Origin of the sequence: Burkholderia sp. RF4-BP95 (assembly GCF_001521985.1) — a bacterium.
GTDB classification, from domain to species: Bacteria; Pseudomonadota; Gammaproteobacteria; order Burkholderiales; family Burkholderiaceae; genus Burkholderia; species Burkholderia diffusa.
On record NZ_LOSX01000066.1, the window covers coordinates 169,951 to 225,458 of the forward strand.

The window sequence follows — 55,508 nt, forward strand, 5'->3', positions numbered from 1 at the left end:
CCAGTGCAGCGTCGCGAACGCCGCGAGCGGCACCATCTCGCCGCGCGCGTTGCGCACGCGCAGCTTCTTCACGTCGTCCGGATCGAGCCGGTGCAGCCCGTCGGCCTGCACGATCACGCGGCGCACCTGCGTGCCGTGCATGAAGTCGCCGATGTAGTCAGAGCCGAACATCACCGCGAGCGTCGTGTTGATCTCTTCCATCGACACGCCGAGCGCCGACGCCTTCGCGCGATCGATGTCGAGTTTGATCTGCGGCGCGTCCTGCGTGCCGGCGAACATCAGGTCGGCGAGCGCCGGATCCTTGCCGCCCGCCGCGAGCAGTTGCTCGCGCGCGGCACTGAACGTCGCGTAGTCGAGCCCGCTGCGATTCTGCAGCCGGAAGTCGAAGCCGCTCGTCGAACCGAGATCGGGCAGCGCCGGCGAGTTCATCGCGAACACCGTGGTGTTCGCCGCACCCGCGAAGCGCTCGTTGATGCGCGCGACGATCGCCTGCACGTGATCGCGCCCGGCCTTGCGTTCCTTCCAGTTCTTCAGCGTGACGAAGATCATCCCGCCGTTCGGCCCTTCGCCGTACAGGTTGAAGCCGCCGAGCGCGAACGTGTACGCGGCCGGCTCGTTGTGGCGAACATACGACTCGACCTCGCGCACGCTCTGCATGGTTTCCGCGAGCGGCGTGCCCTGCGGCCGGATCACCATCACCATGAAATTGCCCTGGTCCTCGTCGGGCAGGAACGCGGTCGGCAATTGCGTGAGCATCAGCGCGGCCGCCGCCGTCAGCGCGCCGTACACGACGAGCCAGCGCACCGGCTTCTTCAGCATCGTGCCGACGCGTGCCGCATAACGCTGCGTCGCACGTGCGACCAAGCGGTTGAACCAGCCGAAGAAGCCGCGCTTCTCGTGATGGTCGCCGGACACCGGCTTGAGCAGCGTCGCGCACAACGCGGGCGTCAGCGACAGCGCGAGAAACGCCGAGAAGCCGATCGATACTGCGAGCGCGAGCGCGAACTGCCGGTAGATGTTGCCCACCGCGCCGCCGAAGAACGCCATCGGCACGAACACCGACGTCAGCACGACCGTGATGCCGACGATCGCGCCGCTGATCTGCGTCATCGCCTTGACGGTCGCTTCGTATGGCCCGAGCCCCTCCTCGACCATCAGCCGCTCGACGTTCTCGACGACGACGATCGCATCGTCGACGAGAATGCCGATCGCGAGCACCATCCCGAACATCGTCAGCACGTTGATCGAGAAACCGGCCGCATACATCGCGCCGAACGTGCCCGCGAGCGCGACCGGCACGACGAGCGTCGGGATCAGCGTCGCGCGCAGGTTCTGCATGAACAGGAACATCACGAGGAACACCAGCACGCCGGCCTCGATCAGCGTCGTGACGACCTTGTTCATCGACACGCGCACGAACGACGACGTCTCGTACGGAATCTGGTATTTCACGCCCGGCGGGAAGTACGCGGACAGCGCGTCCATCGTCGCGCGCACGCGCTTCTCGGTGGCCACCGCGTTCGAGCCCGGCGCGAGCTTGATGCCCATCCCGGTCGCGACCTTGCCGTTCACGTACGACGGATAGTTGTAGTCGTTGCCGCCGAATTCGATGCGTGCGACGTCGCGCAGGTAGAGCGCGGCGCCGTCCGGCAGCGTGCGCAGCGCGATCGCGCCGAAGTCGGCCGGCGTCTTCAGCGGCGCGTCGGCGAACACCGTCGCGGCGATCGGCGCGCTGTTCGGCACCGCGCTGCGGCCGATGTCGCCGATCGTCACGCGCGCGTTGTGCGCGCGCACGGCCGACGAGATATCCGACGCGGTGAGGCCGTGCCCGGCCATCTTCACCGGGTCGGGCCAGATCCGCATCGCATATTCGGCGCCCCAGAACTGCACGCGGCCGACGCCGTCGACGCGTCGCAGCGCCTGCACGACGTTCGCCGACGCGTATTCGCCGAGCTGCACGTCGGTCATCCGGCCGTCGTCCGACGTCAGCGACACGACGAGCTGGATGTTGTCGGCGGCCTTCTCGACCTGGATGCCGTCGCGCCGCACGGGTTCGGGCAGCCGCGCCTCGACCGTCTTCAGCCGGTTCTGCACCTCGACGGCCGCGAGATCGGCGTTGACGCCCTGCTTGAACGTCAGGTACAGCGACGCCGCGCCGGCGCTGCTCGTCGCGGACGTATACAGCAGCCCCGGCGCACCGTTCATCTCGCGCTCGATCAGCGCGGTCACCGATTCCTCGACGACCTGCGCGGACGCCCCCGGGTACGTCGCATAAATGCTGACGACGGGTGGCGCGATGTCCGGATACTGCGCGACGGGCAGCGCGCGTATCGCGAACGCGCCGCCGAGCATGATGAAGAGTGCGATCACCCACGCGAAGACGGGGCGATCGATGAAGAAACGTGCCATGTTGGTCTCGGTGAACCGGTCAGGTTTGACGGGCGGCCGCCTGTGACGCGGCCTTCGTCGGCGTTGCCTGCTCGACGGGCTTGACGGCGGTATCGGGCGCGAACTGCGCGGCGTTGTCGACGATCACGCGCTCGCCGCCCGCGAGGCCGCGCGTGATGCGCCAATCGCGTCCGCTCATCCGGTCGGCGACGACCTCGACGTCCTGCACCTTGCCGTTCGCGCCGACCACGCGCACCGACGTGCGGTCGGCCGTGCGCAGCAGCGCATCGCGCGGCACGAGGATCGCGCGCTGATCGACGGCCGCGTCGAGCGCGATCCGCACGTACGCGCCCGGCAGCAGTTCGCGTTCGGGATTCGGGAACAGCGCGCGCATCGCGACGGTATCGGTGGTCGGGTCGACCGCGAGATCGCTGAACAGCAGCTTGCCCTTCAGCGGATACGCGGTGCCGTCGGCGCGCAGCAGCGTCACCGTGACGTCGTGCTGCGCGATGCCCGTCGCGCGCCCGCTCTTCACCGCGCGGCGCAACGCATCGACGTCGGCCGCCGGCTGCGAGAAATTCACGTAGATCGGATCGAGCTGCTCGACGGTCGTGAGCGGCGTTGCCTGGTCCTGGCCGACGAGCGCGCCTTCGGTGACGAGCGCGCGCCGCGCGCGGCCCGAAATCGGCGCGGTGACGGTCGCGTAGTCGAGTTGCAGTTGCGCGCGGGCGAGCTCGGCCTTCGCCGAAGCGACGCCGGCCTTCGCCTGCGCGTCGTCGGCAACGGCCTCCGTGTGATCGCGCTCGCTGACCGCGCGGTCGCGCACCAGGTCGTCGTAACGGCGACGCTTGTCGCTCGCCGCGAGCGCGGCGGCCTGCGCCTTCGCGAGCGCGCCCTGTGCGGCGTCGCGCGCGGCCTTCAGCGGCGCGGGGTCGATGCGGAACAGCACCGCGCCCTGCTTCACTTCCTGGCCTTCTTCGTAAGTCCGCGCGGTGACGATGCCCGCGACCCGCGCGCGCACCTCCGCTTGCCGATACGCGTCGAGCCGGCCGGGCAATTCGACGGTCATCGGCACGGCCGTCGGACGCACCGTGACGACCGTCGCGTGCTGAATGGCCTCCGGCGCCTTGTCCTGTTCGCCCTTTCCGCATCCGGTCACGAGCAGCATGGCCGCGAGCGCGAACGGCGCCAGCCGGAGGCGGCGCCCCAGGGAGCGTTTGTTATTCATGTATGACCTCAGATCGTTCGCCGCCGATACAATGCGGCGGCTCAGGGTGGCCGATTATAATCAGTCACGACTGATTAAATACAGGCGGTTGCAATCGGACCGCCCTACTGTCTCAATAAAACGACAGCGAACTGTAAGGAAATTCACGACATGGCCCGCAAGACCCGGGAAGAATCGCTCGCCATCAAGCACCGGATCCTCGACGCCGCCGAGCTCGTCCTGCTCGAAAAAGGCGTCGCGCAAACCGCGATGGCGGACCTCGCCGAGGCCGCCGGAATGTCGCGGGGCGCCGTGTACGGCCACTACCGCAACAAGATGGAAGTGTGTCTCGCGATGTGCGACCGCGCGTTCGCGCGCACGTCGGAAGGCTTCGACGCGGTCGACAACCTGCCCGCGTTCGCCACGCTGCGCCGCGCGGCATCGCACTATCTTCAGCAATGCGGCGAGCCGGGCGCGATGCAGCGCGTGCTCGTGATCCTCTATACGAAGTGCGAACAAAGCGAGGAGAACGGCGCGCTGCAGCGGCGCCGCATGCTGCTCGAGCTGCAGATGCTGCGCATCACCAAGGCGCTGCTGCGCCGCGCGATCGCGTCCGGCGAACTCGCCGCCGATCTCGACGTGCATCTGGCGGCCGTCTATCTCGTGTCGCTGCTCGAAGGCGTGTTCGCATCGATGATCTGGACCAACCGGTTGCGCGGCAATCTGTGGACCGACGCGGAAGCGATGCTCGATGCGGGCTTCGACGCCGTCCGGACATCTGCTGCGCTGCGCGTGCGCGCGCAAAAATTGCCAGCCGAACCCAAAGCCACGCAATAAATGCTGATTTAACCCGATTTACCGCAGTGCGAAACGAATGCGCTGACCCTCTTTAAAATTTTTAACGTTTCGCGGAACATCGGTAGACTGACGCTGTCATCTTTCTTTAGCGTCTTCGTGATAATCCGGGTGCGACCCGGAAAGTTCACGCCGCCGTTCGAAGCGGGCCTGCCCGCGAGTTGGGTCGAACGGAAACGACACAGGCCCCTGGCGGGGCCTGTTTTGTTGCACGCCCGTCGCCCGCCCCGTCGCCACCCGACGGATATGCCGCCGATGGCTCCCGCCCACACCTCTTTGAACCGCTTTCCTGGATGTGGACACCCTTGGTCAAGCCTGCCGCAACCCCTGATGCTTTCGCGCCCGGCCGCGCGCAGCGCCTCGTGCGCGCGCTCGTGCCGGCCGCCGTGCTCGGCGCCCTCGCCGCCTTCGGTCTCGCCGCCGCGCTGCCGGCCGTCTCGCAACTGCCGGGCGCCGTCGATTCGGGCACGGCCGCGCTGCCGCAGCGCGTGCTGTCCGACACGCCGTTTCCCACCGCTCAGCATTTCGTGACGAGCGAACTCGCGCGCACGATCGGCGAGCGCAACGAACTCGATGAACGCGGCGGCGAGCGCAGCCTGCAGCCGGGCCTGTTCGCGCCGCTCAGCGCGCACCGCAACGACATGCTCGGCTATACGAACCTGTTCCAGTTCGCGGCGCCCGAACAGCAACACGGGATGCGCGCGGGCGACATCGAACTCACGCTGTCCGATACGCTGAACCGTCTCGACGTGCCGCCCGAGGTGCGCATCCAGCTCGGCGATCTCGTGACCGGCAAGGTCGCGATGCGCGCCAGCGCCCAGCGCGGCGACTACTACCGCGTCGCGTACGACACCAACAACGGCACGCCGCACCTCACCGCGCTCGAACTGCGCGTCGCAGGCCGCACGTTCGGCGCGATCTGGTTCCGCGCGCCGGGCGCCGACCACGGCGCGTACTACACGCTCGACGGCGCACCGCTCGAAGCAGCCGCGTTCACGATGCCCGTCAAATGGACGCGCATCAGCTCGTTCTTCGGCGAACGCGTCCACCCGCTGTCGCAGGCGATGGCGTTCCATACCGGCGTCGACCTCGCCGCGCCGTCCGGCACGCCCGTCAATGCGGCGGCCGATGGCGTCGTGTCGTTCGTCGGCACCGATCCGGGCGGTTACGGCCACTACGTGATCGTCGATCATGCGGACGGTTATTCGACCTACTACGCGCATTTGTCCGCGTTCGCGCACGGGTTGAAGACCGGTGAAACCGTGAAGCAGGGCCAGCGCCTCGGCTCGGTCGGGATGACCGGCGCCGCCACCGGGCCGCACCTGCACTTCGAGGTGCGCGTCGCGAACGATCCGGTCGACCCGCTCGTCACGCTCGCGAGCGCGCAGACGGGGCTGTCCGACATGCAGCTCACCGCGTTCCGCCAGGAAGCGGCGCAATGGCGCTTCCGCCTCGCGTCGATCAGTACGACGCCGTTCGCATTCGCGCAGACCGACGGCCCGCTGTGGGGCGACTTCGCGACCGGTCCGTCGACGCTGCGCGCGGTCTTCGATACGCACTACAGCGCGTCCTGACGCAGGCGCACCGAAGCACCATCTCGCCCGTCGCCGTTCGAGCGGCGGCGACGCGGGCGGCCTTCACTGCGCCGGCTCCGTGCGCTCCGCCGCCCGCGCGAGGCGCTCCGCACGCGGACGACGCGACAGCAGCCAGCGCGCCGCGCCGTCGAGCGACGTGCACAACACGAGATAGATCGCCGCGACGAACAGGAAGATCGGCGCCGGATACACCATCAGCCGGTTGTTCACCTGCGTCGCGACGAACGACAATTCCGGCACGCCGACGATATACGCGAGCGACGTGTCCTTCACGAGCGCGACCCACTGGTTGACGAACGACGGCGTCATGATCCGGATCGCCTGCGGCAGCAGCACGTAGCGCACGGTCTGCCAGCGCGTGAGCCCGAGCGACAGCCCCGCCTGCCACTGCCCGTCGCCGGCCGCGACGATGCCCGCATGCACCGCATGCGCGAGATACGCACCGCCGATCAGCGCCAGCGCGCACACGACCGTCGCGAGCCCCGCCACGTCCATGTGCAGCAGCATCGGCATCAGGAAATACGTCCAGAAGATCAGCATCAGCACCGGAATCGCGCGGAAGAAGCCGATGAACGCGAGCAGCAGCACGCGCAGCGGGCCGCGCGCGAGCGCCATCGCGACGCCGAGCGCCACGCCCAGGATCGCCGACGCCATCGCCGACGCGATCGCGAGCACGAGCGACAGCGCGGCGCCGCCGAGCGGGCCGTCCGGGAACGCGCCGACGAGCAGGTACGGCAGGTTGTCGAGCAGCAGCGAGATGTCCATCGTCAGCGCCCCGCCCCGAGCCGGTCACGCCATTGCGTGGCCGCATAGGCGCCGGCTTCGATCGCGGCCACCGCGACGATGTACAGCACGGTCGCGACACCGAACGCAGCGAAGGTCCTGAACGTCTCCGTCTCGACCTGCCGCGACGCATACGACAGCTCGGCGACGCCGATCGCCATCGCGAGCGACGAGTTCTTCACGAGATTCATGTATTGGCCGAACAACGGCGGCAGCGCGATGCGCACGGCCTGCGGCAGCACCACGTAGCGCAGCGACTGCATCGGCGTGAGGCCGAGCGCCGCGGCCGCGTCATGCTGCGCGCGGCGCACGCCGCGCAGCCCGGCTTCGCATTCCTCGGCGACGAACGCGGCCGTGTACGCGCTCAACCCGAACCAGCCCGCGACGAACTCGAACGACGGCCACGCGAGCGTGAGCGGGCCCGCGCTGAGTTGATGGCGCGCGTTCAGCCACGCGACCCACGTATCGGGCAGCAACGACGCCACGCCGAAATACCAGAACAACAACTGCACGAGCAGCGGCGTGTTGCGGAACGCGACGACGTAACCGGCCGCGAGCGTGCGCGGCACCGTGCCGCGCGCATGCCGCATGACGGCGAGCAGCAGCCCGCCGATGGTCGCGGCGAGCGCCGACGCGGCCGCGAGGCCGAGCGTCAGCAGGAAGCCCTGCCAGAGCCAGGACAGATATTTGGGAGCCAACCCGAGCATGTCGTGGTGCGGGTGCGAAGCGCGCGATCGAAAAGAAACGGAAAGTGCCGCGATCCGTGCGCACCGGCGTGGCCGGCGGCGGAACGCGGCGCACCTGGCGTGCGACTCAGGTCTTGTCGCCGATGCGGAAGATGCGCGTGAGCGGCGTCTTCGTCGTCGGCCCGAACCACGCGTCGTAGATCTGCGTCGCGCGGCCGTTTGCCTCGAGGCCCTTCAGCGTGTCGTTGACGAAGCCGAGCAGGCGCGTCTCGCCCTTCGGCACACCGACGCCCATGTAGTCATTCGAGATCGTGAACGCCGGGATCTCGTAGTTCTGCTTGTCGGGCACGTTCGCGAGCAGGCCGATCAGTTTCGGCCCGTCCTGCGTGATCGCCTGCACGTTGCCGGCGCGCAGCGCGGCGAATGCGAACGGCGTGTCGTCGTATGCGACGATCGTCGCCTTCGGGAATTTCTCGCGCAGCGTGATTTCGTTCGTCGTGCCCTTGTCCGCGCCGACGCGCAGGCTGTTCAGCTGGTCGGCCGATTTCAGTACGCCCTTCTTCGCGAGAAACTGCTGGCCCGACGAGAAATACGGGATGCTGAAGTCGACCTGCTTCGCGCGTTCGTCGGTGATCGTGAAGTTCGCGAGCACCAGATCGACCTTGCCGGAAGTCAGGAACGGAATGCGGTTCGCGGGATTGGTCGGCTGCAACTGCAGCTTCACGCCGAGCTTGTCGGCCAGCGCCTTCGCATAGTCGACGTCGAGGCCGACGATGTGATTGCTCTTGCCGTCGACATAACCGAACGGCGGATTGCTGTCGAAGGTCGCGACGCGCAGCACGCCGGCCTTCCTGATGTCGTCGAGGCGGTCCGCGTGCGCGACCGTGCCGGCCGTGACGAGCGCGGCCCCGACGAGCCACGTAGCGAGAGTGTGGAGTTTCATGAGCACGACCTGATTTGATTTGTCATGAGGGCCGCCGCGGATCGCGCGACGGCCGGTTCGAGGAACATCGCGACGGAGTGTGTCGTCGCGAAGCCGCTAACGTATCAGCGCGTGCGGCAATTCCGAACCAACAATTGGTGCTTTGCTCTGCGGGTTTCGTGATGACGCTCGAGACTGCGTGCGCCATCGCGCGCTTCAAAAAAAGACGCCCGCTGCACGCAGCGGGCGCGAATCCCAGTCAAGGAGGTGTCACACGAACTACGGGTTCAGAATAAAGGCATCGCACGCGATGGACAACGAAGCGATTCCGATATCGATATCGCGCGTCCCGCGATGCGCTTGCGCGTGTCCATGCGAAGACGGCGCGCATAAAAAACGGCGCGCCGCCTGTGTGGCGGAGCGCCGTCCCGTTGCACGTTGCCGGTCGATGCGGACAGCCTCGCGAGGCTGCCCCGTCGATCACGGTTCGTGACGCAGATACCCTTCCTTGCTCGGATCGCGCATCCGCCACGACACGATCAGCGAGATCGCGCACAGCACCGTCACGTACCAGTAGAAGGTTTCCTCGCTGCCGATCGACTTGAACCACAGCGCGACGTACTCGGCCGAGCCGCCGAAGATCGCGTTCGCGACCGCATACGACAGGCCGACGCCCATCGCGCGCACTTCGGGCGGGAACATCTCGGCCTTGATGAGGCCGCTGATCGACGTGTAGAAGCTGACGATCGCGAGCGCGATCGTGATCAGCACGAACGCGGCCGTCGGGCTCGTCACGGTCTTCAGCGCGTGCATCAGCGGCACCGTGCCGATCACCGCGAACGCGCCGAACAGGATCATCGACGTGCGGCGGCCGATCTTGTCGGACAGCGCGCCGAACACCGGCTGGATCAGCATGTAGACGAGCAGCGCGACGGTCATCACGTTGCTGGCGGTCTTCGCATGCATGCCGGCCGTGTTCACCAGGTACTTCTGCATGTACGTGGTGAACGTGTAGAAGATGAGCGAGCCGCCGGCCGTGAAGCCGACCACCGTGAAGAACGCGCCCTTGTGCTGCCACACGCCGCGGATCGTGCCCGCATCCTTCTTGTCGCGCGATGCGCTCGTCGACGTCTCGTCGAGCGATTTGCGCAGGTACAGCGAGATCAGCGCGGCCGCCGCGCCGACCACGAACGGAATGCGCCAGCCCCATGCCTTCAGCTCGTCGCCCGACAGCGTCTGCTGCAGGATCACGAGCACGAGCAGCGCGCACAGCTGGCCGCCGATCAGCGTCACGTACTGGAACGACGCGAAGAAGCCGCGGCGGCCCTTCAGCGCCACCTCGCTCATGTAGGTCGCGCTCGTCCCGTATTCGCCGCCCACCGACAGGCCCTGGAACAGCCGCGCGACCAGCAGCAGCGCCGGTGCGAGCGCGCCGATCTGCGCATAGGTCGGCAGCACCGCGATCACGAGCGAGCCGCCGCACATCATCAGCACCGAGATCATCATCGCCGTGCGGCGGCCATGACGGTCGGCGATGCGGCCGAACAGCCAACCGCCGATCGGACGCATCAGGAAGCCGGCCGCGAACACGCCGGCCGTGTTCAGCAGCTGGGTCGTCGTGTTGCCGCTCGGGAAGAACGCCGGTGCGAAGTACAGCGCGCAGAACGAGTAGATGTAGAAGTCGAACCACTCGACGAGGTTGCCCGATGAGGCGCCGACGATGGCGAACACGCGCCGCCGGGTGTCATGCGCGGACAGCGCAGCTTGGTCGGTCTGGACGTCCATGGGTTGGTCTGTTCCTTTTAGTGCTTTCTGGGCGAGACGGCTGGGGCCGCCGCGTGCGGTCGCACGTGGCACCGGTTCCGGCGCACGGCGCTACGGGATTTTAGCGAAATGTAAAGTAACGGGCTTTCCGGGTTCGTCCGGATGTAGAAAAATTTTCTCCCGCCACCCGTTCGTCATATGAAAACGCCAGCCGCGAGGCTGGCGTCCGGTGCAAACTATTCCCGGTCCCGGTGCTCAGACACGCACCTCCGGCGGCACGTAGCGGCACTCGTAGCGCTTGCGCACGGTACCGGCCTCGTCGACGCTTTCCAGAAATACGTCGAACTGCCAGAGCCGCGCCATGTGCTTGAGCACTTCCTCGCTGTCGTTCGACAGATGGCGGTTGTCGGTCATGAAGTGGCGCAGCGTGAGGCTGCGGTCGCCGCGCGTGTTCACCGCCCATACCTGGATGTTCGGCTCGCGGTGATGGATGTCGTACTGACGCGACAGCGCCTGCCGCACGTACTGGTAGCCGGACTCGTCGTGGATCGCCGATACCTCGAGCGAATCGCGCATGTCGTCGTCGAGCACCGAGAACAGCCGCATTTCGCGGATCAGGTTCGGCGACAGGTACTGCGCGATGAAGCTCTCGTCCTTGAAATTGCGCATCGCGTAGTGCATCGCCGGCAGCCACGGCGTGCCCGCGATCTCCGGAAACCACTTGTAGTCCTCCTCCGTCGGCGCCTCGCAGATCCGCCGGATGTCGCTCATCATCGAGAAGCCGAGCGCATACGGGTTGATCCCGCTGTAGTACGGCTTCGTGACGGGCGGCTGATAGACCACGTTGCTGTGCGAATGCAGGAACTCCATCATGAAGCCGTCTTCCAGCTTGCCCTGGTTGTACAGCGTATTGAGCAGCGTGTAGTGCCAGAACGTCGCCCAGCCTTCGTTCATCACCTGCGTCTGCCGCTGCGGATAAAAGTACTGGCCGATCTTGCGCACGATGCGGATCACTTCGCGCTCCCACGGCTCGAGCAGCGGCGCGTTCTTCTCCGCGAAATACAGCAGGTTCTCCTGCGGCTCCGGCGGGTAGCGCTCCTCCTGCTCCTCCATCTGCTCGGGCTTCTTGCCCGGCAGCGTGCGCCACAGCTCGTTGACCTGCGACTGCAGATACGCCTCGCGCTCGCGCCGCAGCGCGGCCTCCTTCGACAGCGATGGCTTCTGCGGCCGCTTGTAGCGATCGACGCCGTAGTTCATCAGCGCATGGCACGAATCGAGCAGTTCCTCGACGCGATCGAGGCCGTAGCGCTCCTCGCATTCGGCGACGTAGTTCTTCGCGTACACGAGATAATCGATGATCGCGTGCGCGTCGGTCCACAGCCGGAACAGGTAGTTGCCCTTGAAGAACGAGTTGTGCCCGTACGCCGCGTGCGCGATGACGAGCGCCTGCATCGTCATCGTGTTCTCTTCCATCAGATACGCGATGCACGGATTCGAGTTGATGACGATCTCGTAGGCGAGCCCCATCTGGCCGCGACGATAACTTTTCTCGGTCGCGAGGAAGTGCTTGCCGAACGACCAGTGGCGATAGTTGACCGGCATCCCGACCGACGCGTACGCATCCATCATCTGCTCGGCGCTGATCAGTTCGAGCTGGATCGGGTAGATGTCGAGCTCGTACTGCTCGGCAACCTGAGAGATGTGCGTGTCGTATTCCTCGAGCAGTTCGAAGGTCCAGTCGGACGGGCACGGCAGCGGCTTGCGTTCGGCCACGTTCATACGCGCTTCCTTCTGCCCGGCAGCGGGCAAGTCGGCGGCCGGCGCCGCCGGCTCGGTCCGGCCGCTTTGCTGCGATGCGGCAGGGCCGGCCGTGTCGTCGCCGGAAGGGCGCGGCGCGTAGCCGCGCGACTCGTTGTGCAGATGGCGGGTCGTCATGACATTTCCACCTGCTTTTCGAACAATTCGCGAAACACCGGGTAAATGTCCGCAGCCGATTCGACTTTCTTCATCGCGAGATGCGGTTGCGACAACGCCAGCTGCGCGTACTCCAGCCACAGGTTCTGCTCTTCGGGCGCGACCTGGATATACGCGAAGTAACGCGTCTTGGTGAGGATATCCTCTTCCAGGATTTTGCGACACTTCGGCGAATCGTCTGTCCAGTTGTCGCCGTCGGACGCCTGCGCGCCGTAGATGTTCCATTCCGTCGGCGAGTAGCGCTCGTTCATCACCTTGCGCATCAGCTCGAGCGCGCTCGACACGACCGTGCCGCCGCTTTCGGTCGAATGAAAGAAGGTGTCCTCGTCGACTTCCTCGGCACGCGTGTGGTGACGGATGAACACGACCTCGATGCGCTCGTAGTTGCGCTTCAGGAACAGGTACAGGAGGATGAAGAAGCGCTTCGCGAGATCCTTGCGCTGCTCGTCCATCGAGCCCGACACGTCCATCAGGCAGAACATCACGGCCTGGCTCGACGGTTGCGGCTGCTTGACGCGGTTGATGTAGCGCAGGTCGAACGGATCGATGAACGGAATCCGCCAGATGCGCCCCTTCAGATGATGGATCTCGGCCTCGAGCGTCGCGATTTCCGCGCGGCGGTCTTCCGGGTCGATCTTCAGCGCCTCGAGCTGCGCCTCCAGCTCGCGCAACTCGTTGACGAGCGGCGAGCCGAGCGCGATGCGCCGGCCGAGCGCGCTGCGCAGCGAGCGCACGACGTCGATGTTGTTCGGCGTGCCTTCCGCCGACCAGCCCGCGCGCACGTTCTTCCAGCTCGGCACCGTCAGCAGGTGCGTCTTCACGAGGCGCGGCAGTTCGAGATCGTCGAAGAAATACTGCATGAATTCGTCGCGCGACAACTCGAACACGAAGTCGTCCTGCCCTTCGCCCTCGTTGCTCGCCTGACTGCCGCCGCCGCCCGAGCCGCCCTGCGGACGCGGAATCTTGTCGCCGCGCACGTAGTCTTCGTTGCCCGGGTGCACGTATTCGCGACGCCCGCCAGGCGCATGCCGGAAATTCGGCTCGGCGATGTCCTTGCGCGGAATCGTGATGCTTTGCGTGCTCTGGATATCCTTGATGCTACGGTCGCGCACCGCGTCGGACACGGCACGACGAATGTAGTTCTTGACGCGACGCAGAAAGCGTTCGCGGTTGGCGATGCTCTTGTTCTTGCCGGCCAGCCTGCGGTCGATGATTTGATGAAGCACTCCCGGTCTCCCGCTCGAAAGTCGATCTGCCGGGGCACTCGCCGCGCATGCCGTCTGCCGTCATGCGGGCGGCGCCTCTGAAGGTGCCCGTACGGACTCGCCGTACGGGCGCGGTACCGCGCGCGTCATGACGACTTGCGCACGCGCAGGTACCAGTCGCAAAGCAGCCTCACCTGCTTCGGCGTATAGCCCTTCGCGACCATCCGGTTCACAAAGTCCTCATGCTTGCGTTGCTCCTCCGCCGACCCCTTCGCGTTGAACGAAATGACCGGCAACAGTTCCTCGGTATTCGAGAACATCTTCTTCTCGATCACGACGCGCAACTTCTCGTAGCTCGTCCACACCGGGTTCTTCCCGGCGTTCGCCGCCCGCGCGCGCAACACGAAGTTCACGATCTCGTTGCGGTAATCCTTCGGATTGCTGATCCCGGCCGGCTTCTCGATCTTCTCCAGTTCCGCATTCAGCGCGGCGCGGTCGAAGCTCTCGCCCGTGTCGTGATCGCGGAATTCCTGATCCTGGATCCAGAAGTCCGCATACGTGACGTAGCGGTCGAAGATGTTCTGCCCGTACTCCGAATACGATTCGAGGTAAGCCGTCTGGATCTCCTTGCCGATGAAGTCCGCGTAGCGCGACGCGAGCACGTCCTTCACGAACGACAGGTATTTCTGCTCGGTCTCCGGCGGGAACTGCTCGCGTTCGATCTGCTGTTCGAGCACGTACATCAGGTGCACGGGGTTCGCCGCGACCTCGCTCGAATCGAAGTTGAACACGCGCGACAGGATCTTGAACGCGAAGCGTGTCGACACGCCCGTCATCCCTTCGTCCACGCCGGCGTAATCGCGATACTCCTGGTACGACTTCGCCTTCGGATCGGTGTCCTTCAGGTTTTCGCCGTCATACACCTGCATCTTCGAGAACAGGCTCGAATTCTCCGGCTCGTGCAGGCGCGACAGCACCGAGAACTGCGACATCATCTTCAGCGTGCCCGGCGCGCACACGGCTTCGGCCAGCGACGAATTGCGGATCAGCTTCTCGTAGATCTTCGTCTCTTCCGACACGCGCAGGCAGTACGGCACCTTCACGACGAAGATCCGGTCGAGCAGTGCCTCGTTGTTGCGGTTGTTGCGGAATGCCTTCCACTCCGACTCGTTCGAGTGCGCGAGGATCACGCCGTCGAACGGAATCGCGCCGAATCCTTCGGTGCCCTTGAAGTTGCCTTCCTGCGTGGCGGTCAGGAGCGGGTGCAGCACCTTGATCGGCGCCTTGAACATTTCGACGAATTCGAGCAGGCCCTGGTTCGCCAGGCACAGGCCACCCGAGTAGCTGTACGCATCGGCATCGTCCTGCGCGTACTGTTCGAGCTTGCGGATGTCGACCTTGCCGACGAGCGACGAGATGTCCTGGTTGTTTTCGTCGCCAGGCTCCGTCTTCGCGATACCGATCTGCCGAAGGATCGACGGAAAGCGGCGCACCACGCGGAACTGGCGGATGTCGCCGTTGTATTCGTGCAGGCGCTTGACGGCCCACGGACTCAGGATGCTCTTCAGGTAGCGGCGCGGAATGCCGTATTGCTCTTCGAGGATCGGGCCGTCCTCGTCGTAGTCGAACAGCCCGAGCGGCGATTCGTTGACGGGCGAACCCTTGAGCGCATAGAACGGCACGCGTTCCATCAGTTGCTTCAGGCGCTCGGCGATCGACGACTTGCCGCCGCCCACCGGCCCGAGCAGGTAGAGAATCTGCTTCTTTTCTTCGAGCCCTTGCGCAGCGTGGCGGAAGTACGCGACCACCTGCTCGATCACTTCCTCCATTCCGTAGAACTCACGGAACGCGGGATAGACCTTGATAACCTTGTTCGCGAAGATCCGCGACAGGCGCGGGTCGTTGCGGGTATCGACTTGTTCCGGTTCCCCGATTGCAGCCAGCATGCGTTCGCCGGCCGTGGCGTACGCTGACGGATCGTTCTTGCAGAGCGCGAGATACTCCTCCAGCGAGAACTCTTCCTCTCGCGTTTTTTCGAAGCGGTTCGCGAAGCTGCTGTAAATATCCATGCTACCTCCCTCGCCTGAGTCTGAAGACGTGCCTGCCTTCTATGACTGCGCAGAAGCAAGCGCGTTCGAATTCATCCTAAACCCTTTCTTATTTTTTTTCACGAACTCTTCGTATGAAGTTCGTCATTCTCGACAACACCGCTTGGACAACGCATTTCGACGCTTTACAATCGATCTCCCGAGCCGCAGAAACTGCATCCGACGCGTCTCGTCGAGCATCGGAACGTCTCGTGCGTTGGATGCCTCCGCCGCCGTCGCCGCACCCTTCACTCTCCCCTTCATCCCTAGACGTTCGAGCAGACGTTTTCGACGACACGCTGCGCGCACCGTTACAAATTTTTTTCGCATCGTCCGGAGATACCCGTAGCGCGGATGCGCACATGCAACGCGTGGCGACGCACGCACGTTCACGCGCGCTGTCACATTTCACCGGCCGCCGAAACGACGACGCCCGCATGTCGCGGGCGTCGTGTGCTGCCAAATGGGGATAGATGCGCAGTGCGCGCGACTCAGAACGTTTCCCAGTCGTCGGCGCCGGCAGACGCAGCCACCGGCGCGGGTGCAGCGGCCGCCGGCTTGCGCGCCGGCGCGGGGCGCTTCGGCGCAGCGTCACGATCGTTGCGCGCCGCGGCCGGTGCGGGCGGCGAAACAGGCACGACGGACGGCGCGACTGCCGGCGCGGCCACCGCGCGCGGCGCCTGACGCGCAACGGCGGCTGCCGGCTTCGCCGCATCGTCGTCGATCCGGAACACCGACGCCGTTTCGCGCAGGCGCGCGGCCTGCTCGTCGAGCGATTGCGCGGCGGCCGCCGCTTCCTCGACGAGCGCGGCGTTCTGCTGCGTGACCTCGTCCATCTGCGCGACCGCGCGCGCGACCTGGTCGATGCCGCCGCTCTGCTCCTCGGAGGCCGCCGCGATCTCGCCCATGATGTCCGTCACGCGCTGCACCGCGCTGATCACGTCGCTCATGGTGCGGCCGGCTTCGTCGACCAGCGTCGAGCCCGTCCGGATGCGCTCCACCGACGCGTCGATCAGCGCCTTGATCTCCTTGGCCGCACTCGACGAACGCTGCGCGAGGCTGCGCACCTCGCCCGCGACGACCGCGAAGCCGCGGCCTTCCTCGCCGGCGCGCGCGGCTTCGACCGCCGCGTTCAGCGCCAGGATGTTGGTCTGGAACGCGATTCCCTCGATGATCGCGATGATGTCCGCGATCTTCGCCGAGCTGTCGTTGATCTCGCCCATCGTGCCGACCACCTGGCCGACCACCGTATTCCCCTTGTTTGCAATCTCCGACGCGTTCGCGGCCAGCGAGCTTGCCTGCCGCGCATTGTCCGCGTTCTGCTTCACGGTGCCGGTCAGCTGCTCCATGCTCGACGCGGTTTCCTGCAGCGCGGACGCCTGTTCTTCCGTGCGCGACGACAGGTCGATGTTGCCGGCGGCGATCTGGCGCGCCGCGGTCGCGATCGACTCGCTGCCGCCGCGCACGGTGCGCACCGTGTCGACCAGCCCGCGCTGCATCTTCGCGAGACCCTCGAGGAGCTGGCCCATTTCGTCGCGCCGCTGCACCACGATCGAGCGGCGCAGGTCGCCCGCGGCGATCGCGTCGAAATGCGCGAGCGCGTCCGCGAGCGGACGGCCGATCGCACGGCTGAGCGTCAACCACGACAGCACCGCGGCAACCAGACCAGCCGCCAGCAGGACGATCGACACCACGCGCAGCGTATCGAACGTCGCTTCCGAATGATCGAAGCTCGTCTGCCCGGCGCTGAACTGGAAATTGCGCAGCGCCTCGCTCGCCACCGAGAGATCGTTGTAAAGCGTCTGGAGTTGCTTGGCGCCTTCGCCGATCCGGTCGTGGTCGCCCGTCGCGACAAGGCCGCCGAACGCGTCGCAACCGCGCTGTAGCGCCTGCCGCTTCGCGGCGACGTCCTGCGCGAGTCGATCCTCGTCCGCATCGCGCGGCAGCGCGAGGTATTTTTTCCACCACACATCGGACTGCGCGCGCATCGCGCGGCTACGCTCCACCGCCGCGGCCGATTCGGGCGTCCCGACCAGCAGCGCGGCGCGATCGAGCGCCAGGCGCTCGCGCGCCGCGTACATTTCGGCGACGGCCACGTCGACCGCGCTCGGCATCTGGTTCGTGAAAATCTCGCGCGTCGCGTCGTTCGAACGCGTCATCCCGTACACGCCCAGCACGCCGATCACCCCCAGCAGTATCGCGAGAAACGCCATCGTCAAACCGATGCGTGCACGTATCGTCAGGTTTCCGATCACCATCATTGTTCCTGTATTGCGTCGTCATGAACGGGCAAGGCCCATTTTTCGAAACAGCGTTTCGTCCTGATGTATTTACGACCGGATGTTGCGCAGCTTGATGGTATTCACGTCATTTTTTTCAGCAATTCATTAGTTCATTACAAATTTCTGAACAATGGGGTCGAAGCATCGCAAGCCCGCCTCGCGAAAGCGCGTGGCAGGCATCGCGATCGGGCAATGGGGGGAAAGACGGCAGGCGCCTGCTTCCGCACGCGCCTGCCGGGGTGCGCGATCCAGCCCTATTCGGCCAGTTCGGCGAGAGTGGGAATCGACGGCTGCGCGCCTGCGCGCGTGACCGACAGCGCCGCCGCACGTTGCGCGAAGCGGATGGCCGTGTCGATGGCCTCGCCCGCCGCGAGCCGCGCGGCGAAAGCGCCGATGAAGGTATCGCCGGCCGCGGTCGTGTCGACTGCCTTGACGACGGGCGCCGGATAATGGCGCGCCGCGCCGTCGGCCGTCAGCGCGAACACGCCGCGCGCGCCGAGCGTGATCAGCACGTTGCGCGCGCCGGCCGCGTGCAGCGCACGCGCCGCGGCTTCCGCCTCGGCCGGATTGCGCACCGGCAGTCCGGTCAGCGCGGCCGCCTCCACTTCGTTCGGGATCAGGTAATCGACCAGCGGCAACCAGCCGTCCGGCAGCGGCGCCACGGCCGGCGCCGGATTGAGCACGACGGTGCGGCCGAGCCGCCGCCCGGCCGACAGCGCCGCGAACACGGCGTCCGGCGGCGTCTCGAGCTGGCAGATCAGCACGTCGGTCGCCGCAAGCGCGGCCTCGTGCCGCGCCACCGTATCGGTCGTCACTTCGCCATTGCCGCCCGCGACGATCACGATCGCGTTCTGGCTCGCGTCGTCGACGACGATCAGCGCGACACCGGTCGACGCCGTCGCGCTCGTCGCGAGCCGCGAGCAGTCGATGCCTTCGGCCTCGAGGCCGGCCCGCAGCGCGGTACCGTGCGCATCCGCGCCGACGCAGCCGATCATCGCGACCTGCGCCCCGAGCCGCGCCGCCGCGACGGCCTGGTTGCCGCCCTTGCCGCCCGCGGCCTGCGCGTACGCATGACCGGCAAGCGTTTCGCCCGGCAGCGGCAGCCGCGGCGCCCGTACGACGAGATCCATGTTGAGGCTGCCGACCACCGTCACGCGGCCGGCGCCCGCCGCACGCGCCGTCATGGGCGACCGCCCGGCGCGGCCGGCTCGCGGTAAACCGCCGTCGATTCCCGCAGCACGAGGCGCGGCGACACGACGCGACGACGGCTCGGCGCGGCCGTCGAACCGCCGCCGATCCGCTCGATCAGCGTTTGCGCGGCCATTTCGCCGAGCGCGCGCACCGACTGGCCAACCGTCGACAGCGCCGGATACGTGTAGCGGGAGAATTCGATGTCGTCGAAGCCGATGATCGAGCAGTCGTCCGGCACGCGCATGCCGCGCTCGGCCGCCGCGCGCAGCGCGCCAACGCCCATCAGGTCGTTGCCCGCGAAAATCGCGCTGGGATGCACCGACTCGAACAGCCGGGATGCCGCGTGGTAACCGCCGAGGCACGAAAAATCGCTTTCCGCGATCGCGCCCGGCACGATGTCGATGCCGCGCTCGGCCATCGCACGGATGAAGCCGTGCACGCGCATGGCGCTGACGGCCGTGTCGGTCGGCCCGGTGATGCAGCCGATCTTCGCGTGCCCGAGTTCGAGCAGGTGACGCGTCGCCAGGTAGGCGCCGCGTTCGTGGTCGATCTGCACAAGGTCGGCCGCGAGCCCCTCGATGTTGCGGTCGACGACGACGAGCGGCGCATGCGCATCCGCAAGCGTCTGCGCGAGCACCGTGTCCTCGCCGGCCGACGCGACGATCAGCCCGTCGATGCGCTTTTCCTGCAGCACGCGCAGGTAGTTGCGCTGCTTCACGGGATCGTCGTCCGAGTTGCAGAAGAACACGCAATAACCGTTGGCCGCGCACTGGTCCTCGATGCCGCGCGCAAGCTCCGCGAAGTACGGATTCGTGCTGTTCGGCACGACGAGGCCGATGGTCGCCGTCGAGCGCGCCTTCAGCGAGCGCGCCACGGCCGATGGCACGTAATTCAGCTCGCGGATCGCGCCCTCGACCTTCGCACGCACATCCGCGGACACAGGCCGCGAATTGTTCACCACGTGCGAGACGGTCGTAAACGACACGCCCGCCATGGCTGCCACATCCTTGATCGTCGCCATTTCCCGTTTCTCTCTGGTCTGCTTTCCGTGTAGTAGTTCTACCGGGCGCGCGCGCGCCGGCTGCGATACGTGTCGAGCACGACCGCGACCACGATCACCGCCCCGGTGATGATCCGTTTGGTCGGCTCGTTCGCGCCGATCTGCGCCAGCCCCGCGGCCAGCACGGAGATGATCAACACGCCGAAGAACGTGCTGATCACCGAACCGCGCCCGCCCATCAGGCTCGTGCCGCCGATCACGACGGCTGCGATCACCTGCAGCTCGACGCCCGCGCCCGCGTTCGGATCGGCGGCCTCGAGCCGCGAGATCTGGAACAGCGACGCGAGCCCCGCGAGCGCGCCCATCAGTGCGAATACGACGATTTTATACGGACGCGGGTTAACCCCGGCAAGCCGTACCGCCTCTTCGTTCGTGCCGATCCCGACGAGATAGCGTCCGAATACGGTGCGCGTCAGGACGAACTGTGCCGCGATCATCACCGCGACCGCGATCAGGAACGCCGGCGAGATGCCGAGCGCGATCGGGTTCGACAGGAAATCGAACGCGTCGCCGATGTAGGCCGTGCGCGAATTCGTCAGCTGGTATGCGACGCCGCGCGCGGCCTCGAGCACGCCGAGCGACACGATGAACGACGGAATCCGCCAGCCGACCGTGATCGCGCCCGTCAGCGAGCCCGTCGCGGTCGCGACCGCGATCCCGATCAGCGCGGCCGGCAGCGGCCCCCACTGCCATTTCAGCGCGGCCACGCTGACCATCGACGCGGCCAGCGCGAGCACCGAGCCGACCGACAGGTCGATGCCGGCGATGATCAGCACGAAGGTCATCCCGACCGACATCACGACGAGATCGGGGATCTGGTTCGCGATCGTACTGAACGTATCGTAGGTCAGGAAATGCGAACTCAGCGCCGAAAACAGCGCGATCATCGCGGCGAGCGCGCCGGCGAGCCCGAGATAGTTCGATACGCCGAGCCGTGTGCCGGACAGCGTGCGCGCGCGGCGCCCCGTCACGGTCTGCTGCGCGCCTGCGTCGCTCGGGGATACGGGAGGCTGGGTCATTGCCGTTGTCCTGTGGTCGAAGTGCCGGAAGCCGCGCGCGGCGCGCCTTCCGCATCCGGATGCCGCACGCCGTCCGGCAGCGCTTCGCGGCCGAAGCCGGCGAACGCCGCGGCCAGCAGCGCATCCTGGGTCCAGTTGCCGCGTTCGAACACGGCGGTCATGCGGCCGGCCGACATCACGCCGATCCGGTCGCAAATCAGCATCAGCTCGCGCAGGTCGCTCGATACGACCACCAGCGCACGGCCCTCGCGGGCGAGCGCGCCCATCAGCGTGTAGATCTCGAACTTGGCGCCGACGTCGATCCCGCGGGTCGGTTCGTCGAACAGCAGCACGCCCATGTCGCGCGCGAGCCAGCGGCCGATCACGACCTTCTGCTGGTTGCCGCCCGACAGTTCGCCGACCGCCTGCGCGGCGCCGTGCGTGCGGATCCGCAACGCGTCGATCTGCCGCTCGGCGAGTGCCGTCTCGCGCGTCGTGTCGACGATGCCGCCGCGCGCGAGCCGGTCGAGCTGGCCGAGCGAGACGTTCGACGTGACCGACTGCGACAGCAGCAGCCCTTCGCCCTTGCGGTCCTCGGTGATCAGTGCGATGCCGTGCTTCACCGCGTCGACGGGCGAGCCGATGTGCGCCGGTTTCAGCGGATCGCCGACCGCGATCATCCCGGCGTCCGGCGTATCCGCGCCGTAAATCAGCCGCAGCAGCTCGGTGCGCCCCGCGCCGATCAGCCCGGAGATGCCGAAGATCTCGCCCGAGCGCACTTCGAGCGACACGTCCTGCACGGCCGTGCCGCGCGTCATGCCCGACACGACGAGTCGCGGCGCGCCGATATGGCGCGCGCCGAGATCGATGTGCTCGCCGAGCTCGCGACCGACCATCAGCGTGACGAGCCCGTCGGACGTCGTCGCGGCCATGTCGCCGACATGCACGAGCCGGCCGTCGCGCAGCACCGCGACGCGCTCGGCGACGCGCGCGAGCTCCTCGAGCCGGTGCGAGATGTAGACGATCGCCACGCCGCGCGCCTTCAGCCGGTCGATCTGCTCGAACAGCAGTTCGACCTCGCGCGCGGTCAGCATTGCGGTCGGCTCGTCGAGGATCAGCACGCGGCAGTCGCCGATCAGGTTGCGCGCGATCTCGACCATCTGCTGGTGGCCGATGCCGAGCGCGCCGACCGGCGTATCGGGGTCGACCGCGTCGAGCCCGACCTGCGCCATCGCGGCACGCGCGTCGTCGCGCAGCCGCGCGCGATCGATGATGCCGAAGCGTCGCGGCAGGCGGTTCAGAAACAGGTTTTCGGCGACCGTCAGCGTCGGCAGCAGGTTCAGCTCCTGCATCACCATGCGCACGCCGAGCGCCTCGGCCTGCGTGCGGCTCGCCGGCGCATACGCCTGGCCGCCGAGCTGCATCGTGCCGGTCGTCGGGTCGACGAGCCCGCCGATGATCTTCGACAGCGTGCTCTTTCCTGCGCCGTTCTCGCCTGTCAGCGCGAGCGCCTCACCCGGCGCGAGCGTCAGCGTGACGTCGGCGAGCACGGGTTCGGCGTAGGTCTTGCCCACGCCGGAGACGGACAGCACGGGAACGGCTGAACGGGAGGGTTGGAAGGTCGGTTCCATCGCGATCCTGGTTGCGGCCGCGCGCACGCGGCGCGCGGGTATGACGCTCACAAGTGCTTGCAGTGGCCGTGATCGCGCTCACTCCGGATAACGGCCGCCGGCCCGGATTCTTGAGCGCGGCGGCCGTGGCGGCGTGGCGTCACTTCGTCACGAGATCCACCGGCGTCTCGACCACGCCGGTCATGTCGGCCTGCTTGCGATGCTCGGCGATCGCCTTGAGCGCCGTGTCGATGCCGAACACGGCCTGCTTCGCCGCGTACTGGTCGGCGGTCGCGACCACGCGGCCGTCCTTCAGCATCGGCTTGATCGCGTTGATGTTGTCGTAGCCGACCACGAGCACCTTGCCCTGCTTGCCCGCCGCCCGCACGGCCGACACGGCGCCGATCGCCATGTTGTCGTTGCCGCACAGCAGCGCCCGCAGGTTCGGGTATTCGTTCAGCATCGCGGACGCGACCGCATTGCCCTTGTCGATCTCCCATTCGCCCGACTGCACCGACACGACCTTCATTCCGCCCGCCTTCATCGCATCCTGGAAGCCGGCCGTGCGCTGCTGCGCATTGGTCGTCGTCGACACGCCTTCGATGATGCCGACCTGATCGCCCGCCTTCAGCCGCTTCGCGAGGTAGTCGCCGATCTTGCGCGCACCCTTGCGGTTGTCGGGGCCGACGAACGGCACGTTCAGGTTCTTCGACTTCAGCACGTCGGGATCGAGCCGGTTGTCGATGTTCACGACGATGATGCCCGCGTCGACCGCCTTCTTCACGACCGGCACGAGCGCCTTCGAATCGGCGGGCGCGAGCACGATCGCATCGACCTTCGACACGATCATCTGCTCGACGATGCGGATCTGGTTCGCGGTGTCGGTCTCGTCCTTGATCCCGTTCGTGATCAGGTCGAACTGGCCGGCGTTGTGCTTCTGGTATTCCTTCGCGCCGTTTTCCATCGTCAGGAAGAACTCGTTGGCGAGCGACTTCATCACGAGCGCGACCTTCGGCTTGCCTGCCGATTGGGCATGGACGACCGGTGCGGCGGCGACCGCGACGGCGGCAAGCGCGGCGGTCAGGAAGCGACGGCGAAAGCGGACATTCATACACATCTCCTGGCGACTGGCCCAAAGGGCCGGACTGTTGTTTTAATGTGAGCAAACGTTTGCGCCACACTACCCGGGCATTGGCCATCGATGCTGCTTGTCGGTACCACGGAATGGAAGCGAGGCAGACGGCCGACTGCCTGGCGCGTGCTGTCGTCGACGCGCCACCGCCGGCGGGGACGCCGGCGGAGTGAAGGCTATGCTGTACCGTTTCGGGTCGACGCGCAACCCGTCTGATCAATATTTAAGGGTTTATTCGGAGCGCGCGGTTGCGCGCTCCGATTGCGGCGCGTTACCCGGGGTGCGGCGGCGCCGCTTCGTCGCGGTCGTCCGGCGGGCGCCTGCCTTGCCCCCGAAACATCATGTGCTCGATGATCAGGCCACTTCGCGCAGTTGCGAGGCGATTTCGGCTTCGTTCAGGTGCGGTGCGAACATCTCGATCAGCCGGTATGCATACGCGCGCAGGAACGCGCCCTTGCGCAACCCGACGCGCGTCGTGCTCGCCTCGAACAGGTGCTGCGTGTCGAGCGCGACGAGCCCGGTGTCGCGCTGCGGATCGAAGGCCATCGCCGCGACGACGCCGATCCCCATCCCGAGCTCGACGTAGGTCTTGATCACGTCCGCGTCGATCGCGGTCAGCACGACGTCGGGCACGGCGCCGGCCTGCGCGAATGCCTGGTCGATGTGCGAGCGGCCCGTGAAGTCCTGGTCGTACGTGATGATCGGGTACTCGGCGATTTCGTCGAGCGTCAGGTTCTCGCGGCCGACGAGCGGATGCCCCTTCGGCACGACGACCGTGTGGTGCCACGAATAGCACGGGAACGTGACGATGTCCGGATAGCGGTCGAGCGCCTCGGTCGAGATGCCGAGATCCGCTTCGCCGTTCAGGATCATCTGCGCGATCTGCTGCGGGCTGCCCTGTCGCAGCGCGAGATGCACCTTCGGGAACACGTCGGTGAACTGGCGGATCACCTTCGGCAGCGCGTAGCGCGCCTGCGTGTGCGTCGTCGCGACGACGAGGTGGCCGCTGTCCTGGTCCGCGAACTGGCGCGCGACCCGGCGCAGGTTTTCCGCGTCGAGCAGCATCCGCTCGATCAGCTGGTGCACGGCCTTGCCGGGCTCCGTGAGCCCCGTGAGCCGCTTGCCGCGCCGGATGAAGATGTCCACGCCCAGTTCATCCTCGAGATCCTTGATCTGCTTCGACACGCCCGACTGCGACGTGTACAGCACGTTCGCGACTTCCGTCAGGTTCATGTTCTGGCGCACGGCTTCGCGCACGAAACGCAATTGCTGAAAATTCATGGGTATGCCTCTTGGGCTGTCGTTGTTCGAATGTCGATCCGGAGCGGTATCCGCCCTCTTCTCTTTACCGGGCTCGGGCGTCAGTGTGCGGGAAATACGCGGACCGCGCGCGGCACGGCCGTCGCGCCGTCGCCGACCTGCAGCGCGAGCGCGCGCCACGCGTCGCGATCGAGTTCCGCTTCGAGTGCGCCGCCCGTGCGGGCCTCGAGCTCGACACGCACCGAGCCGCCGAGCGGGATCACGCGGCGCACGTCGACCGCGATGCCGTCGCGATGGCCGTCGCCGGCCGGCCACAGCTGCAGGTCGTGCGGTCGCACGTACGCGTTCGCGGGGCCCGCGAAATCGGCGTCGACCGCGATCGGCGCAGCCGCCCCCTCGGCGACGAAGCCGCGCCCGGCGACCGTGCCGGGCAGCCGGTTCGCTGCGCCGAGAAACTCGTAGACGAACGCGCTTTGCGGATGATCGTAGACGTCCTGCGGGCTGCCGACCTGCTCCACGTGGCCGCGGTTCAGCACGACGATCCGGTCGGCCACTTCCAGCGCCTCTTCCTGGTCGTGCGTGACGAAGATCGTCGAGATGTGCAGGTCGTCGTGCAGGCGCCGCAACCAGCCGCGCAGTTCCTTGCGCACCTTCGCGTCGAGCGCGCCGAACGGCTCGTCGAGCAGCAGCACCTTCGGCTCGACCGCGAGCGCGCGGGCCAGCGCGATCCGCTGGCGCTGGCCGCCCGACAGCTCGGACGGGTAGCGCTGCGCGAGCCAGTCGAGCTGCACGAGCTTCAGCAGCTCGTGCACCTTCTCGCGGATCACGGCTTCGGACGGCCGTTCGCGGCGCGGCTTCACGCGCAGCCCGAACGCGACGTTCTCGAACACGGTCATGTGGCGGAACAGCGCGTAATGCTGGAACACGAAGCCGACCTGGCGATCGCGCGCGCCGACCGACGCGACGTCGAGCCCCTGCAGCACGACCTGGCCGGCGTCCGCGTGCTCGAGGCCCGCGATCACGCGCAGCAGCGTGGTCTTGCCGCAGCCCGACGGCCCGAGCAGCGCGACGAGCTCGCCCGGCGGAAAGTCGAGCGACACATCGTCGAGCGCGGTGAAATCGCCGAAGCGCTTCTGAAGGTGACGGACGGTAATACCCATTCTGGTTGCCTCTTTACGATTTCGACGAAATGGCGGCGACGGGGCCGGCATGAGCGGGAACGTCATCGCGTGCGCCGGCCAGTTCGGCGGCGAGGTGACGTTCGGCGAGCAGCTTCAGCGCGAGCGTGACGAGCGCGAGCAGCGCCAGCACCGACGCCACCGCGAACGCCGCCGCGAAGTTGTATTCGTTGTACAGGATCTCGACGTGCAGCGGCATCGTGTCGGTCACGCCGCGGATGTGGCCGGACACGACCGACACCGCACCGAACTCGCCCATCGCACGCGCATTGCACAGGATCACGCCGTACAGCAGGCCCCACTTCACGTTCGGCAGCGTCACGCGCCGGAAGATCTGCCAGCCCGATGCGCCGAGCACGCGCGCAGCCTCTTCCTCGTCGGTGCCCTGCGCCTGCATCAGCGGAATCAGCTCGCGCGCGACGAACGGAAACGTGACGAAGATCGTCGCGAGCACGATGCCCGGCACCGCGAAGATGATCTGCACGTCGTGGTTCTGCAGCCACGGCCCGAGCCAGCCCTGCGCGCCGAACAGCAGCACGTAGACGAGGCCCGAGATCACCGGCGACACGGAGAACGGCAGGTCGATCAGCGTGGTCAGCAACGCCTTGCCGCGGAATTCGAACTTCGCGATCGCCCACGATGCGCACACGCCGAACACGAGGTTCAACGGCACCGCGATCACGGCGACGGTCAGCGTCAGCTTGATTGCCGACCATGCGTCGGGATCGGCGAGCGATTCGAGATAGAAGCCGACGCCCTTGCGCAGCGCCTCGAAGAACACCGCGGCGAGCGGCACGACGAGGAAGAACGCAAGGAACGTCAGCGAGACGCCGATCAGCAGCCAGCGCACGGCGCGCGGCTCGCTGACGGGGTCGGGCTGCTTCGCGGCGCGCACGCGCGCGACGGAGGGGTCGTTCAGCACGGCGTTGGACTCCTGGGTCATTGCTGGCCTCCTGCTGCTGCGGCAACGGTGACGGTCGCCGGCGCGGGGCCGCTCGCGCCCTTGCTCGTGCGGCGCTGCAGATACCACTGCAGCGAGTTGATCAACAGCAGCATCAGGAACGACACGACCAGCATCACGACCGCCAGCGCGGTCGCGCCCGCATAGTCGTACTGCTCGAGCTTCGTGATGATGAGCAGCGACGTGATCTCGGATTTCATCGGCACGTTGCCGGCGATGAAGATGACCGAGCCGTACTCGCCGAGCGCGCGCGCGAACGCCAGCGCGAAGCCGGTGAGCAGCGCCGGCAGCACGGCCGGCAGCACGACGCGGCGGAACGTCAGCCAGCGCGATGCGCCGAGGCACGCGGCGGCCTCTTCCTGCTCGCGCTCGAAATCCTCGAGCACCGGCTGCACGGTACGCACGACGAACGGCAGCCCGATGAAGGTCAGCGCCACCAGCACGCCGACCGGCGTGAACGCGATCTTGATGCCGAACGGCGCGAGATACTGGCCGACCCAGCCGTTGGTCGCATAGACGGCCGCGAGCGAGATGCCGGCGACCGACGTCGGCAGCGCGAACGGCAGATCCACGATCGCGTCGACGAGGCGCTTGAACGGGAACGTGTAGCGCACCAGCACCCACGCGACGAGAAAGCCGAACACGGCGTTGATCAATGCGCCGCCGAGCGCGGCGGAGAACGTCAGCCGGTATGACGCGAGCACGCGCGGCGACGCGACGGCGGTGACGAACTGGTCCCACGACAGCGTCGCGGTCTTCAGGAACGTGGCGGCGAGCGGAATCAGCACCACGAGGCTCAAATAGGCCACCGTGATGCCGAGCGTCACGCCGAAACCGGGCAGCGCGCTCGGCTTGCGAAAGGTGTACGTCGTCATCGGATGCTCTTGCTGGGTCGTTGCTGCTCATGGGTCCGACGCAAACGCCGACGCGGGGAGTCGCGCCGGCGGGCCGTCGGGGATGCGGCGCGCTCTCGTGGCGCGCCGCTGTCGTTATGGTTTGTTACTGCGTGGCGTTACTGCGGCTTGTAGATCGAGTCGAACACGCCGCCGTCCGCAAAATGCGTCTTCTGCGCATTCGTCCAGCCGCCGAACGTGTCGTCGACCGTGTACAGCTTCAGCTTCGGGAACTGCTTCGTCAGCTCCGCCGGCACGTTCTTCGAGCGCGGGCGGTAGTAGTTGCGCGCCGCGATTTCCTGGCCCTGCGGGCTATACAGGAAATTCAGGTAGGCCTCGGCCAGCTTGCGCGTGCCCTTCTTGTCCACCACCTTGTCGACCACCGCGACGGGCGGTTCGGCCAGGATGCTCACCGACGGCACGACGATCTCGAACTTGTCCGTGCCGAATTCCTTGATCGACAGGAACGCCTCGTTCTCCCACGCGATCAGCACGTCGCCGATCCCGCGCTGCACGAAGCTCGTCGTCGCGCCGCGCGCGCCCGAGTCGAGCACGCCCGCGTTCTTGTAGAGCTTCGTCACGAATTCCTTCGCGCTCTGCTCGTTGCCGCCCGGCTTGTGAACGGCGTATGCCCATGCGGCCAGGTAGTTCCAGCGCGCGCCGCCCGACGTCTTCGGGTTCGGCGTGACGATCGAGATGCCCGGCTTGGTCAGGTCATCCCAGTCCTTGATCCCTTTCGGGTTGCCCTTGCGCACCAGGAACACGATCGTCGACGTGTACGGCGATGCGTTGTCCGGCAGGCGCTTCTGCCAGTCCTTGTTGACGAGCCCCTTGTTGGCGATCGCGTCGATGTCGTAGGCGAGCGCCAGCGTCACGACGTCGGCCTGCAGGCCGTCGAGCACCGAGCGCGCCTGCGCGCCCGAGCCGCCGTGCGACTGCTTGAAGTTGACCGTCTCGCCCGTCTTCGCCTTCCACGCCTTGCCGAACGCCTGGTTGAAGTCCTGATACAGCTCGCGCGTCGGGTCGTAGGACACGTTCAGGAACGTCGTATCGGCCTGGGCGTGCGTCGCCACGCCCAGCGCTGCCGCCGCGCCCAGCGCGAGTGTTGCGATCAGGCGGCCCACTCCGCCCACCAGCCCCGTATTGCGCTTCGCCATCCTTGGTTCTCCAGTGTTGTCGGTCTTGCGATGTCGAGCCAGTCTAGCGAACGGGTTACATGATTAAAAATAATCGTTCCTCATTTTTTAATACTCAAAAGTGCTAACGCAGACGGGACGGACGGTTGCGGCGGACAAACCGGCGTCCGGGCGTCGCGAAATCGCGCCGGAACCGACGCGATCGCGTCGAACTTCAAGTAACACTTGAAATTCGCGAAGTACTGTATAAAAATACAGCTCACTGTCTATCCATACAGTTCAGCCATGACCAAACTCACCGCCCGTCAGCAGCAAGTGTTCGACTTGATCCGCCGCGCGATCGAGCGCTCCGGTTTCCCGCCCACGCGCGCCGAGATTGCGGCAGAGCTGGGTTTCAGCTCGCCGAACGCGGCCGAGGAACACCTCCGTGCGCTTGCGCGCAAGGGTGTGATCGAGCTGGCCGCCGGCGCGTCACGCGGCATCCGCCTGCTCGGCATCGACGACGCCCCGCACCAGTTCACGCTGCCGCACGCCGGCCTGATGCAACTGTCGCTGCCCCTCGTCGGCCGCGTGGCGGCCGGTAGCCCGATCCTCGCGCAGGAGCACATCTCGCAGCATTACGCGTGCGATCCCGCGCTGTTCACCAGCAAGCCCGATTACCTGCTGAAGGTGCGCGGCCTGTCGATGCGCGACGCCGGCATTCTCGACGGCGACCTCCTCGCCGTGCAGAAGCGCACGGAAGCGAAGGACGGCCAGATCATCATCGCGCGCCTCGGCGACGACGTCACGGTCAAGCGCCTGATGCGCCGGCCCGGCGGCCTCGAGCTGATCGCGGAGAACCCGGATTACGAAAACATCTTCGTCAAGGCCGGCAGCGCGGAATTCGCGCTGGAAGGCATCGCCGTCGGGCTGATCCGCTCGGGCGAACTCTGACAATCGGTCTCGCTGAGGAGAACAAAATGGAACGCCTTTCCCGTCTGCTGCCTTTCCGTCAATTCGGCCGCCTGCGTCACCTGCGCGGCCGCACGCCCTGCGCGCCGCTGTCCGCCGCGGCGCCCGTGGTGAGCCAAGAAGTCGCAGTTGAACGGCAGGCGTCGCTGCTGCCGTCAGCGCTTCCCGCGTTCGCGCGGGTTTCGCTGAACGCCGGCCTGAATCACGCGGAGCCGGCGCGCCGTGCGCCCGTGCGCGTCTATCACGGCCGGTCGCGCCTGATCATGGTCGGGACGATCGATGCCGTGTGCCGGATGATCGATCGCTGCATCGCCGAGGAACGATCGGCCACGCACGGCGGTCTCTGATTGCGGAACCTGTCCGCACCGGAGGCATCGTGACTGGATCTTCGGGCCGCGCGCGGCGGCTCAAGCCATTGCTGATCGTCGTGCTGGCCGTCGTCGTCCTGATGGCGATCGGTTACGCGTACGCATCGCCATACGTCGCGCTCGGTCGCCTGAAATCGGCGATCGACACGCGCGATGCGCAAGCGGTCAGCGAATATGTCGATTTTCCGTCGCTGCGCATCAGCCTGAAGCAGCAGGTGACGGAAGAGTTGATGCGCCGGATCGACGCGGTGAAGAAGGACAACCCGTTCGCGGTGATTGGCGCGCTGATCGGCTCCGCGTTGATCGGCCCGCTGGTCGATGCCTATGCGACACCGGAAGGTGTAGCGGCGCTGATGAGCGGCATTCCCCCGCGCGGCAATCCGGGCGAACGGCCGCCCGAATGGTCGGGCCCGCCGTCAGGCGCTGCGCCTGGCAACGCACCGGCCGCGCCGCCGGTCAATCCGGCGAACGCACCCGCGCCGAGCAGCAATGCGCCCGCCTCGGCCGCAGTTTCGCCCGCCGTCGCGCCCGCACCCGCCAGCCCCGGCGAGGCGGGTCATCCGCAGCAAACGAGCGCCGGCTACCGGAATATCGACGAATTTGTCGTGACCTACCAGCGCAGCGCCGACGGCACACGCTATGCGGCGATCTTCCACCGCTTCGGCTTGTTCTCGTGGAAGCTGTCGGCGATCGACCTGCACGCCTGAGCGGCCGCACTCGGTGTAGCTGCCGCTAGCGGCGCGGCGCGCGACCGGCCCGAATCGCAGTACGACCCGGCCGGTCTCACGATCATTGCATCACTTGCCGCTCGCGGTGGCCGCTTCGCGTTCGCGTGCGATCTCGGCCTTTTGCTCTTCCGCCGACGAACATGCGACCAGAATGCTGCAGTTCACGCGATCGAGCAGTTGCGTGTTGCCCGACCCCATCCACCATCTCGACAACCCGCTACGGCACCGATGGCCGACGACGACGAGGTCGGCCTTCAATTCCGTCGCAAGATTCGCGATTTCGTCGATCGGATAGCCGAATGCGAAATGGCCTTCCGCCTGAACGCCGCGCTCGCGCAGCCAGTTCACGCCTTCCTGCAGGATCTCGCGCGCGGTTTCCTCGAAGCGGCCGCACGCGACGTCGGTCAGCAACCCGGCGCTTTGCGCGATGCTCGAGCGCATGTCGACGACCGACAACAAATGCGTTTCCGCCTTCAGGTCGAGCGCGAGATTGGCGCCGCACCGCAGTGCCTTGCGTCCTTCGAGCGTGCCGTCGTAGCACAGCAGAATCTTGTTGTAGCTAGCCATGAAACCTCCCTGTCGCGACTACGTACCCTATGTACTCATCATGGTGCGCCGCAATTCCGGACGCAAGGGATGGAAAACGCTGATTCGCCACGCGGGGCGCGTCGGCGATGATGCGGTGCACGATCCGCGCGCGCATGCACCGTGCCGCGCGGGGCCGCCCTGAAGAGACGCAGCCGATGCACTAGAATGGCCCGTTCGTGCCGTCGACGTGCGTTCGCCTCGGTCATGCCCATGTGACACGCATTCATCCGATCCGTTCGCCGGCCGGCGTGCCCGACCGACCGACCGGCCGCGAAACGCGTCCGCGTCCGCTGATTACAACGACAACCTGCCCATGTCCGTTGCACCGATCGATTTCCGGAACGTCGAAAAGCGCTATGGCGACAAGCTTGTCGTCAATGACCTGTCCTTCCACGTGCAGGCCGGCGAATGCTATGGCCTGCTCGGGCCGAACGGCGCCGGCAAGACCACCACGCTGAAGATGCTGCTCGGCCTCGCGTATCCCGACGCCGGCACCATTTCACTCTGCGGCGAGCCGGTTCCGTCACGCGCGCGACATGCGCGCCAGCGCGTCGGCGTCGTCCCGCAGTTCGACAACCTCGACCCCGACTTCACGGTCCGCGAGAACCTGCTCGTGTTCAGCCGCTATTTCGGCATGTCGGCACACGCCGCACGCACGCTCGTGCAACCGCTGCTCGAATTCGCGAAGCTGGAAAACAAGGCCGATGCGAAGGTCGGCGAATTGTCGGGCGGCATGAAGCGCCGTCTGACGCTCGCACGCGCGCTCGTCAACGATCCCGACGTGCTGGTGCTCGACGAGCCGACGACGGGCCTCGATCCGCAGGCGCGGCACCTGATGTGGGAGCGGTTGCGGTCGCTGCTCGCGCGCGGCAAGACGATCCTGATCACCACGCATTTCATGGAGGAAGCCGAGCGCCTGTGCGACCGGCTGTGCGTGATCGAGGAAGGCCGCAAGATCGCCGAAGGCGCGCCGCACGCGCTGATCGAATCGGAGATCGGCTGCGACGTGATCGAGATCTACGGGCCGGAGCCGATCGCGCTGCGCGACGAACTGGCGCCGTTCGCGAAACACACCGAGATCAGCGGTGAGACGCTGTTCTGCTACGTGACCGATCCCGAGCCGCTCAGTGCGCGACTCAAGGGTCGCACGGGATTGCGTTATCTGCATCGTCCGGCCAATCTGGAGGACGTGTTCCTGCGGCTCACGGGCCGCGAAATGCAGGACTGATCGATCATGGACGTACGCAACTATTCCGCCGCCGCGCCGTCCGCACCGCCACGCGAATCACGCTTCGCGATCGCGCTGCCCGCGAATGCCACCAACTGGATTGCCGTGTGGCGACGCAATTACCTCGTGTGGCGCAAGCTCGCGCTCGCCTCGCTGTTCGGCAATCTCGCCGATCCGATGATCTACCTGTTCGGGCTGGGGTTCGGGCTCGGCCTGATGCTCGGCCACGTCGACGGCGTGTCGTATATCGCGTTCCTCGCGGCCGGCACGGTCGGTTCGAGCGTGATGATGTCCGCGAGCTTCGAATCGATGTATTCGGGCTTCTCGCGAATGCACGTACAGCGCACCTGGGAAGCGATCATGCACACGCCGCTCGCGCTGGGCGACATCGTGCTCGGGGAGATTGTCTGGGGGGCGAGCAAGGCGCTGCTGTCCGGCGTCGCGATCATGCTCGTCGCGGGCCTGCTCGGCTATGCGCGGTTTCCGTCGATGCTCGCGGCGCTGCCCGTCATCGCACTCGCCGGCCTCGCGTTCGCGAGCACGGCGATGATCGTCACCGCGCTCGCGCCGTCCTACGACTTCTTCATGTTCTATCAGACGCTCGTGCTGACGCCGATGCTGCTGCTGTCGGGCGTGTTCTTCCCGATCACGCAGTTGCCGCCGGTCGCGCAGCATGCGGCGCACATGCTGCCGCTCGCGAACGCGGTCGAACTGATCCGCCCCGCGATGCTCGGCCGGCCGGCGACGGACGTCGGCCTGCATCTCGCGGTGCTCGCCGGCTATGCGGTCGGCGGATTCGTGGTCTCCGCGTGGCTGTTCCGGCGGCGGATGATGCGCTGACGGCCGGCGCGCACGGCGCCCGCGCGATGCTGCGATGAAATGGCGACGACGTTACTCGTCGTCGTCGCTCCACGGGATCTCGACGTCGGTCAGGAATGCGACGGTCGCCAGCGGGCCGCCTTCCTGGCGGCCGAGCTTGCCGTCCGCGCGATGCCATTCGACGCGGAACTGCGTACCCGGATCGTCGGCGACGAGATAGACCGCGCGCAGCTCTTCCGCGTCGGCCTCGTCGACCGGACCGTCGAACGACACCAGCATCTTCTGCGGCCACAGGCCGTTCACCGGATCGTAAATGCGGTCGCCCTGCGGAATGTCGATGCTGGCCTCGACGCCGATCGTGGCGGAGGCTTCGATGATCATCGTGCCGAGTGCGTTCAGCACGGCAGTCGCCCGCGCGGAATTGGCCTGGCGGATCGCGAGATCGCCGCGCGTCAGCGCCTTTTCGAGTCGAGGATGAATCTTCGGTTGGGTCATGCGTTTTCCTGTTTGCTTCTTGTAAAGGGCACCGCGCGCGTGAAGCGGCGGCGCCGGATGAATACGACGGTCGCGCGGCGGGATCGGTCGGCGCGCGGCACTGCTGCCATCGCACAGGCCCGGTCGCCGGCAGCCGGGCCTGTCGCGCCCCGCGCGCCGACCGGGCACACGCGCCGGACTTGTCCGGCCGTCGCGCCCGATCGCCGTTCCGCCCGCGTGTCCGTCAGAACCCGAACGCGATCGCGAGCAACCCGCTCACGATCCCGAACACGACGACGAGGCCCGTGACGATCGCCAGCATGTACGGCTTGAACGAGCGCGCGAGCATCGCGAGCGACGGCACGCTGATCGGCGGCAGCGTCATCAGCAGCGCAGCGGCCGGGCCGACGCCCATGCCGAGCGACAGCATCGCCTGGATGATCGGCACCTCGCCGGCCGTCGGGATCACGAACAACGTGCCCGCGACCGCGAACGCGATGATCCAGCCGAGATGATTGCCGATGTCCGGGCCGATATGCGGAAACAGCCACGCGCGCGCCGCGCCGAGCAGCAGCACGAGCACGATGTATTCGGGCACGAGCCGCACGGCCATGCGTGCGAGCAGCTTCATCCAGCGGACGAACGGATTGCCCGCGGCGGCCTGCTCGGCCACCAGCGCGGCGAGTTGCGCGTCGTCGATACTGCGGTCCTCGGGACGCGCGATACGGTTCAGCAGATAGCCGATTCCGAACACCATCGCGACGCCGAGCACGAGCCGCAGCACGCTCCAGTGCCAGCCGAGCACGAAGCCCATGAACACCAGCGCGGCCGGATTCAGCACCGTGTTGCCGAGCCAGAACGCGACCGCGCCGCCCGGCGACGCGTGCCGCGCGCGCAGGCCCGCGACGACCGGCGCCGCGCAGCACGTGCACATCATGCCGGGCAGCGACAGCAGGCCGCCCGCGGCGACACTGCCGAAGCCCGTGCGGCCGAGCACGCGCGCGACCCAGTGCGCCGGCAGCAGCGCCTGCACGGCCGAACCGAGCAGCAGGCCGAGCACCATGGCCTGCCAGATCGCCTTGCCGTACGCCCACGCGTAGTCGAGCGCCGCCTTCAGCGACGGCTCGGGCGCGCTCGCCGAGGTGCCCATCAGGATCGACTGGCCGATCGAATGATGCTCCGCGGCGACGAACGCCTTGTTGTAATACGGGAACCATTTCACGTAGAACAGTCCCGTGACTGCGATCAGCAGGAAAGTCATCCAGCCGAGCGCCGGACTGGGTTGGGTGCGCGTGGTCGTCATCGTGTGGTGGTCGTAGGGTTGTTGTCGATGTCGGCTCGCGCCGCCGCGCCAGCCGTGGGCGATGCCGGCAGTCCGGCCTGCGCGAGCGCGTCGAGCAGCGCGCGCGCCTGGTGGCGCCCATCGGCCGCGTTCGGCCGGAAAGTGAACGTCAGTGCGCGATTCGGTTTGTCGTGCGACGAACGATAGGTGCGCGCATAAGCGGGATCGTAATGCTTGTCGATCAGCGTGCGGAACAGTTCGGTGCGCTCGTTCGCGTCGATCAGTGCGCTCCAGCGCGCGACCTCTTCACGGCTGTGCAGGCCGATCAGCCGTTCGAGCTGCGCCTTGAACACTGCCGGTTCATCGAACAGATGGGCGTAATCCTCGAGCAGGAAAGCGATACGTTCGTCGTGCGCTGCCTCGACCTGCACCCACGGCCCCGCGTGAAACGCGTCCAGCAATGCGAGCGGCAGCTGCACGAGCCCGATCTTGCGGCTTTCCGATTCGACGAACACCGGCCATGCGGGGTCGAAACGCTCGAGCGTGCCCACGAGCCCCGAATCGAAGGACTTCTGCGTCGGCTGCGGCACCCCCGGCAACGCACCGAGCAGCGAGCCGCGGTGGCATGCGAGCGCCTCGAGATCGAGCGTCTGTGCGCCTTCGTCGCGCAGCGCGTTCAGGAGCCGCGTCTTGCCGCAGCCCGTGTGACCGACGAGTGCGATGTAGCGGAACCGCGTCGGCAGCGTATCGAGCGTCGCGCATACCGAGCGGCGGTACGACTTGTACCCGCCCTCGAGCTGGCGCGCCTGCCAGCCGATCAGATTGAACCAGGTCGTCATCGAACCCGAACGCTTGCCGCCGCGCCAGCAGTAGATCAACGGCCGCCAGTTGCGCGGCCGATCGGCGAACGTGGTGTCGAGATGGCGCGCGATGTTGCGCGCGACCATCGCCGCGCCGACGCGCGTCGCCTCGTACGGCGACACCTGGCGGTACATCGTGCCGACGATCACGCGCTCCTCGTTGCTGAGCACGGGCGCGTTCAGCGCGCCGGGAATATGATCCTCGGCGAACTCGAGCGGCGTGCGCACGTCGATGATCTCGTCGAACTCGCCGGCGCGATCGAGGGTGACAATCAGGTTTTTCAATTTGGCGTCGAACAGGGGCGATGCGGCTCGGCGAGCCGCACGGGCACGGAAGGCGGATTCGCGATTATCTCATGCCCGGGCGTCTCGGGCCGCGCACGGCAACCGGCGGGGGCGACGCGCTACTCATCACGTCGATCAGATGGTCGCGAAACGCGCGCACCGACGCGGGCAGATCGCGCCCCGCCATGGTCTGCACCTGGATGCTCCGCTCGCGTAGCTGGGGATTCGTGACGGGCACGACGACGAAGCCGTCCGCGTCGAAACGGTCCCGCACCGACAGCAGCCCCGTGAACATCACCGCGCCGGTACGCTGCGCGTAGCGGTACATCGCCGCGGTGTTGTTGCTGGTCAGTTCCGGCTCGAGCATGAGCCCGTCGAGCACGCACGCGATGTCGATCAGCTGGCGCACCGTCGTGCCGGCCTCGGGCAGCACGTGCGGATGCCGCGCGACGTCGGCGAGCGACACCGAGTCGCGCGCCGCGAGCGGATGGTCGCGCCGCACGAGCGCGAAAACCGGCGCACGCTCCGTGTGTTCGACACGCACGCCCTTCTCCGGTGCCAGGCTGAACGTCAGACCGATGTCGGCATCGCCGTCGCGCACGCGCCGTGTCGCCTCCGCCGGCGACACGACCCACACCGAGAAATCGACGCCCGGGTGGCGCGCCTTGAAGCCTGCGAGCGCGCCCGGCAGGAAATCGATCGCGAACCCTTCCGAGCAGGCGATCTTCAACAGGCTGCCGTGCAGCGCCTCCAATCCGCCGATTTCCTTCATCACATGCTCGGCCTCCAGCAGGCTGCGCTGCGCGAAGCCCAGCAGCCGTTGGCCGGCCTCCGACAACGCCATCCCGCGCGGCCGGCGCTCGAACAGCGGCGCGCCGAGTTCGCTCTCGAGTTTCGCGATCTGCCGGCTGATCGCCGAGACGGCCACGTGCAGCCTCGCGGATGCGTCGCTGATCGACCCGGTGCGCGCCACCTCGACGAAATACCGCAACGCAAGACCATGCAGGAAAGCCGCCATCGTTCTGTCCCCTGGCCCGTCACCCAGGCCGCTACGCTTTGCCTTTTCGGCAAGGAAATGTTCGAAATTCGATCATTGTGACAAAAAAAACGGCTTTCTAGAATCGATCGCACTCTCGGCCGTGCGCCCGCACCCGCCGGAAAACCGATACAGGAGACACGTCTTGAGCCGTACCGCCGCCATCCAGCACGCGCTGAACCAGTTCGAATCCGGCGCGCTCTTCACGACCCTGAGCCGCCGCGTCGGCCTGCGCACCGAAAGCCAGGACAGCGGCTCGAGCGCCGCGCTGCGCGCCTACCTGACCGACGAGATCGCGCCGGAGGCCGCGCGTCTGGGTTTCACGTCGCGCATCGTCGAGAACCCCGTCGACGGCGGCGGCCCGTTCCTGCTGGCGTCGCGCCACGAGGACGACGCGCTGCCGACCGTGCTCGTCTACGGCCACGGCGACGTCGTGCGCGGCTACGACGCGCAATGGCGCGCGCCGCTGTCGCCGTGGACGCTGACCGTCGACGGCGATCGCTGGTACGGCCGCGGCAGTGCCGACAACAAGGGCCAGCACACGATCAACCTGGCCGCGCTGGCGAGCGTGCTCGCCGCGCGCGGCGGCCGGCTCGGCTTCAACGCGAAACTGCTGATCGAGATGGGCGAGGAAACGGGGTCGCCGGGCCTCGACGCACTGTGCCGCCAGGAGCGCGACGCGCTCGCGGCCGACGTGCTGATCGCGTCCGACGGGCCGCGCGTCACCGCCGAACGTCCGACCGTGTTCCTCGGCTCGCGCGGCTCGGTCAACTTCAAGCTGAGCCTGCGCGCACGCGATGGCGGCCATCACTCGGGCAACTGGGGCGGCCTGCTGCGCAACCCGGCGACCGTGCTCGCGAACGCGCTCGCGAGCCTCGTCGACGCGCGCGGCGCGATCCGCGTCGCCGGGCTGCGCCCGCCGCCGATCCCGGCCGCCGTGCGCGCCGCGCTCGCCGACCTGTCCGTCGGCGGCGGCCCCGGCGATCCGGCGCTCGACGCCGACTGGGGCGAGCCGGGCCTCTCCGCCGCCGAGCGCGTGTTCGGCTGGAATACGTTCGAGATTCTCGCGTTCAAGGCCGGCAATCCCGACCACCCGGTCAATGCGATTCCGCCCGTCGCATACGCGCACTGCCAGTTGCGTTTCGTGGTCGGCACCGACTGGCAAGCGCTGCATGCGCATCTGCGCGCGCATCTCGATGCGCACGGCTTCGCCGACATCGAGATCGACGTCGAACGCGGCGCGCCGGCGACGCGCCTGCCGCCGGACGATCCGTGGGTCCGCTGGGCCGTCGCGTCGCTCGCGCGCACGACCGGCAAGAAGCCCGCGATCCTGCCGAACCTCGGCGGCACGCTGCCGAACGAAGTGTTCGCCGATACGCTGGGGCTGCCGACGCTGTGGGTGCCGCACTCGTATCCGGCGTGCTCGCAGCACGCGCCCGACGAGCACCTGCTCGCGAGCGTCGTGCGCGAGGGACTGCAGATGATGGCCGGCCTCTTCTGGGATCTCGGCGAGGCCGCGCCGCCCGTTCGCCGCGCGGCACCCGCCGCGGCCGGCGCCGCCCTGTAACGCGCTTCGCCCCTTTCTCGGGACCTGCTCACACGATGAATACGACCACCCTGACCTCGCAGGACGCCGCGCGCCCCAGTGCCGCGAAGATCCGGCGCATCATCCTCGCCGCATCGATCGGCAATGCGCTCGAATGGTTCGACCTGATCGTCTACGGCTTTTTCGCGGTGACGATTGCCAAGCTGTTCTTCCCCACGACGAGCGAGGCGACGTCGCTGCTGCTCACGCTCGGCACGTTCGGGCTCTCCTACCTGATCCGGCCGATCGGCGGCTTCGTGCTCGGCGCCTACGCGGACCGCGCGGGCCGCAAGGCGTCGCTGCTGCTGTCGATCGGGATGATGATGGTCGGCACCCTGCTGATCGCGCTGATGCCGACCTATGCATCGATCGGCATCCTCGCGCCGCTCGGGATCATGCTGTCGCGGCTGATGCAGGGCTTTTCCGCCGGCGGCGAATTCGCGAGCTCGACCGCGTTCCTCGTCGAACACGCGCCGCAGCGGCGCGGCTTCATGTCGAGCTGGCAGTTCGCGAGCCAGGGCCTCGCGACGCTGCTCGCATCGGGTTTCGGTGCGCTGCTGACGTCGACGCTGAGCGTCGCGCAACTCGAAAGCTGGGGGTGGCGCGTGCCGTTCCTGTTCGGCCTCGCGATCGGCCCGGTGGGGCTCTACATCCGCCGCTACGTCGACGAGGGGGGCGAGTTCAAGACGCAGGCGCGCTCCGAAGCACCCGTGCGCGAGCTGTTCGCGGACCAGAAGATGCGCGTGCTGCTGGCGATCGGGGTGCTCGTGATCTCGACCGCGATCAACTACATGGTGCTGTACATGCCGACGTATGCGATCAAGCAGCTCGGGCTGCCGGCATCGACGGGCTTCGCGGCGACGCTCGCGACCGGCTTCGTGCTGACGCTCGTCACGCCGCTCGTCGGCCATCTGTCCGACCGCACCGGGCGGATCCGCGTGATGGCCGCAGCGGCCGTGCTGATGCTCGCCACCGTATGGCCGACGTTCGTGTGGCTCACGCATCACGCGTCGTTCGCGACGATGCTGGCGGCGCTGATCTGGATCGGGCTGCTGAAGGCGACGTACTGCGGCGCGCTGCCGGCGCTGATGGCCGAACTGTTTCCGTCGCAGACCCGCGCGACCGGCCTCGCCGTCAGCTACAACACGGGCGTCACGCTGTTCGGCGGCTTCGCGCCGTTCGTGATCACATGGCTGATCAGCGCGACCGGCAACCGGCTGTCGCCGGCGCTGTACCTGATGGGTTGCGCGGTGCTGAGTCTCGTCGCACTGCTGGTCGCGCGCACGCGGCTCGGGATGCGCTGACCCCGCGGCAATGCGCATCGGACGCGGCCCGTCGCGGCACCGTGCCGCGCGGGCCGCTCGCCGTTTACGGCGCCGGGTTCGGCTGCCGTTCGTGCAGCGCGTCGATCTCGGCGAGGATCTCATCGGACAGCGTCACGTCGATGCTGCCGATGTTCTCCTTCAGTTGCGCGAGCGACGTCGCGCCGACCAGGTTGCTGCGCACGAACGGCCGGCTGTTGACGAACGCGAGCGCGAGCTGCGCGGGCGACAGCCCGTGCCGTTTCGCGAGCGCGACGTAGCGCGACGTCGCCTCGACGGCCTGCGGCTTGCTATAACGCTGGAAACGCTCGAACAGCGTGATGCGCGCGCCGGCCGGACGCGCGCCGTTCTCGTACTTGCCGGACAGCCAGCCGAACGCGAGCGGCGAATACGCGAGCAAGCCGATGCCATCGCGATGCGTGAACTCGGACAGGCCGTTCTCGAACGTGCGGTTCAACAGGCTGTACGGATTCTGGATGCTGGCGATGCGTGGCAAGCCGAGCTTCTCGGCCGCGCGCAGGAACTGCGCGACGCCCCACGGCGTTTCGTTCGACACGCCGATCGCGCGGACCTTGCCGGCCTTCACGAATTCCGCGAGCACGCCCAGCGTTTCCTCGATCGGCACCGTGTACGCGTCGTCGACCCACGGATACGCGGGGCGGCCGAACGTCGTCGTGCTGCGATCGGGCCAGTGCAGCTGATACAGGTCGACATAGTCGGTCTGCAAACGCTTGAGGCTGCCGTCGAGCGCCTCGGTCAGGTTCTTGCGGTCGAACTGGTTGCCTTCGCCGCGAATATGGCGCGGATTGTGCGGCTGCCGCGCCGGGCCCGCGATCTTCGTCGCGAGCACGATTCGGTCTCGCTGCGCCCGATGCTGCGCGAGCCAGGTGCCGATGTACTGCTCCGTGCGTCCCTGCGTATCGGGCTTCGGCGGCACCGGGTACATTTCCGCGGCATCGATCAGCGTGACGCCCTGCCCGAGCGCGTAATCGATCTGCTCGTGGGCGTCGCGTTCAGAATTCTGCTCGCCCCACGTCATCGTGCCGAGACCGATCAGGCTGACCTCGATGCCCGAATTGCCGAGTGTGCGGTATTCCATGCTGTTCCTGTCGCGTCAGTGGAAAGCAGGAACGCTATCACATTGAAACGAACGCTTCAGATGGCCGGTGCGTTCGCTTACAGGCCGCCTGCGATGTGCGCTCGAGCTCGCTCATTCGGGGTACGGCGGCCTTCGCGGAGGCGTGCGCGGCCGCGGTCCGGATCATGCCGGACGAACCGGGCCGGCGTAACGACGCCGCCCGCTGCGTCACTGCGTCCGCTGAATGAAGCAGGTTGCCGATGCGTGCGCGACGATCTTGTCGTCCGGCGTCTTCAGCGTGCCTTCCGCCACGCCGAGCGAACGCGACAGGTGAATCACGCGCCCCTCCGCGATCAGGTCGACGTCGCGCGGCACGGGACGCAGCATTTTCACGTGGAGGTCGACCGTGCCGTAACCGACGCCCGCGTCGAGCATCGAATGCACCGCGCAGCCCGTGACGGAGTCGAGCACCGTCGCGGCGAACCCGCCGTGCACGCCGCCGAGCGGATTCAGGTGCCGGCCATCCGCACGCGCGGACATCTTCACGTAGCCGAGCTCGACGCCCAGCGGCCGCATCGGGATCGTTTCCGAGATCGACGCGAGCGGCAGATCGCCCGCCGCCGCCGCGCGCAGCAGTTCCAGACCGGACAGGGAAAGCGGATTCATCGGGTTGTCTCCTGATTGAAAGCGCGTCGCCGCGCGAGTAAGTTCTAAATTGGAACTGATTATTGACAACCGTGCCGGGCTTGTCAACGCAGCCACCGCCCGTTGCAACCGAAGGCAAGTTCTATAATCGAACCCGCTCTTTCACTGCACCGTCGCACGAGACTCGATCATGAAATGGGATGACATCGGCACGCTGAACTGTTCGGTCGCGCGCACGCTCGCCGTGCTCGGCGATCGGTGGACCATGCTGATCCTGCGCAACGCGTTTCTTGGCTGCCGCCGCTTCGATGCGTTCCAGATGCAACTGGGCCTCACGCGCCACGTTCTGGCCGAGCGGCTCGCGCGTCTCGTCGACGAAGGCGTGCTGGTCAAGCGCGCGTATCAGGAGCGCCCGCCGCGTTTCGAATACCGGTTGACGGAAAAAGGCCTCGACCTCTACCCGGCCCTGCTCGCGCTGATGACATGGGGCGATCGCTGGAAGGACGACGGCCAGGGGCCGCCGGTGCAATTGCGTCATCGAACCTGCGGTCAGTTGATGCATGCGGTCGCGGTGTGCTCGGCATGCGGCGAGCCGCTCGATGCGCACGACGTGCAGCCGGAGCCCGGGCCCGGATGGATCGCACGCGAGGCGGCCGACTGACGCATGGCGCGTAGCGAGGGGCGTGCGCGCATGGCAGTGCCGCACACGATGAACGTCATCACGTCGACGGCGCCGGACCGTCACACGATGTCGCGCATTCGCATCCGGGCGTGGCCGCGCCGCCGTGTCTGCGTTACACTCACGGCCCGCTGTCTCAAAACCATTCGCTGTCCAAGATGTTGTCGCGCCAACGCCTCGCTGCTGCCTGCCTCGCCGCTTCCCTGCTCGCCACGCCCTTCGCCGCCTTCGGCAAGACGCAAACCGAATCGCTGCTGCAGCAAGCGATCGACTTCATCGCGCAACTTCTGCCGGCCCCGACCCATGAGGCGCCCGCCACGCAGGTCGTCGAATCTGCGTTCTCGCCCGATGGCGGTGCCGAGGCGCTCGTCCTGAAGGCAATCGGCGCCGCGCGCACCTCGATTCGCGTGGCCGCCTACTCGTTCACGTCGCCGCCTGTCACCCGCGCGCTGCTCGCCGCGAAGCGGCGCGGCGTGAATGTCGCGGTCGTCGTGGACGACAAGGGCAATCGCGCGAAGAGCAGCAAGCAGGCACTGAACCTGCTCGTCAACGCGGGCATTCCGACACGCACGATCGACGCCTATGCGATCCACCACGACAAGTATGTCGTGGTCGATGCCGAGCACGTCGAGACGGGCTCGTTCAACTACAGTGCCTCGGCAGCCAGCCGCAATTCCGAAAACGTCGTCGTGGTCTGGAACAATCCGCAACTCGCGTCGCGCTACCTTGCGCATTGGCAAAGCCGCTTCGACCAGGGTACGCCGTACCGCTCGTCGTACTGACTCTTCGCGCATGCGATCGCCACGCGCCGTTCGCGTGCGGCGCGGCCGACGCGCATCGTTGCGTGCATTCGCGCCGTCATGTCGTCGATGATCGGTGCGTAGTGCATGCCGGTCAACCTGGCCGAATGGCCTGCACACCGGGCGCGACGGCGCCGCGATCGGTGAAATCGGTGGATGAAATCAGTGGATGTCGGCCGCCCGCTCCGCGATCTGCGTGGTCGCGGCACACCGGCTCGCATGCGCATGCGCATCGCTGGCCGAAGGCTTCGGTCGATCGCGAGTCCCGCCCGGCAGCGCACCGAGTACGCAGTCCGTACTGAAGGTCAGCGGGTTCTGAATCATCGGATAGAGCAGATACAGCGCCAACGCGAGATACCCCGCGTAGAGAATTCGAACCATGGTGCGGTGGATGAGCGATTGATCTTGCCCTGTTTACGGCATCGCACCGGAGAGCTTGAGCCGCCGGGCATCGAATTGCTTGTCCCGCAGCGACGCATGACATGCGAAGCGTTCGCGTCGCATCGCCATGGCAACGCCGCACAACACGGCGTGCAGCGCGATGGCGAATGCGCGATACTGTTCGGCGTGCGCGGCGAGTTCGGCAAGCATGCGCCGACGGCTTTCGCACGCGCCGAGCGACATCCAGACGATCGATGACCGGCTCCGCAGCCGGGACCAGAGACAAAGGCCAATGCAGATTGCTTCCAAACCGGTCGACGAGGCGGCCCGGCTCGAGACGCTTCATTCGTTGTCGATCCTCGACACGCCCCCGGAAGAACGGTTCGACCGCCTCACGCGCCTCGCGCGCCGGCTGTTCGACGTTCCGATCGCACTCGTCAGCCTCGTCGACGAGAATCGCCAGTGGTTCAAGAGTCATCCGGGCCTCGACGCCACGCAGACCTCGCGCGACGTCTCGTTCTGCGCACATGCACTGCTCGCGGACGAAACGATGGTGATCCAGGACGCGCGCAACGACGATCGCTTCCACGACAATCCGCTCGTCACCGGCCAGCCCGGCATCCGCTTCTATGCGGGCCGGCCACTTGCCGCGCCGAACGGCGCACCCGTCGGCACGCTGTGCCTGATCGACACGCGGCCGCGCGACCTCTCCGTCGACGAACTCGCGCTGCTCGGCGATCTCGCGCACATGACCGAACGCGAAATCGCGGCGCTGCATCTCGCGACGACCGACGAACTGACCCAACTGACGAACCGCCGCGGCTTCGAGATTCTCGCGCGCCACGTGCTGAGCCTGTGCGAGCGCATGGGCCGGCACGCGGTACTGCTGTTCTTCGACCTGAACGACTTCAAGGCGATCAACGACCGCTTCGGCCATGCCGAAGGCGACCGCGCGCTCATGGCCTTCGCGGACACGTTGACCGGTGCGCTGCGCGACAGCGACGTGATCGCCCGACTCGGCGGCGACGAATTCGTCGTGCTGTTGAGCGCCAGCGATCCGGCCGACGTCGGCGGGCCGATCGAGCGCGTCACGCAGGCGCTCGCGCTGCGCAACGCGGCCGACGCACGCGGCTATGCGATCCGGTTCAATGTCGGCTACGTCGCATACGATCCCGCGCGACACCGCGCGGTAGCCGACCTGCTCGAATCGGCCGATCGCCGCATGTACGAGGACAAGCAGCGCGGCAAAGCCGCCGGCGCCTGAACGCGGATCAACCGCTCGCCGATACGCGCGTCCGCCGCTGCCGCCAGCCGCGCTGGGTCCGATATGCGCCGTTCGGTCAGCTTCCGCACGGCGGCGCACTCGCCATCGCTTCCGCGATCTGCTCGGGCGTCAAGTCGCGCTGGTGGGTCGCGATCGACCAGCGATGGCCGAACGGGTCCTCTACCTGGCCGTAGCGATCGCCCCAGAACATATCGGTGGCCGGCATTCTGACGGTCGCGCCGGCCGCGACGGCCTGCGCGATCGCCGCATCGGTGTCCGGCACGAACAGGTGGAGGCAGACCGGCGTGCCGTTCAGCGTCTTCGGCCCGAGTGCGCCGTGCTCCGGCATTTCATCGACGAGCATCAGCGTCGAATCGCCGATTGCGAGGCACGCGTGCGCGAGCCGGCCGTCCGGGGTCGGCAGGCGAAACCGTTCGGTCGCGTTGAACGCACGCTTGTAGAAGTCGATGGCGGCGGCTGCACCGGCGCAGATCAGATGCGGGGTCAGCGTGCGCATCCCTTCCGGGATCGGGTTGACGGACGTGGCCATGGATGTCGCTCCTTCAGTCGGTTATCGAATCGGAAATCGGGACGGACGCACGATGCGCACGCCTCCGATGCCACGACGGACGGACTCGACGGAAATCGACACGCCTGCGGATATTTTTTTCTCAGATCTGCGGAAGGTCACGCAGCGTACGCGACTCGTTCGTCGCATCGATGTCGAGTTCGATCCCTTCCGACGCGTCGCGATAAAGCACGCGCTTCAGTCTCGGCCCCACCGCCGTCCCGTCCGCTTCGTCGAATACGGCGCGAACGTCGTCGCCGGCCGCAAGCGCGCGCGCAACTTCCCCCACCGACGCCTCGCTCGGCGTCGCCGCCCACGACCGGTCCGCCGGATTGACGGCCGCCCATCGCACGTGCGTCACACGTGCGCTGCGCACGTCGATTCGGACACCATTCACCGCGAACATCGACATCGGGATCTCCTTCGAAACGGTTGCGGCCGGACGAACGCCGGACGACGGAAGCCGACGATGGCGCGACAGCCCGCGGGTTCGACCGCCACCAGGCCGGCCTGACGCACGATCACCCCGCACGCGGCTTCGGCCAACGCGATTTTCGATGATACATTGGGACGCTTTGCAACCGTCAACAGACAATCGTGCACGGGAGAAACACATGACCGACGCCTGGGGAACCTTCCCTGCCAGAATGGGCGACCATCAGGCCTTCATCAGCTTCAATCACGGCTTTGCGGAAATCGCCGAAAGCGATCCGCGCACGTCGCTGCTCAGCGTGCGTGTCGCGCTCGAGCATCCGACACCCGACGGCCTGCCGAGCAGCGACGAGTTCGCCGGTCTCACGAACATCGAAGATCTGCTGGACGCCGCAGTGACCGCGAAAAACGGCGTGCAGGTCGGCCGCATCACGGTCGACGGCAATCAGGATTTCCTGTTCTACGTGCCGTTCGACGAGGAAACCGCGGGCGAGATCGTCGACTCGCTCGCCGAGCGCACGACCTACGCGCTTCAGTACGCATTCCAGGACGATCCGGACAAGGAAACGTACTGGCGCACGCTCTACCCGACCGACGACGACTGGCAACTGATGCGCGACATGCGCGTGCTCGAGGCGCTGCGGCAGAAAGGCGACGTGAGCGACGTGAGCCGGCGCGTGATGCACTGGGCTTACTTCCCTGAACCGAGCGACGCGCATCAGTTCGCCGACTGGGCCGAGTCGAAAGGCTATCTGGTCGAATCGGTCGCGCCGACCGAAGACGGCAAATCGGCCGTGCGGTTTGCGCACGAAGGCACGATGGCGCTGGCCGACATCACACGCCATACGCTCGAGATCAATCGCGAAGTGCGCTCGCTCGGTGGCGAATACGACGGCTGGGAAACCAGCGTCGAGCAAGCGGGCTGATCCCGCCGGCACGCGCGTTGCGCGCGTGTCGGATCTTGACGGGTCCGGTACAAAAAGCATCCCGGCAGCGCGACGGCGTGCCGCCGGGACCAAGGCATCGCCGGCCGTAACCGGCGATGGGCCCAGGCAACCGCCCAGGCACGAGGAAAGCGATTCATGCGGATCAGGCGAACGGATGCCGTGGCGCGAGACGCCGCCTGCCGAACGCCTGTCCGTTTCCGCCGACGCGGCTTGCATGCGTCGTGCGGGGAAAAAGCCCCCGCTCCTGCGCGAGCGAGCGGGGAAATGGTTGACCGGGCCGGGGTAGAACGGTCAACCGGCCAGATTGTGATCGTGGCCCGTGCGACCGTCTGTGCGGAAACTCACCCTTTCAAGCGGAAAGCTCGCGTGCCTGGTGCCGCGTGCGGCACGTCACGGTCCGAGCGCGACGCCGGCGGCCGGTGCGGCGATCATGACGACGAGCGACGCGCCCTTCCGGCTGACCAACTGCTCCGCCAGTCGACTATATTGGCGCGTGCGTCGTCCTCGTCGGCAAAATCGTTGCGTTTCAGGAAACGGTCGAGCACAACCCACGCGAACGTCTTGCCTCGCGAAATGGAATCCAGTTGCCAGTCGACCACGGCGACCCGCCCCGTTTCCCGCGTTTCGAGTGTCGACGTGAAGCGGTAATCGAGATATTCGATCTCAACCGGTGACATGATTTTCTCCGGCCAATCCGCCCTCTCGGTTCTTATGATGCGCCGCGCCAGGCCGGCGTCACGCGCTGCGTGAATCTTGTGTGAATTCGGGGCTGCAAGTCATTCCGGCAGGCAGTATCGCGATCTTCTCGCGAGCTTTTGACCTCGATTGAAAATACATGGCCGTCCGGTCGCGCTGCTACACTCCGGCCACAATAATCGCTGCCACACCCAAGGAAACAATGTCACTCGCCCGGGCACAACATGATGGTGTCGATGTCTGGATCATCCCGCTTTCGGGACATGCCGCCTATGCCTCCACGCATCTCAAGCGGGTATTCGCCTCCGACGACTCGCGCCATCGCGTCGTGACGGTCGACCTGACGAAGCTGCTCGCCTGCGCCGATCGCGACACGACCGACTATGTGCTGCCTTCGGTTGAATACTGGGCGCCCGGCAAGGCCGCCGGCATCCGCGCTTTCCTCGACCCGACCGAACCCCGTATTCCCGAGATGCCCTTCATCACCTTTCGCGAGACGAGAACGCGGACGCTGCTAGGCATCCCGGGCCTGTCGAAAGTCGGCGTCGCGTCGTTCCGGAACGGTCAGCATCGCGCGCGCTATCTGGCGTATGCCGGGGCGACGAGCCTGCCGGTCGAGGTGCATGAAACGGAGGCGGATTTGCTCGTGCGGTATTGCGGCGAATAAAGGACGCGGCGCCCGACCCTGTGCGGAACGGTTCATGACAAATATGCCGCCGGAAGGATACGGCCATGTGCGCTCTGTCAGTTCAACGTACACATGCGAGCGATGTGCTCCGCGTCATGTGACGTCGCGCTGCGCAGCGTGATGGTTCAGGTTGCCGGCATGCGCAGGTCGCTCACCATTGCGTAATGGAGGCCGGGAAAGTGCGGCAATCATGCGTCGCGAGCGATGTCGCACGACGGCCATGCAGGCAAAAAAATGTCCCGACGCCTTCCGGGTTGTCGGGACCGAACGGCCCTGCAAAGCTGAGGGCACGAGGAAACGAAATATTACATGAGTGTAAGACTGTAAGACTTTGTCGGTTAGCGCCAAGACACTGGCCTATTCCGCCAATCTGCAAGGCGGTCCAGTTGTCTCGTCGAGCAATGCCCGATGCAGTTGTTCCCGATACCGACAATGGCGAGTGTCGCGCGCTGGCATTCGGGACTTCTTACGCTTAAGAAGCGAAGCTGGTTTTCAACTCAGCGTCATGTGAGCCCGAATCACCGACCGGCGTTTGAAGAGTCAACACACAATGAGTCGGCGACGGTTTAGTCGCCTCTCAGTTTGCCCTCGGCGTCCTCTTGACGCGCGAGATGGGCCTCCCACTGCCTCAAACTCCAGAGGTGCCAATAGCGTGGATGGAACACCATCGCCCAGAAAGAGATATTGCGCGGCGGGCCGATTTTCCGACAGATTTTCGCCATTTGCTCTGTACGAAAATGATGTGCCAGCAATGGTGTTGCGCAGGAAATTATCAGTAATTCCAGCCAGAAATTCTGAATCATATTTTCAACTGAATGTGGCGAACTAGAAGAGTCAACATTCCCGTAGGTGGATCGCAACGGAGCTTATTCATGGCCTATGTATCGGCGCATCTCGGTTACTGCCTTTTTTCGAAGATCAAAATTTGCGATCGACCGAACATCAGCTTGAATCCCGTCAGGAGGCGGCTAAGGCTCGCAACGCCGGGGTATGTTCCCGCGGCAGTTCCACCCGTGACTTTCCGGGTCCACAGGATCGAGAAGGGTTTCAGGAGCAGGTAAAACGGGAGCAGCGCCATGCGCTTGCGGCGATCGATGCGGATATCCTTGAGCGTGCAGCCCATCGCACCAAACACATAGATCAGCTGAAGCGGCGTGAACGGACTCACGTGGCCACGATCGATCGACGCCCCGTGAGTCTGGCGCACACCACGCGCATCGAATTGGAAGAAAGTACCGGTAAAGAGAAACTGCAAGCGCGAGTGCAGATTCGAAACGTTCGGCGTTGAAACGATGATGGTGCCATTCTGCATCGTTACGCGAACCAACTCCGAAATGAGATTCACCGGATTCAGTACGTGCTCCACTCCTTCAAGGCAGGTGACTGCACCAAACTCGTCGCTCTGGAACGGAAGGGGGGCTTCCATGTCGGCTACGACGGAATCGTCGTAGCCATGGATGTCTGCCTGCACTACATCATGGCCCAGCGCATTCAATGATGCGGCGAACACGCCGGATCCTGACGGTATATCGAGGATTCTGGTCGTCCCGTGGCAACGGGTTGCGAAATACTGAAGCACCTGCTTCATGTATTCCGTTTGACCGTGAAGGTAGTAGCTGTAGTCGCGATGTTTCATTTTATGGTGCCGGCAGCGATAGGTATAAAGCTGTATACCAGCCGACAATTGCGACTCATATTGGATATGTCTGAAAAGTGATCCGTTTGACAGAAAAATGGGGGCGATCGTACTTTTCTTGGTATCGCCCCCAGGGTTGTGATTCAACGAGCCGCGTTTTCGCTGTATCGTCGCGTGCAGCAGAGGCCGCTGAAGCAGGCCGTGCCGAGCCGGCGAGACGCAGTGCTCTACGGTTGGCCGTCCAATATTCGTGTGGCTCAACTAGCATCCGAACCCTTCGATGGTTATGCGCTTGAATGTATGCACCGTCACGAAGTGCACGACAGAAGGCCAACTCCCGTATTCCAGACGAACTGGCTTGGCGCGCTGGTGGACCCGAAAATTCTGCCGCTTCTTGCTGATCAAGGCGGTGAATTGGATCGTTTCCCTCTGCCGGCCAACTGACATGCCGACATTGCGGAACGAGCGTCGGCATTGCACGCCGTGGGATTGGCACGCCCCGATATGTTCAACATGATCGAGCTAGGCTGCGCGTGCGGTTGCTGGATGAACAATACTGCCAAGACCGCCACGCGCACCCGCCGCAATGTGCATGTCGCAGGTATTGAGGGCCACGAAGGCCATCTTGAATTCGCTGGCGAGGCGCTCGCCCGCAATGGGTTCTCACCGGATAAATACACGGTGCATCGCGGCGTCGCAGCCGCGACCGCAGGAAGCGTGCTCTTCCCTCGTCAAGAGCACGCTGGCCACAACCGGGGGGACTCGAGCCGATTTTGCGGCGCTACAAAAGAACAGTAAGAGCAAGCCGCGGCGACCGGCAGTCATGACATCTTGCCTATGATCTCGTTGGAGGCGGAAATCGGCGACCAAGATCATATCGGTCCCTTGCATATCGACATCCAGGGCGGGAAGGCAAACTTGATCGAGTCGCGCCTCGGTCTCCGCAACGAGAAGGTCGCCTATGCTCTGATCGCCACGAGCTCGAAGAGCATCGAAGGGCGGCTATATGCCACTCTGACGCCCGCCGGCCGGTTGATCGAAATTGAAAGGCCGGCTTTCTATGAAGTCAGAACTGGATACCTGCGTTGAGCGTGGACGGCGTACAACCGTGGCGCAATCCGCGCTTTGTCCCACCAACAAGCGTTCAGTAGAACGTGGTGCTGCAGCATCGAGAGATGTACGAACTGGGAAAAACACATCGACACTATGATCGACGGAAGATTAAAGCAGTAGACGCGACGGCGTGAATTCCGGAATTCATACCGTGGAAAGCAAAACAGGCGCCGAAGCGCCTGTTTTGTTTGAGAATTTTGGGGTGGCTGATGGGACTCGAACCCACGACAACAGGAATCACAATCCTGGACTCTACCAACTGAGCTACAGCCACCACTGATACTGCTTTGTTTCTTCGCTGTTTCGTTTCGTGTTCAGCAGCGAAGAACAAGATTATACGAAGACTTTTCCATCTTGCAAAGCATTTTTTTCAAAATTTTCGAGAGCGTCGTTCAGATGCGTGCGCGCCTCGTCGAACACGGCCAGATCGCCGCGCGCGAGCTTCTTGTTGTCCGACAGCACGCGACGCCAGCCGCGTGCCCCCGCGACGCCGCGATACAGCCCGAGTGCGTGCCGGACGATCGCGCCGAGATACGTGCCGCGCTTCAGTTCCGCCGCACAGTATTCGATCAGTTTCGCCTCGGCCTCCTCGCGCGTCGGCATCGCCGCTGTCGACCCATAGAAGCGCGCATCGACGCCCGCGAGCACGTACGGGTTGTGATATGCCTCGCGGCCGAGCATCACGCCGTCCACATGTTCGAGATGCTGCGCGACTTCGTCGAGCGTCTTGATCCCGCCATTGATCACGATCTCCAGCGACGGGAAATCGCGCTTCAGCTGATACGCATAGTCGTACTTGAGCGGCGGAATCTCGCGGTTCTCCTTCGGAGACAGCCCCTTCAGGATCGCGTTGCGCGCGTGCACTACGAACGTCTCGCAGCCGGCCTCAGCCACCGTGCCGACGAAGTCCCGCACGAACGCATAGTCCTCGACCGCGTCGACCCCGATCCGATGCTTGACCGTGACTGGCACCGACACCACATCGCGCATCGCCTTCACGCAATCGGCAACGAGTTGCGGCTCGTTCATCAGGCACGCGCCGAACGCACCGCGCTGCACGCGCTCGGACGGACAGCCGCAATTCAGGTTGATCTCGTCATAGCCCCACTGCTCGCCGAGTTTCGCGGCACGCGCGAGATCGTCCCGTTCGCTGCCGCCCAACTGCAGCGCGACCGGCGATTCGTTCGGCGTGAACGCGAGATGCCGCTGGGCGTCACCGAACAGCAGCGCGCCCGTCGTGATCATTTCCGTATACAGCCACGTGTCGCGCGTCAGCGTGCGATGAAACGACCGGCAATGACGGTCGGTCCAGTCGAGCATGGGCGCCACGGAAACGCGGCGGGGAGGAAGCGAGGACGAAGCGGACATGGAATTCGGGGCAGCAAGCGGCGCGGGAAACAACCCCACATTTTACCGCAACGCGACCCGGCCGGCCCGGCAGCCTGACTAGACCGGCCCGCCCTCGCCCAGTTCGGCGTCGACGGCCCGCCGCGCCTCTTCGAGTACGCGCTCGATCACGCGGCGTTCGGTCAGCAGCATCCCGTCGACTTTCACGAGCCGCCAGTCAATCCGCACGGCCGCGCCCTGCAGCACGCGGTAGTGCGCATGCTCGCCGTCCCACACCTGCTCGGTCTTCACCTCGATCTCGTAGCCGCGGTACGGCTCGCTGAAATCGCCGAGATCGCTGCCTCTCGGTTCCATCGCTCGCTCCGTGGCGACGCACGCCGGGCCGCCTCGGCGGCCGGCGCCGTGCGCTCAATCGTATTCGTTAGACAAAACGGATTTGCCGTCGGCGGTCAGGTCGACGCGGTCGGCCGCCGCCTGATAGATCAGCCCTTCGTTCAGCAACGCATAGACGACGTCGTCGAACGCGGCGGGAACCGGCCGGGTGTCGCCGAACTGGTCGATCCACTTCAGCGCCTCGATGGCTTCGGGAGAAAGGATGGGGGTCATGCGTTGGCCTCCGGCGTCGGTGTCGTTCCATCCTAGCACTTCGTCCGGACGGCGAATACCGAGGCAAACACGCGACGAAAATGCCGGGCGCGACGGATGGCCGGTTGGCCCGTCCGCGGCACCCGGCATCGGAGACACGCTCAGAGGCGCGCGATCGACACTTCGGTGGATTTCACGAGCGCGACGACTTCCGCGCCCACCTTCAGTTCAAGTTCGTCGACCGAACGCGTCGTGATCACCGACGTGACGATGCCGAACGGCGTCTCGACGTCGACCTCGGAGACCACGGGCCCGCGAATGATCTCCTTCACCTTGCCTTTGAACTGGTTACGCACGTTGATTGCAGTGATGCTCATCGGGTTGATCGCTCCGAAGAAAAAAGTCTGAGAGCGGGCGGCCGGTGCCGCCCGGATTTAAACGGCCCAGCGAATCTGCCCGACCGGTCGTACGTGATCGACCTCATGTGCCGCGTCCTGCTCGGCGCCACCTTGCCCGCCGGCGAGCACGCGTTGCAGTACGCGATCTTCGAGCGCCGCGAACGCGGCCGACGCGCGTGCACGCGGCCGGTCGAGCGGCACCGGCTGATCGAGAGCGACGCGACCTTGCTCGATCAACAGGATCCGGTCGCCGAGGGCGACGGCTTCCTGCACGTCGTGCGTGACGAGCAGCGCGGTGAACCGGTGCTCGCGCCACAAACGCTCGATCAGCGCATGCATCTCGATGCGGGTCAGCGCGTCGAGCGCGCCGAGCGGCTCGTCGAGCAGCAGCAGTTGCGGTCGGTGCACGAGCGCCCGGGCAAGCGCGACGCGCTGCCGCTGGCCGCCCGACAACTGCGCGGGCCAGTCGTTCGCGCGCTCGAGGAGCCCGACTTCGTCGAGCACCGCGCGCGCCTGATCGCGTGCCCCGCGGCCCAGGCCCAGCATCACGTTCTGCAGCACGGTCTTCCACGGCAGCAATCGCGCATCCTGGTACATGATTCGCGTGTCGAGCGTGCCGCCCCCCTCGCCGCGCGTCACGAGCGCACCGCTGCTCGGCGCCTCGAGTCCCGCGACGAGGCGCAGCAGCGTGGATTTCCCGCAGCCGCTGCGACCGACGATCGCGACGAAGCTGCCGCGCGCGATGCCGAGTTCGACGTTGTCGAGCACGGTGCGCGCGCCGAAGCGCTTGCTGACGCCCGACAGCGTCACCGCGTCGTCCTGTATCGGGCCGCCCGTGCGCCGCCGGGCAAGCGGAACGACGGATGCGCCGCCGTCCCGATCGACGATCGCCGCATGACGTGCGTCGTCGTCCGTCACGCGTGCCTGCGCCAGTTCGGCCTCGAGGTCTGCGCCGGCGAGCGGGCCGTAGGCGGCCGCCGAAGTCGTCGCATTCATGCCTTTGCTCCAGATTGATAAGCGGGGTGCCAGCGCAGCGTCACGCGCTCGATCCATTTCGCCAGCACGTCGGCCAGCTTGCCGAGCACCGCATACAGCAGGATGCCGACCACCACCACATCGGTTTGCAGGAATTCGCGCGCGTTCATCGTCATGTAGCCGATGCCCGACTGCGCGGAGATCGTTTCCGCGACGATCAGCATCACCCACATCAGCCCGAGCGCGAAGCGCACGCCAACGAGAATCGACGGCAATGCGCCTGGCAGGATCACGTCGCGATACAGCGCGAAGCCGCGCACGCCGTAACTCTTCGCCATCTCGATCAGGTTCGCGTCGACCGAGCGGATCCCGTGATACGTGTTGATGTAGACCGGAAAGAACACGCCGAGCGCGACGAGAAACAGCTTCGCCTTCTCGTCGATGCCGAACCACAGGATCACGAGCGGAATCATCGCGAGCGCGGGGATGTTGCGGATCATCTGGATCGTCGAATCGAGCGCGACCTCCGCTGCTTTCGACAAGCCGGTCGCGAGCCCGAGCGCCAGGCCGACGCCGCCGCCGA

Annotated in this window: 57 protein-coding genes and 1 tRNA gene (2 of these 58 only partly in view); 18 read left to right on the plus strand and 40 right to left on the minus strand. The window is 66.2% G+C overall.

Features of this window, described 5'->3' with window-relative positions; translation table 11 throughout:
* Both WS46_RS21915 and WS46_RS21920 read right to left on the minus strand, forming a co-directional pair.
* Window positions 1–2,409, minus strand: the 5' portion of a protein-coding gene (locus tag WS46_RS21915) for a multidrug efflux RND transporter permease subunit (RefSeq protein WP_059691744.1). It extends 729 nt beyond the left edge of the window; only the first 2,409 of its 3,138 coding nucleotides appear in the window; the start codon lies at window positions 2,407–2,409; its stop codon lies off the left edge, out of view.
* 19 nt (window positions 2,410–2,428) lie between these two features.
* Complete coding sequence (locus WS46_RS21920) at window positions 2,429–3,616, minus strand: MexX/AxyX family multidrug efflux RND transporter periplasmic adaptor subunit (RefSeq protein WP_059691745.1); 1,188 nt, start codon at window positions 3,614–3,616, stop codon at window positions 2,429–2,431.
* A 150-nt stretch (window positions 3,617–3,766) separates the two neighbouring features.
* Between WS46_RS21920 and WS46_RS21925 the strand changes: the two genes are divergently transcribed.
* Entirely contained in the window at window positions 3,767–4,432 is a 666-nt protein-coding gene (locus tag WS46_RS21925) for a TetR family transcriptional regulator (protein WP_059691746.1), read from the plus strand.
* Window positions 4,433–4,743: 311 nt separating this feature from the next.
* On the plus strand, window positions 4,744–6,024 hold the full coding sequence (locus tag WS46_RS21930) for a M23 family metallopeptidase (RefSeq protein WP_059691747.1): 1,281 nt from the start codon (window positions 4,744–4,746) through the stop codon (window positions 6,022–6,024).
* A gap of 63 nt (window positions 6,025–6,087) precedes the next feature.
* Here WS46_RS21930 and WS46_RS21935 read toward each other — a convergent pair whose 3' ends face one another.
* The 18 genes from WS46_RS21935 to WS46_RS22020 all read right to left on the minus strand — a co-directional run bounded on the left by WS46_RS21935 (window position 6,088) and on the right by WS46_RS22020 (window position 29,188).
* Window positions 6,088–6,810: an amino acid ABC transporter permease gene (locus WS46_RS21935; RefSeq protein WP_059691748.1), complete on the minus strand. Its 723-nt coding sequence runs from the start codon at window positions 6,808–6,810 to the stop codon at window positions 6,088–6,090.
* Window positions 6,811–6,812: 2 nt separating this feature from the next.
* Entirely contained in the window at window positions 6,813–7,535 is a 723-nt protein-coding gene (locus WS46_RS21940) for an amino acid ABC transporter permease (protein ID WP_059691749.1), read from the minus strand.
* Between the two features lie 106 nt (window positions 7,536–7,641).
* Window positions 7,642–8,457: an ABC transporter substrate-binding protein gene (locus WS46_RS21945; RefSeq protein ID WP_059524452.1), complete on the minus strand. Its 816-nt coding sequence runs from the start codon at window positions 8,455–8,457 to the stop codon at window positions 7,642–7,644.
* 459 nt (window positions 8,458–8,916) lie between these two features.
* The gene (locus WS46_RS21950) at window positions 8,917–10,221 is read right to left on the minus strand and encodes an MFS family transporter (RefSeq protein WP_059524454.1); all 1,305 of its coding nucleotides are present in this window, start codon (window positions 10,219–10,221) and stop codon (window positions 8,917–8,919) included.
* Window positions 10,222–10,455: 234 nt separating this feature from the next.
* The gene (locus tag WS46_RS21955; protein WP_059691750.1) at window positions 10,456–12,135 is read right to left on the minus strand and encodes a SpoVR family protein; all 1,680 of its coding nucleotides are present in this window, start codon (window positions 12,133–12,135) and stop codon (window positions 10,456–10,458) included.
* Window positions 12,132–13,400, minus strand: a complete 1,269-nt coding sequence (locus tag WS46_RS21960; protein ID WP_059524458.1) for a YeaH/YhbH family protein — start codon at window positions 13,398–13,400, stop codon at window positions 12,132–12,134. The genes WS46_RS21955 and WS46_RS21960 overlap by 4 nt, the downstream gene beginning before the upstream one ends.
* Before the next feature lie 125 nt (window positions 13,401–13,525).
* On the minus strand, window positions 13,526–15,448 hold the full coding sequence (locus tag WS46_RS21965) for a PrkA family serine protein kinase (RefSeq protein WP_059524460.1): 1,923 nt from the start codon (window positions 15,446–15,448) through the stop codon (window positions 13,526–13,528).
* Window positions 15,449–15,957: 509 nt separating this feature from the next.
* Complete coding sequence (locus WS46_RS21970) at window positions 15,958–17,724, minus strand: methyl-accepting chemotaxis protein (protein ID WP_059691751.1); 1,767 nt, start codon at window positions 17,722–17,724, stop codon at window positions 15,958–15,960.
* A 278-nt stretch (window positions 17,725–18,002) separates the two neighbouring features.
* Window positions 18,003–18,932: a ribokinase gene (rbsK, locus tag WS46_RS21975; RefSeq protein ID WP_059691752.1), complete on the minus strand. Its 930-nt coding sequence runs from the start codon at window positions 18,930–18,932 to the stop codon at window positions 18,003–18,005.
* Window positions 18,929–19,960, minus strand: coding sequence for a LacI family DNA-binding transcriptional regulator (locus WS46_RS21980; RefSeq protein ID WP_059524464.1), 1,032 nt, complete (start codon window positions 19,958–19,960; stop codon window positions 18,929–18,931). The genes rbsK and WS46_RS21980 overlap by 4 nt, the downstream gene beginning before the upstream one ends.
* 38 nt (window positions 19,961–19,998) lie before the next feature.
* Window positions 19,999–21,018, minus strand: coding sequence for an ABC transporter permease (locus WS46_RS21985; RefSeq protein ID WP_059524466.1), 1,020 nt, complete (start codon window positions 21,016–21,018; stop codon window positions 19,999–20,001).
* Window positions 21,015–22,628, minus strand: coding sequence for a sugar ABC transporter ATP-binding protein (locus WS46_RS21990; protein WP_059691753.1), 1,614 nt, complete (start codon window positions 22,626–22,628; stop codon window positions 21,015–21,017). The genes WS46_RS21985 and WS46_RS21990 overlap by 4 nt, the downstream gene beginning before the upstream one ends.
* 139 nt (window positions 22,629–22,767) lie before the next feature.
* Window positions 22,768–23,718 carry a sugar ABC transporter substrate-binding protein gene (locus WS46_RS21995; RefSeq protein WP_059449643.1) on the minus strand — a complete coding sequence of 317 codons (951 nt, stop codon included), beginning with the start codon at window positions 23,716–23,718 and terminating at the stop codon, window positions 22,768–22,770.
* A gap of 375 nt (window positions 23,719–24,093) precedes the next feature.
* Window positions 24,094–25,020: a CysB family HTH-type transcriptional regulator gene (locus WS46_RS22000; RefSeq protein ID WP_059524472.1), complete on the minus strand. Its 927-nt coding sequence runs from the start codon at window positions 25,018–25,020 to the stop codon at window positions 24,094–24,096.
* 80 nt (window positions 25,021–25,100) lie between these two features.
* Complete coding sequence (locus WS46_RS22005) at window positions 25,101–26,159, minus strand: sulfate/molybdate ABC transporter ATP-binding protein (protein ID WP_059524474.1); 1,059 nt, start codon at window positions 26,157–26,159, stop codon at window positions 25,101–25,103.
* Window positions 26,160–26,172: 13 nt separating this feature from the next.
* Window positions 26,173–27,120 (minus strand): sulfate ABC transporter permease subunit CysW, encoded by a 948-nt coding sequence (cysW, locus tag WS46_RS22010; RefSeq protein WP_059691754.1) that lies wholly within the window; start codon window positions 27,118–27,120, stop codon window positions 26,173–26,175.
* Window positions 27,117–28,013, minus strand: a complete 897-nt coding sequence (gene cysT / locus WS46_RS22015; protein WP_059524478.1) for a sulfate ABC transporter permease subunit CysT — start codon at window positions 28,011–28,013, stop codon at window positions 27,117–27,119. Before cysT ends, cysW begins: the two co-directional genes overlap by 4 nt.
* Before the next feature lie 137 nt (window positions 28,014–28,150).
* A complete protein-coding gene (locus tag WS46_RS22020; protein ID WP_059524480.1) occupies window positions 28,151–29,188 on the minus strand; it encodes a sulfate ABC transporter substrate-binding protein in 1,038 nt (345 codons plus the stop codon).
* Window positions 29,189–29,452: 264 nt separating this feature from the next.
* Between WS46_RS22020 and lexA the strand changes: the two genes are divergently transcribed.
* From lexA to WS46_RS22035, 3 genes are read left to right on the plus strand one after another with little or no spacing between them, the layout of a single operon-like run.
* Window positions 29,453–30,100, plus strand: coding sequence for a transcriptional repressor LexA (gene lexA / locus WS46_RS22025; RefSeq protein WP_059691755.1), 648 nt, complete (start codon window positions 29,453–29,455; stop codon window positions 30,098–30,100).
* A gap of 26 nt (window positions 30,101–30,126) precedes the next feature.
* Window positions 30,127–30,465, plus strand: coding sequence for a hypothetical protein (locus WS46_RS22030; RefSeq protein WP_040144136.1), 339 nt, complete (start codon window positions 30,127–30,129; stop codon window positions 30,463–30,465).
* Between the two features lie 29 nt (window positions 30,466–30,494).
* Window positions 30,495–31,193: a DUF2939 domain-containing protein gene (locus WS46_RS22035; protein ID WP_059691756.1), complete on the plus strand. Its 699-nt coding sequence runs from the start codon at window positions 30,495–30,497 to the stop codon at window positions 31,191–31,193.
* A 90-nt stretch (window positions 31,194–31,283) separates the two neighbouring features.
* Here the strand turns inward: WS46_RS22035 and WS46_RS22040 are convergent, their stop codons facing one another.
* Window positions 31,284–31,781 carry a universal stress protein gene (locus WS46_RS22040; RefSeq protein ID WP_044843612.1) on the minus strand — a complete coding sequence of 166 codons (498 nt, stop codon included), beginning with the start codon at window positions 31,779–31,781 and terminating at the stop codon, window positions 31,284–31,286.
* Between WS46_RS22040 and WS46_RS35570 the strand changes: the two genes are divergently transcribed.
* From WS46_RS35570 to WS46_RS22050, 3 genes are all read left to right on the plus strand, one after another.
* Window positions 31,780–31,944: a hypothetical protein gene (locus WS46_RS35570; RefSeq protein ID WP_156443169.1), complete on the plus strand. Its 165-nt coding sequence runs from the start codon at window positions 31,780–31,782 to the stop codon at window positions 31,942–31,944. The genes WS46_RS22040 and WS46_RS35570 overlap by 2 nt on opposite strands.
* A 171-nt stretch (window positions 31,945–32,115) precedes the next feature.
* The gene (gene nodI, locus WS46_RS22045) at window positions 32,116–33,030 is read left to right on the plus strand and encodes a nodulation factor ABC transporter ATP-binding protein NodI (RefSeq protein ID WP_059691757.1); all 915 of its coding nucleotides are present in this window, start codon (window positions 32,116–32,118) and stop codon (window positions 33,028–33,030) included.
* Window positions 33,031–33,036: 6 nt separating this feature from the next.
* Window positions 33,037–33,870 (plus strand): ABC transporter permease, encoded by an 834-nt coding sequence (locus WS46_RS22050; RefSeq protein ID WP_059524486.1) that lies wholly within the window; start codon window positions 33,037–33,039, stop codon window positions 33,868–33,870.
* A gap of 51 nt (window positions 33,871–33,921) precedes the next feature.
* Here WS46_RS22050 and WS46_RS22055 read toward each other — a convergent pair whose 3' ends face one another.
* The 4 genes from WS46_RS22055 to WS46_RS22070 all read right to left on the minus strand — a co-directional run bounded on the left by WS46_RS22055 (window position 33,922) and on the right by WS46_RS22070 (window position 37,768).
* The gene (locus WS46_RS22055; RefSeq protein ID WP_059691758.1) at window positions 33,922–34,344 is read right to left on the minus strand and encodes a hypothetical protein; all 423 of its coding nucleotides are present in this window, start codon (window positions 34,342–34,344) and stop codon (window positions 33,922–33,924) included.
* A 223-nt stretch (window positions 34,345–34,567) separates the two neighbouring features.
* On the minus strand, window positions 34,568–35,626 hold the full coding sequence (locus tag WS46_RS22060) for a permease (protein ID WP_059691759.1): 1,059 nt from the start codon (window positions 35,624–35,626) through the stop codon (window positions 34,568–34,570).
* Window positions 35,623–36,750, minus strand: a complete 1,128-nt coding sequence (gene mnmH, locus WS46_RS22065; RefSeq protein ID WP_059691760.1) for a tRNA 2-selenouridine(34) synthase MnmH — start codon at window positions 36,748–36,750, stop codon at window positions 35,623–35,625. The genes WS46_RS22060 and mnmH overlap by 4 nt, the downstream gene beginning before the upstream one ends.
* A 64-nt stretch (window positions 36,751–36,814) precedes the next feature.
* Window positions 36,815–37,768 carry a LysR family transcriptional regulator gene (locus tag WS46_RS22070; protein ID WP_059691761.1) on the minus strand — a complete coding sequence of 318 codons (954 nt, stop codon included), beginning with the start codon at window positions 37,766–37,768 and terminating at the stop codon, window positions 36,815–36,817.
* 163 nt (window positions 37,769–37,931) lie between these two features.
* On the opposite strand from WS46_RS22070, the gene WS46_RS22075 reads away from it, so the two are divergent.
* Together WS46_RS22075 and WS46_RS22080 are read left to right on the plus strand one after the other, a co-directional pair.
* Window positions 37,932–39,353, plus strand: a complete 1,422-nt coding sequence (locus WS46_RS22075) for a M20 family metallopeptidase (protein ID WP_059691762.1) — start codon at window positions 37,932–37,934, stop codon at window positions 39,351–39,353.
* A gap of 35 nt (window positions 39,354–39,388) precedes the next feature.
* Entirely contained in the window at window positions 39,389–40,675 is a 1,287-nt protein-coding gene (locus WS46_RS22080) for an MFS transporter (protein WP_059691763.1), read from the plus strand.
* Window positions 40,676–40,739: 64 nt separating this feature from the next.
* Here WS46_RS22080 and WS46_RS22085 read toward each other — a convergent pair whose 3' ends face one another.
* Complete coding sequence (locus tag WS46_RS22085) at window positions 40,740–41,792, minus strand: NADP(H)-dependent aldo-keto reductase (protein WP_059691764.1); 1,053 nt, start codon at window positions 41,790–41,792, stop codon at window positions 40,740–40,742.
* 207 nt (window positions 41,793–41,999) lie between these two features.
* The gene (locus tag WS46_RS22090; protein ID WP_059691765.1) at window positions 42,000–42,437 is read right to left on the minus strand and encodes a PaaI family thioesterase; all 438 of its coding nucleotides are present in this window, start codon (window positions 42,435–42,437) and stop codon (window positions 42,000–42,002) included.
* Between the two features lie 169 nt (window positions 42,438–42,606).
* On the opposite strand from WS46_RS22090, the gene WS46_RS22095 reads away from it, so the two are divergent.
* Entirely contained in the window at window positions 42,607–43,077 is a 471-nt protein-coding gene (locus WS46_RS22095) for a helix-turn-helix domain-containing protein (RefSeq protein ID WP_059691766.1), read from the plus strand.
* Window positions 43,078–43,253: 176 nt separating this feature from the next.
* Entirely contained in the window at window positions 43,254–43,877 is a 624-nt protein-coding gene (locus tag WS46_RS22100) for a phospholipase D family protein (protein WP_059691767.1), read from the plus strand.
* 180 nt (window positions 43,878–44,057) lie between these two features.
* Here the strand turns inward: WS46_RS22100 and WS46_RS22105 are convergent, their stop codons facing one another.
* Both WS46_RS22105 and WS46_RS22110 read right to left on the minus strand, forming a co-directional pair.
* Window positions 44,058–44,276, minus strand: a complete 219-nt coding sequence (locus WS46_RS22105; protein WP_059524507.1) for a hypothetical protein — start codon at window positions 44,274–44,276, stop codon at window positions 44,058–44,060.
* Window positions 44,277–44,309: 33 nt separating this feature from the next.
* Window positions 44,310–44,519 (minus strand): hypothetical protein, encoded by a 210-nt coding sequence (locus WS46_RS22110; RefSeq protein WP_059691768.1) that lies wholly within the window; start codon window positions 44,517–44,519, stop codon window positions 44,310–44,312.
* A gap of 49 nt (window positions 44,520–44,568) precedes the next feature.
* Here WS46_RS22110 and WS46_RS22115 point away from each other — a divergent pair, with 49 nt between their 5' ends.
* The gene (locus tag WS46_RS22115) at window positions 44,569–45,540 is read left to right on the plus strand and encodes a diguanylate cyclase (protein ID WP_059691769.1); all 972 of its coding nucleotides are present in this window, start codon (window positions 44,569–44,571) and stop codon (window positions 45,538–45,540) included.
* A gap of 76 nt (window positions 45,541–45,616) precedes the next feature.
* Here the strand turns inward: WS46_RS22115 and WS46_RS22120 are convergent, their stop codons facing one another.
* Both WS46_RS22120 and WS46_RS22125 read right to left on the minus strand, forming a co-directional pair.
* Complete coding sequence (locus WS46_RS22120; protein ID WP_059524512.1) at window positions 45,617–46,090, minus strand: VOC family protein; 474 nt, start codon at window positions 46,088–46,090, stop codon at window positions 45,617–45,619.
* 121 nt (window positions 46,091–46,211) lie between these two features.
* Window positions 46,212–46,520: a hypothetical protein gene (locus WS46_RS22125; protein WP_059691770.1), complete on the minus strand. Its 309-nt coding sequence runs from the start codon at window positions 46,518–46,520 to the stop codon at window positions 46,212–46,214.
* 202 nt (window positions 46,521–46,722) lie between these two features.
* Between WS46_RS22125 and WS46_RS22130 the strand changes: the two genes are divergently transcribed.
* Entirely contained in the window at window positions 46,723–47,466 is a 744-nt protein-coding gene (locus WS46_RS22130) for a DUF695 domain-containing protein (protein ID WP_059691771.1), read from the plus strand.
* Between the two features lie 449 nt (window positions 47,467–47,915).
* Here the strand turns inward: WS46_RS22130 and WS46_RS22135 are convergent, their stop codons facing one another.
* Window positions 47,916–48,164 (minus strand): hypothetical protein, encoded by a 249-nt coding sequence (locus WS46_RS22135; RefSeq protein ID WP_059691772.1) that lies wholly within the window; start codon window positions 48,162–48,164, stop codon window positions 47,916–47,918.
* A 221-nt stretch (window positions 48,165–48,385) separates the two neighbouring features.
* On the opposite strand from WS46_RS22135, the gene WS46_RS22140 reads away from it, so the two are divergent.
* Complete coding sequence (locus WS46_RS22140; RefSeq protein WP_059691773.1) at window positions 48,386–48,850, plus strand: hypothetical protein; 465 nt, start codon at window positions 48,386–48,388, stop codon at window positions 48,848–48,850.
* 919 nt (window positions 48,851–49,769) lie between these two features.
* On the opposite strand, the gene WS46_RS22145 is transcribed toward WS46_RS22140, so the two are convergent.
* Window positions 49,770–50,507: a bifunctional 2-polyprenyl-6-hydroxyphenol methylase/3-demethylubiquinol 3-O-methyltransferase UbiG gene (locus WS46_RS22145; protein WP_059691774.1), complete on the minus strand. Its 738-nt coding sequence runs from the start codon at window positions 50,505–50,507 to the stop codon at window positions 49,770–49,772.
* 222 nt (window positions 50,508–50,729) lie between these two features.
* Between WS46_RS22145 and WS46_RS36540 the strand changes: the two genes are divergently transcribed.
* Genes WS46_RS36540 through WS46_RS36550 form a run of 3 tightly spaced genes read left to right on the plus strand, consistent with a single transcriptional unit; the run spans window position 50,730 to window position 51,596 of the window.
* Window positions 50,730–50,951: a hypothetical protein gene (locus tag WS46_RS36540; RefSeq protein WP_257130031.1), complete on the plus strand. Its 222-nt coding sequence runs from the start codon at window positions 50,730–50,732 to the stop codon at window positions 50,949–50,951.
* Window positions 50,952–51,011: 60 nt separating this feature from the next.
* Entirely contained in the window at window positions 51,012–51,305 is a 294-nt protein-coding gene (locus tag WS46_RS36545) for a hypothetical protein (protein WP_257130032.1), read from the plus strand.
* A 39-nt stretch (window positions 51,306–51,344) separates the two neighbouring features.
* Entirely contained in the window at window positions 51,345–51,596 is a 252-nt protein-coding gene (locus WS46_RS36550) for a hypothetical protein (RefSeq protein ID WP_257130033.1), read from the plus strand.
* Between the two features lie 222 nt (window positions 51,597–51,818).
* Here WS46_RS36550 and WS46_RS22155 read toward each other — a convergent pair.
* From WS46_RS22155 to ssuC, 7 genes are all read right to left on the minus strand, one after another.
* Window positions 51,819–51,894 (minus strand) — tRNA-His (locus tag WS46_RS22155).
* 59 nt (window positions 51,895–51,953) lie between these two features.
* Entirely contained in the window at window positions 51,954–52,940 is a 987-nt protein-coding gene (dusA, locus tag WS46_RS22160; RefSeq protein WP_059691775.1) for a tRNA dihydrouridine(20/20a) synthase DusA, read from the minus strand.
* Between the two features lie 126 nt (window positions 52,941–53,066).
* A complete protein-coding gene (locus WS46_RS22165; protein WP_059524526.1) occupies window positions 53,067–53,321 on the minus strand; it encodes a hypothetical protein in 255 nt (84 codons plus the stop codon).
* Window positions 53,322–53,375: 54 nt separating this feature from the next.
* Window positions 53,376–53,573, minus strand: a complete 198-nt coding sequence (locus WS46_RS22170; RefSeq protein WP_059467585.1) for a hypothetical protein — start codon at window positions 53,571–53,573, stop codon at window positions 53,376–53,378.
* A 140-nt stretch (window positions 53,574–53,713) separates the two neighbouring features.
* A complete protein-coding gene (locus tag WS46_RS22175; protein ID WP_006400187.1) occupies window positions 53,714–53,929 on the minus strand; it encodes a molybdopterin-binding protein in 216 nt (71 codons plus the stop codon).
* 57 nt (window positions 53,930–53,986) lie between these two features.
* Window positions 53,987–54,946: an ATP-binding cassette domain-containing protein gene (locus tag WS46_RS22180; protein WP_059691776.1), complete on the minus strand. Its 960-nt coding sequence runs from the start codon at window positions 54,944–54,946 to the stop codon at window positions 53,987–53,989.
* Window positions 54,943–55,508, minus strand: partial view of an aliphatic sulfonate ABC transporter permease SsuC gene (gene ssuC, locus WS46_RS22185; RefSeq protein ID WP_059691777.1) — the 3' portion only. The gene runs 247 nt beyond the window's last position; 566 of the gene's 813 nt are visible here — the last part of the coding sequence; the start codon falls outside the window, past its right edge — the gene reads right to left on this strand; the stop codon is at window positions 54,943–54,945. Before ssuC ends, WS46_RS22180 begins: the two co-directional genes overlap by 4 nt.

What these genes read in the sequence shown, in the direction of transcription:
- WS46_RS21920 (WP_059691745.1), bottom strand. Translation starts at nt 3,616, where the DNA reads ATGAATAACAAACGCTCCCTGGGGCGCCGCCTCCGGCTGGCGCCGTTC.
- WS46_RS21925 (WP_059691746.1), top strand. Translation starts at nt 3,767, where the DNA reads ATGGCCCGCAAGACCCGGGAAGAATCGCTCGCCATCAAGCACCGGATC.
- WS46_RS21930 (WP_059691747.1), top strand. Translation starts at nt 4,744, where the DNA reads ATGTGGACACCCTTGGTCAAGCCTGCCGCAACCCCTGATGCTTTCGCG.
- WS46_RS21935 (WP_059691748.1), bottom strand. Translation starts at nt 6,810, where the DNA reads ATGGACATCTCGCTGCTGCTCGACAACCTGCCGTACCTGCTCGTCGGC.
- WS46_RS21940 (WP_059691749.1), bottom strand. Translation starts at nt 7,535, where the DNA reads ATGCTCGGGTTGGCTCCCAAATATCTGTCCTGGCTCTGGCAGGGCTTC.
- WS46_RS21945 (WP_059524452.1), bottom strand. Translation starts at nt 8,457, where the DNA reads ATGAAACTCCACACTCTCGCTACGTGGCTCGTCGGGGCCGCGCTCGTC.
- WS46_RS21950 (WP_059524454.1), bottom strand. Translation starts at nt 10,221, where the DNA reads ATGGACGTCCAGACCGACCAAGCTGCGCTGTCCGCGCATGACACCCGG.
- WS46_RS21955 (WP_059691750.1), bottom strand. Translation starts at nt 12,135, where the DNA reads ATGACGACCCGCCATCTGCACAACGAGTCGCGCGGCTACGCGCCGCGC.
- WS46_RS21965 (WP_059524460.1), bottom strand. Translation starts at nt 15,448, where the DNA reads ATGGATATTTACAGCAGCTTCGCGAACCGCTTCGAAAAAACGCGAGAG.
- WS46_RS21970 (WP_059691751.1), bottom strand. Translation starts at nt 17,724, where the DNA reads ATGGTGATCGGAAACCTGACGATACGTGCACGCATCGGTTTGACGATG.
- rbsK (WP_059691752.1), bottom strand. Translation starts at nt 18,932, where the DNA reads ATGACGGCGCGTGCGGCGGGCGCCGGCCGCGTGACGGTGGTCGGCAGC.
- WS46_RS21980 (WP_059524464.1), bottom strand. Translation starts at nt 19,960, where the DNA reads ATGGCGACGATCAAGGATGTGGCAGCCATGGCGGGCGTGTCGTTTACG.
- WS46_RS21985 (WP_059524466.1), bottom strand. Translation starts at nt 21,018, where the DNA reads ATGACCCAGCCTCCCGTATCCCCGAGCGACGCAGGCGCGCAGCAGACC.
- WS46_RS21990 (WP_059691753.1), bottom strand. Translation starts at nt 22,628, where the DNA reads ATGGAACCGACCTTCCAACCCTCCCGTTCAGCCGTTCCCGTGCTGTCC.
- WS46_RS21995 (WP_059449643.1), bottom strand. Translation starts at nt 23,718, where the DNA reads ATGAATGTCCGCTTTCGCCGTCGCTTCCTGACCGCCGCGCTTGCCGCC.
- WS46_RS22000 (WP_059524472.1), bottom strand. Translation starts at nt 25,020, where the DNA reads ATGAATTTTCAGCAATTGCGTTTCGTGCGCGAAGCCGTGCGCCAGAAC.
- WS46_RS22005 (WP_059524474.1), bottom strand. Translation starts at nt 26,159, where the DNA reads ATGGGTATTACCGTCCGTCACCTTCAGAAGCGCTTCGGCGATTTCACC.
- cysW (WP_059691754.1), bottom strand. Translation starts at nt 27,120, where the DNA reads ATGACCCAGGAGTCCAACGCCGTGCTGAACGACCCCTCCGTCGCGCGC.
- cysT (WP_059524478.1), bottom strand. Translation starts at nt 28,013, where the DNA reads ATGACGACGTACACCTTTCGCAAGCCGAGCGCGCTGCCCGGTTTCGGC.
- WS46_RS22020 (WP_059524480.1), bottom strand. Translation starts at nt 29,188, where the DNA reads ATGGCGAAGCGCAATACGGGGCTGGTGGGCGGAGTGGGCCGCCTGATC.
- lexA (WP_059691755.1), top strand. Translation starts at nt 29,453, where the DNA reads ATGACCAAACTCACCGCCCGTCAGCAGCAAGTGTTCGACTTGATCCGC.
- WS46_RS22030 (WP_040144136.1), top strand. Translation starts at nt 30,127, where the DNA reads ATGGAACGCCTTTCCCGTCTGCTGCCTTTCCGTCAATTCGGCCGCCTG.
- WS46_RS35570 (WP_156443169.1), top strand. Translation starts at nt 31,780, where the DNA reads ATGAAACCTCCCTGTCGCGACTACGTACCCTATGTACTCATCATGGTG.
- WS46_RS22040 (WP_044843612.1), bottom strand. Translation starts at nt 31,781, where the DNA reads ATGGCTAGCTACAACAAGATTCTGCTGTGCTACGACGGCACGCTCGAA.
- nodI (WP_059691757.1), top strand. Translation starts at nt 32,116, where the DNA reads ATGTCCGTTGCACCGATCGATTTCCGGAACGTCGAAAAGCGCTATGGC.
- WS46_RS22050 (WP_059524486.1), top strand. Translation starts at nt 33,037, where the DNA reads ATGGACGTACGCAACTATTCCGCCGCCGCGCCGTCCGCACCGCCACGC.
- WS46_RS22055 (WP_059691758.1), bottom strand. Translation starts at nt 34,344, where the DNA reads ATGACCCAACCGAAGATTCATCCTCGACTCGAAAAGGCGCTGACGCGC.
- WS46_RS22060 (WP_059691759.1), bottom strand. Translation starts at nt 35,626, where the DNA reads ATGACGACCACGCGCACCCAACCCAGTCCGGCGCTCGGCTGGATGACT.
- WS46_RS22070 (WP_059691761.1), bottom strand. Translation starts at nt 37,768, where the DNA reads ATGGCGGCTTTCCTGCATGGTCTTGCGTTGCGGTATTTCGTCGAGGTG.
- WS46_RS22080 (WP_059691763.1), top strand. Translation starts at nt 39,389, where the DNA reads ATGAATACGACCACCCTGACCTCGCAGGACGCCGCGCGCCCCAGTGCC.
- WS46_RS22085 (WP_059691764.1), bottom strand. Translation starts at nt 41,792, where the DNA reads ATGGAATACCGCACACTCGGCAATTCGGGCATCGAGGTCAGCCTGATC.
- WS46_RS22090 (WP_059691765.1), bottom strand. Translation starts at nt 42,437, where the DNA reads ATGAATCCGCTTTCCCTGTCCGGTCTGGAACTGCTGCGCGCGGCGGCG.
- WS46_RS22095 (WP_059691766.1), top strand. Translation starts at nt 42,607, where the DNA reads ATGAAATGGGATGACATCGGCACGCTGAACTGTTCGGTCGCGCGCACG.
- WS46_RS22100 (WP_059691767.1), top strand. Translation starts at nt 43,254, where the DNA reads ATGTTGTCGCGCCAACGCCTCGCTGCTGCCTGCCTCGCCGCTTCCCTG.
- WS46_RS22105 (WP_059524507.1), bottom strand. Translation starts at nt 44,276, where the DNA reads ATGGTTCGAATTCTCTACGCGGGGTATCTCGCGTTGGCGCTGTATCTG.
- WS46_RS22110 (WP_059691768.1), bottom strand. Translation starts at nt 44,519, where the DNA reads ATGTCGCTCGGCGCGTGCGAAAGCCGTCGGCGCATGCTTGCCGAACTC.
- WS46_RS22115 (WP_059691769.1), top strand. Translation starts at nt 44,569, where the DNA reads ATGCAGATTGCTTCCAAACCGGTCGACGAGGCGGCCCGGCTCGAGACG.
- WS46_RS22120 (WP_059524512.1), bottom strand. Translation starts at nt 46,090, where the DNA reads ATGGCCACGTCCGTCAACCCGATCCCGGAAGGGATGCGCACGCTGACC.
- WS46_RS22125 (WP_059691770.1), bottom strand. Translation starts at nt 46,520, where the DNA reads ATGTCGATGTTCGCGGTGAATGGTGTCCGAATCGACGTGCGCAGCGCA.
- WS46_RS22130 (WP_059691771.1), top strand. Translation starts at nt 46,723, where the DNA reads ATGACCGACGCCTGGGGAACCTTCCCTGCCAGAATGGGCGACCATCAG.
- WS46_RS22135 (WP_059691772.1), bottom strand. Translation starts at nt 48,164, where the DNA reads ATGTCACCGGTTGAGATCGAATATCTCGATTACCGCTTCACGTCGACA.
- WS46_RS22140 (WP_059691773.1), top strand. Translation starts at nt 48,386, where the DNA reads ATGTCACTCGCCCGGGCACAACATGATGGTGTCGATGTCTGGATCATC.
- WS46_RS22145 (WP_059691774.1), bottom strand. Translation starts at nt 50,507, where the DNA reads ATGAAACATCGCGACTACAGCTACTACCTTCACGGTCAAACGGAATAC.
- WS46_RS36545 (WP_257130032.1), top strand. Translation starts at nt 51,012, where the DNA reads ATGTTCAACATGATCGAGCTAGGCTGCGCGTGCGGTTGCTGGATGAAC.
- WS46_RS36550 (WP_257130033.1), top strand. Translation starts at nt 51,345, where the DNA reads ATGATCTCGTTGGAGGCGGAAATCGGCGACCAAGATCATATCGGTCCC.
- dusA (WP_059691775.1), bottom strand. Translation starts at nt 52,940, where the DNA reads ATGCTCGACTGGACCGACCGTCATTGCCGGTCGTTTCATCGCACGCTG.
- WS46_RS22165 (WP_059524526.1), bottom strand. Translation starts at nt 53,321, where the DNA reads ATGGAACCGAGAGGCAGCGATCTCGGCGATTTCAGCGAGCCGTACCGC.
- WS46_RS22170 (WP_059467585.1), bottom strand. Translation starts at nt 53,573, where the DNA reads ATGACCCCCATCCTTTCTCCCGAAGCCATCGAGGCGCTGAAGTGGATC.
- WS46_RS22175 (WP_006400187.1), bottom strand. Translation starts at nt 53,929, where the DNA reads ATGAGCATCACTGCAATCAACGTGCGTAACCAGTTCAAAGGCAAGGTG.
- WS46_RS22180 (WP_059691776.1), bottom strand. Translation starts at nt 54,946, where the DNA reads ATGAATGCGACGACTTCGGCGGCCGCCTACGGCCCGCTCGCCGGCGCA.